Genomic DNA, 56,949 nt, shown 5'->3' with positions numbered 1-56,949 from the left:
TCAAACTTCAAAAACACCCTGCAGGCCATCGATGCTATGGGCCGCCAGAAATTGGGGGCCTCTGCAACAGACTGCGCGCCTCTTTATCACAGATCCCGTGCACTATTTCCCAACGTAAAAATAGCAGACTTACAAGCAGTCCTTCGCGAAAGCTCGTCACGCGATTTCATCGACAATATGGCTGACAAGACTTGTGAGCCCCGAGTTAAAGCGAATATGGAAACAGAAGCCAACGTATATGTCTTCGATAAAAAAGGTATGATTCAGGACTTAGACGAGCAACTAAATAAAATGAATCCCGTGGTCCTGGGATACGACTCTTCGAACTTGATAGACCGACGGGATACCGAAAAAAGACGCATGCACGCCAGCGTGATCGCAGGACGACGATTTAATGAAAAGTCCGGGCAGTGTGAATATCTTATCAGAAATTCCTGGGGACGAGGTTGCGGCTATGACCGCCACTATGAGTGCAAAGAAGGAAATATCTGGGTTCCTAAAACCGACATTATGAAACGTGGGAAATTTTTAGATTATGTTAAGTAGTTTGCTTTTTCTTCTTTTCAGTTTTTCTTTTGCCCAAAGCGATCTTCACTGCGCCAGTGGCAGCTTCCGTTTCCTGACGAACGGAGTGACCTCCACCAGCAAAAGTTTTTACTGCTACAATTCTGACAAGACCCAGTTGTACTCGAAGGAATGCAAGAATCAAAAATGCCCTTTGGCCTTCGATTCAAAAAAATATTTTAATTTTTCGGATCTGCACGACGAAAACAGCAATCCCGGTTTTAACCTGTGCCGCAAACTTGACGGTAAGCCCGAAATACTGGAATTTCAGGCTGATAAAGAATGGTTTAAGCTGGATCGCTGCAACTTCAAAGATGGAAGTTTTGTCAGCACCTCTGAACTTTTAAAATTTTATTTGCAGAAGAAAAACTAGCGAAACGCTAGCTTTTCAAACGCATTCACCTTGTTCTTGATAACATCTATGGATTTTTGCCAGAACTCCGGTTGACGAATATCTTCGCCCAAGTGTTTCAGAACCAAATCTTCCGCCGTCATTCTGCCCGTATCCCTTAGAATCTCGACATATTTTTTCATAAAATCTTTGCCCAGTTCCTGTCGGCGAGCATAGATACTCATGGCAAACAAATAACCAAAGGTGTAAGGATAGTTGTAAAAGCTGGTGCCTGCCATCGCGAAATGCAGCTTGGTTGCCCAGAACATTTTATCGTTTTCTGTCAGCGTCGGCCCATACCACTTATTCCACGCTTCATCCGTTAACTGCGCAAGTTCATCCGCGTTCAACGAGCGCTTTTGGCGCTGCTCATAGAAGCTTTTTTCAAATTCGAAACGTGCTGGGATGTTAATAAGGAAACTGGTGGCCCCTTCAACCTCTCCCCAGGCAAATTCGATCTTTTCTTCTTTAGTTTGTGCTTCTTCAATCAAAACATCATGAAGAACTGTTTCTGCAAAGATGCTCGCCGTTTCTGCCAACGTCATAGGATAACCCGTTTGCGAACGAGGTAGATCGCGCATCACCCAGGAATGAAACGCGTGTCCCAATTCATGAGCCAAGGTGGAAATATCGCTGTTAGAACCCATATAAGTCATGAAAACCCGGGGCTCGCGGCGCTTCGCAAATCCTGTGCAATAGGCGCCGTTGCGTTTATGCGGAAGAACTCGACCCTCTATCCATCGCTTGTCCGCCATCATTTTTACAAAATCAGACATCTGGGGGTCGATACGGGCGAAAGAATCCTGAATGAGCGACAGAGCTTCGTCAAAAGAACGTTCCTTCTTCCCTCCGGAAACCGGGCTTTGCGCCAAAAGGTCCCACGGATCTAAAGCTCTTTTTCCCATAAGTTGAGCCATCAAGCGCGGGGCTTTGCGGGTGTCATTCAGGTTGCTATGACAGGCGGATATCAACGCATCCAGTGTCGCTCTTTCAATACGATTGCCATGCAAAGACGTATCCAGAAAATGCACGGGTTTTGCGTAAGAACGCTTTTTATTCACCTCATGGCGCCAGCCTGCTAAAGAATTAAGAATAAAGGCGGCGGTGTTTTTATGTTCTGCCCAAGCATTTTGAATACTAGACCAAGCCACTTTTCGCGTATTTTCATCCAGACTGCGAGTCAAAGCACTGGCTTGCGCCAACCCCACAGTTTCGGTTTTATTCTCCCACTGAAGTTGGCAGCGCATGGCCCCGCTGAGCTTTGTGTAAAGTTCTCCCCAGGCTCTTAAGCCGGGATTAGAGACAGACTCTAACAAAGCTTCTTCCGAATCAGACAACAAGGTGTCAGCATTTTTTCGTTCATTCTTCCAGAAAAATTCGGCAGGTTGCAATTCCGGATGCTCAAGCACTTTCATAAGAAAATCTTCTGAACAACGTTTTAAGAAATTATTCACCGGAATCGTCGATTGCCAGAATCGAGAATTCAGTGCCTGAAGTTCGGAAAACTTCGCCTGAGCGGCATCGTCAGCCGAATTCACTGATAAAGTGCAATTCAGAAAGGTCCCCATGTTCATGGAAAGGATCAAGGCAGCCTCACGCTCTAACAGAATTTTCTGAAGCTGTTCCCGTGTAGACTCTGACGGCATCGTCTTGCCAGACAAAGAGTCTGCCAAAGATGCCTGTGCGGTTTTAACCAGCTCTTCTAAAAGTCTGACTTTATTCGAAAAATTTTCGAACTCAGTTTGAAACTCTGAAGAGGTGCAAGAAGGATACTCCGATTCGATATTCCAAGCCATTTTTTCCATGCCTGGAAGGTTATCTCAGACTTCAGAAAAAGAAAACGCCGAAGACCAAGCCTCGGCGTATTCGCATGAATGCAATTTTAAACTTAACGCTTCTCGATATCGTCTTTTGCGCGGATCACCTTCGCACCAACATCGTTGATGAGGCGACTTAGTTCCGGCGAAAGTTTTTGGCCCTTCAATGTCAATTGTAAAGCATCACCCTCAAAGAAGGGGCCGATCTTAGCATCGTCGTTCCAGTCCTGTTCAAATTCGGATTCGAACTTGCGGATCTCCGCTTTGTCAAAGATCTGGGCTCCGAACTCGCGAAAGCTTCCCTGTAAAGTGTCAGGGTTTAGATTGGATGATCCCGCCAAAAGAACTTTTCCGTCTACAGAAGTAATCTTTCTGTGGTTTTCTTGATGATACTCCTGCTTTGTTCCGTCTGGAAAGTGTGCTTCAATTCCCAGCGTACGTCGCGCGCGCACCTCGACACCGTGATCCAGCAACTGTCCTAGGAATAGAGTATTGGGCAATCCGCCCATTTTGAAGTTTCCGTTGTGGTCGGCCAAAATACGAACTTTCAGCGAAGGCACCTGGGCCTTTCTTTTCATCAAAGCGTCATTAATATATTTGTCGTAAATGAAAAGCTGTTCCATATAAATATGGCTTTCTGCTTTAGAGATCATATCAACCAAAATATTTCGCGCGTCCTTGATTCTGCCATCAACATTGGCTTCAGCCAAACGGACCACCTGAGTGCCCTGGGCGGGATACTCTGTCCTTTTTAACTTGAACCATGCCAAAATCTGATCTCGTTGCGGCAAATAGGCTTCATTCGCCAAGCCCTGTTCCTTGTAGAAGAACCATTTGCGCTCTTTGGGATCTAACGTCAACGCCGCGTCGACGTCATCATAGTAGGCCGCTTGCACCATGGCCGCTGCCGGTCCTTTAACATACAAGGCATTATCGAAATAGTATCCACCGCTATGATCTGTCCAATTCTTTGAACCGAAATAGGCCTGTGGAGCATCTGATTCCGCGTCGACAACAATCACTTTGCTGTGATCAATCTTAGATTCATAGTAAGTATTTCTTTTTTCCAAGGCCTTGAAGGTCTCTTCCGTTTTCGGAACAAAGTTTGTCAAACCAAAGGGAATACCGGGCGGATGTCTTTGAATGTTCGCTTGAAGAAGAATCACAGAGCCCTTAAGCGCCGGCTCCTGTGAGCGATCCTTAATGTATTTAAAGATCGGCATCATTTCATCTTCCATATTATAGTTCGTCGCATAGTCATGCATGATCAAAACTTTGAAGTTCGGATTGGTCTTCTTTTTTTCAACAGCCTGATCCAGAAGAAATTTCGACAAAGTCCCGCCCATCGTTCCTCCGAAAAGGAAGATGTTGATAAAAACAGACTCTTTCGCCGAAAGAATCATGTCGCGGATCTTTGCAAACATGGGGTCCTTAAAAGAAGGATGTCCCTCGTCTGTATTGGTTAAAGGCATTTTCATGTAGGGCTGACTGAAATCAAGTTTGCCGCCGGCAAAGATGACCCGATCATTAAACCACTGGATTCTTTCAGGCGAAGTCTCGTTATGACTGACCAGTTCGACAGCATTGCCGGGAATCAGCCCTGTGGCCGTCAAAACGTGATCATCCATTTCCGGAAACAAACTGCGCAAATCCTGCGTTAACTCCGGATTTCGCAAAGACAAATCGCGCGCACCTTGCTGCGCCATCGCATCCATCATCGATCGCGCCTTGGCTTGCGCGGCTTTGTCTTTTTTTAAGGGGTGCTCTGCGTAGTCCCGCAATAGCTGCAAACGATACTGTAGTAATGACTGAAGCACGCGACTTTCATTGGCGGAATTTTTCTTTATAAATTTCCAATAAACCAAAGGGCGCAGGATCGACTCGGGAATCTGGTTTTCGTAGGTTTTTACGAAATCCCGTGTCTTTCCCTGCTCTGCCTTGGGAAGCTTTTGCAACTCTTTCAACAGCGTTTCGGCCCGACGGCAAGCTTCAGGACCATAAAGAACATCATGATTCTTCTTGTAGAACTCTACCGCCGCCAGCCGCTCTTTTAAAGACACGGTCTGCGCCTTTGCCTGGAAAGCCACAATTATCGTCAAAGCAATCAAAGCCATTTTTTTCATAGGGCACGTCCTTCAAGAACGGATTGAAGATTTAAGAATGACTCCAATTGCTTTTCGCACTTTTTGAAAAGTTGGCGTTTGGCATCATTTAGGACCATGTCCTGATTCTGAGACGAGGATTCACCACCATCCGGAATGTATTCAACTAAATCGACGGAGCTCTTATTGATGTTGATTTCTTTTGTTTTCATATCGTAAACGAGTTTTTTAAGTTTAAAGCTGACGCTTTCTGAAAAACGTCTTTTGGGCTCTACGGTGTAGGTTGCCGTCTGAACAGATTTCCCTACGGAATCAAATTTATCCGGCATCAACTCGGAACGCCCCTCACTGGAAGTTGCAAGAAGGCCTGGATAAACTTCAAGATACTCATCTGTGGGAATCAGATTCTTAAGATTGAAGTTTTTGTAAATGTCGACAGTGTAGAAGACGGGAACGCCGTTTCCGCCGCCTTTTGCCGACGCAATAAAGTTTTCACATTGCATAGGCTTGTTTAAGGAATCGTTGACCCGATAATACCGACGATAGCGGACATACCCCTTTACACCCTTTTTTGAGGGCTTCGGAATGCCGGGTTTTAAATCCATGATCTCTACATACAGGGTCATGACTCCACCGATATAGTCGGCTTTATTTTGTATAGGAACATAGACAGAGTTGTTATAGATAGAACCTGTCATGGTGGCCTTTTCTAAGTTTTCCCATTTCCGACTAAGAGTGCCGACATCGCTCAGGCGGAACAACTGATTACTGGAAAGTTCAGCTGAATAGTCGTCCTTGCGATAAGGTTCGGGCGTAAAAGTCAAATCCACCTGCAAACCCGTATTAATGATTTTGAAAACTCTTAGCGTTTTTACAAAGTTCTCAAGGACGGATTCTTTAAGATTGCCTACGAAAAGTTTCGCCAAAGCCTGCTCGGGAACTTCGGCGGAAAGACTTTCCGTAAGAGCCTGTTCCAAAGCTTTGCGCGCGGTGGTCGACAAATACTTTTGGTCACCATTCGTGTAAAAATTAATTTTCAAGGGATGACGATATGCCTGTGTCGGCGAATCTCCGCCAAAAATTTCGGCTGCGGCCTCAACCCCCGCATCCGTTGTTAAGGACTTTGTCGCCGCCGGTTCGCGCTTTTCTTTATGTGAACAATGAAGGCTAAGAAAGGCCGTTACCGCCAAAAAAGCCCAACGAATATTTTTATTCATAATTCATCCTTATAAATTCTGGAATCTTTCGAAATCCGCGTACGACTGGTCCGTGGCTTTCAAAAGAAGCGACAAAGAGTATGGAAGGTTTTTAAAATAACGTTTGCCGCCGTAGTACATTATCACGGGTTCAAAGACAGGATTATTCCCCACGGCAAGTTGGGCGACATTATCAGGGCTGATCGTATAACGACGAACCATCTCTTCCAACGGCCACTTCACATCCGAGTAGACGACGTAAGCGATTTCCGAGCATACAATACGTTCGTGAGTGGCAACGTCGAAGTTGAAGTCATACTCTTTTCCGATTTGAGCGACCGCTTGTAAAATAGCTTTGCGGCGATAGTCATCAGAAACCTGGCGTTTATCACGAATCACAAGGAAGTCGTCAATATTCAGGAAATGCTCTAAAGTATTGATTTGCACACCAGGACGCAAAGCTTCGACGATACGATGGCCTGAGCGGATTTTATCCTGAATATTTTTGGGAATTTGATCCCAGACTTTCAGATCGCGCAATTGAGATTCCGTTCCCAACCAGATCGCCACGTGCCCATAGTGCCCGGGAATCATTTTATCCGTCAGACGGAAGGGTGTTTTTTCCATAAGAATATCTAAAGGCTGCATTTCCGCAATCAAAGCCTCTTTTTCAGATGCGGGCATATTGTGAAGGTAGCCTTTGCGGGTCTCGACCAATCCGACCATATTCCCAAATCCCATGCTAACCCCATAGGAAACCACACGAACGCCACGCTTTCCGCGCAAAGTAATGCGGTTCCACAGATTCACGATGGCATCTTTGAAGCTTGAGTTGTTCTGACCATTCTTTACAGCTAGGTACCAAATGCTTGATTGTGTAAGGCCATACAAAAAGCTTTCTTCAGGACTGGTTTCGATACCCTTGGCCCGACGCCATGCCATGACTTCGTCAATAAATTTAATACCTTTTTCAACTTGCAACCGACGCGATGGCGAGGAATAGGAATCGGCAATCTGTTGAAGGGCACGGCGTTCGCTTGTGTCGTAGTTTAAAACGTAACGCAGCGACGAGTTTTCATTGTAGGGCTGAATCGCCACGAGATAGTTATCCATAAGAAGCAATGCTGCGGATAACGCCATCTGCATACGGAAGAATCGTTGCTCACCTTCCTTGTCAGTAGGATCTAATTGCATAACGGTGAAGGTGGGCTGTTGAGTATGAGGCCTACGCTCATAATCGCCCGGCATGTTGTGGGTCTTAGTAGAAGTCCCCTTGTAGGCGTTCAATTTTACCGAGTTATATCCGTCAAAGAGTTCACCCTCTTTGATCGCCAAATCTACCAGCTTTTTACGCAGCTCCAGATATTTGCGGCCTTTTTCGCGCAGCCACTCCCCCTCGGTACGGGTCAAAGAAATCTGAGAAGTTTCATTTAGCTTTTTGCTTTCAGCGAATTTCAAAGCTTCGGCACGGAAGTCCAAGGACTCGGCGACAAGAACTTGAAAGTCATAATATTGAGGATCGACAAAGTACTGGGTGGATGCAGGCGTACGATCAGAAGATTGAAAGGTCGAACAAGAAGTCAAAAACAACGTTAGGGCGATAAAGCCCACAACAAGACGACGCATGAAAATTTCCTCCATACGTCAAATTTAAATCTTTCTCGGATAAGTCTCGATCGGAAGTTGCTAAGACACACATTTCTGGACGTGAGTCGTAAGAAGGCGGGATCACGGTTTTGCTGTAAGCCGGATTCTGTCCCAATCACCAGGTCCCATAATTTGTCCCGATAATCGTAGATGATCATTCCTCTGGGAATGCTATTACTAGCACCCTCAAGCGATCTTACCCGAAAGCTACGGACTGGCCGTCCTACTAATGCTTCCCTATTTGATCTTGCTCCGCGCAGAGTTTGGCTGTTTTCACTCCAGCGACTCCCCAGAAGGCTCCCGTTCCCGCCTTTAGGATCATAGTCCTGGATATTCTTTCTGTTCCACTGTTCCTGACATTACTGTCGAGGGGCGTTACCCCTTGCGCTGCCATATGGAGTCCGGACTTTCCTCTCTAATTTCAGGAATTTAGAGCATTATTAGAGCGATCATCCGCAAAACCGAAGGGGTTTTCTAACACCCCCCAGCAAAAAGCGCAAGAGGGTTTTCATCGACCCCATTTTATTTTAATTTCTAAGCACAGTTTACAAAAGGACTTTACCATGAAGATCGCTGTATCTCTATTCGCATTCGCTTTGACCCTAGCTCTTACGTCTCCGTCTTTGGCTGAAGAAGGCCATGGTGGAGGTGGACATGGCGGCCTTGCCGAAAAAATGAATGCTTTGTTCCCTCCGAAGCAACCAGTTCCAGCTAAAAGAGACGTTCCTGCAGCTCCCGAACTTTCCGCTCCTGCTTATTTTTCTGAGATCAAAGCTGACAAAGCAGCTTTGCAATGGAAAGCCGTTGAAGGCGCTTCTGAATACCACGTGCAATTGGCGACAGACCCTAATTTCAAATGGTTAGTGGCTAACGAATACCACGTTAAAGGCACTTCTTTTGAAGCTACAGGCTTGGAAGCTGGCAAACACTACTACTGGAGAGTTGCCGCAGTAGCTGATGCAAACTGGTCTACATTCCGCAGAAGTTTCTTTGCGACTTCGATGTTCGCAACTCCAGCGAAATAGTTTTTTCGAACATATTTAGAAGCATTAAAAAGCCCTTTGTTTTGCAAAGGGCTTTTATTTTACATACGAGCTGAAGTCCCTTCGCTTCTCCCCTGCATAGGCATTCGCACCGTCATTCCAGCCATCGCCCGGCAGGACTCAGCACAACGACGGCAAACCTCCGCACAATTTGCGAAAACTGAGTCACCTTCGTAGCGCTCGCACTCAATCGCGCAGGCATCACACAACTCAAACGATAGTTCACACGCTTGATGATGAAATTCAGATTCGGCAATCATCAATTTTGCTGAAAGACTGCAGGCATCTGAGCAAAATTGAAGAAGGGCTATATGCTTGCCGGAAAAGGCCGTCCCCTTTTGCTGTAGACAATAATGAAGGGTTTCTGTGCACGTGCGAACACTGGTCAAACAATTATTAATACACTTGGCCATGTCGCTATCTTGTATTTGGTTCGTCGCCATACCGACCTCCTTTTATTAATTTTCCCTCTGAAACAAGGACAAATAAAGGAATCCCCGATTTTTTGTCAGATTTCAGTCATAGCTAAAGTCTGTTGTCATGTGACAGATCAGAAAGCTCAGACGTAAATAAGGCGTCAGACATCGTGTTATTACAAAACTTTAATTCCCAGACGCTTTTGTAATTTTATTAAGCAATGTTGTTGTCAGTAGACTTGTCACATGACCCATTCAGTCTATGATGCTTTATTAAATTCAAACGCAGTGATTGAGTTCGACCCTCAAGGTTATATCCTTTGGGCTAATCGCAATTATCTGAACATCATGGGATACGAACTAGAGGAAATCGTCGGACAACATCATTCGATGTTCTTACCAGAAAAATCGCAACATGAATTGTCGTATCAGCAAATGTGGTATCAACTTGCGCAGGGCCAAACCCAAGTTGGTGAATTTAAACGTGTAACAAAAAACAACAAGGAAGTCTGGATTCAGGGCTCTTACACTCCCGTTCGCCATCCCAGCGGATATGTCATCAAAATCATAAAAATGGTTATTGATATCACTGAAAAGAAACGCTTGGCCGAAAATCTTGAAAAGAAGAACAGAGAGTTGGCTTCAACGGCGGAAAAAGCGAAGGCAGCAACTTACGCCAAATCTGTTTTTCTGGCGAATATGAGTCATGAAATACGCACGCCCTTGAATTCAATTATTGGTATCACGGATACTTTGGCTGAAACCAAGTTGGATAATCAACAAGCCTCTTTTGTTGAAATCCTTCAGCGCGCAAACAACCAACTAATGACAATTATCAACGACGTTTTAGATCTTTCTAAGGTGGAAGCGGGAGAACTGGAACTAAAAATGCTTCCCTTCCAACTGCAAAAACTGCTGGACGAGCTCACTTCGGTTCTAGGTTTTCGTGCAAGAGAAAAAGCGCTGAAGCTTAGCATAGAAGTGGATCCAGACGTCGATTCATTCTACATCGGTGACGCCGATCGCCTTCGGCAGATCTTAATGAACCTGCTTAACAATGCCATCAAATTCACTCATGGCGGTGAAATTTCCTTGCGCGTGACTCGCAACCGCACTTCCCGCCCTGGGAATGTTCTTTTTTGCGTGGCCGACACTGGAATTGGCATTGCAAAATCCAAATTCAAAGATATTTTTCAGCCCTTTACTCAGGCGGACCCCACGACCACTCGTCGTTATGGCGGAACCGGTTTGGGGCTTTCGATAACTAAGAATATCGTCGAAATGATGCAGGGACAGATCTGGCTGGAAAGTGAAGTCGGAATGGGAAGCGTGTTTTATTTTACCGCGACTTTGAAGCCCACCCAGGAACGTATCAACTACTTTCCTCAGCCGGTCTATAGCAGACTTACGAATGATAACAAAGCTTCGTTTGCCGCCGAACGCCTGAAGATCCTCATTGTTGACGACGTCGATGATAATCGGGCCCTTTTTGGAATTTATTTGCAGAACACGATTCATTCTCTTTCCTACGCAGCCAGCGGAGTGGAAGCCGTCGAACGGGTCCAAAATGAACACTTCGATATCATTTTTATGGACGTGCAAATGCCTGAAATGGATGGCTATGAAGCCACCCGTCGCATTCGCGCGATGGAAAAAGAATATCACCGTCCGCCGACACGAATCTTTGCCTGCACAGCAAACGCTTTTGCCGAAGATGTGAAGAAAAGTCTGCAGGCTGGTTGCGACAAACATTTATCCAAGCCCATTCGCAAAGACACTTTGCTAAAAACAATTCTTCTGTCTTTTACTGAGCAGGAAATGGCTTATTAATTCCCGTCTGATCCAGAATAGTTTCCCGCGAAAGCGAACCTTTTTCTTCCACCGAATAATAAACCCGCAAGGACGCGGGGTCTTCACTCCAGTGGTAAATCATCCCTGCACACATCTTACAGGGCTTATGCGTGGAAAATAAAATGGCATTCGCAGGAATTTTTGTTTGGCCGGCCCGATAAAGATTCTGCAGCAAGTTTACTTCAGCGTGCCTTGTTTTGTTTTTTGAGTTGGAATTGACTCCGAAGCCAAGATAGCGGCCGTTTGCATCAACAAGAACCACTGCAATATCGCGATTGAAGTCGTGCAAAATTTCTCCACGCGGGACCTGCCGAGCCAAATTTTGGGCAGCACTTCGCAGCTTGGCCAAGGTCCGCGGCACTGATGCCACCTCCTCGGGGGTCAGACGGTCTTCGGTGAACGACGCCGGGGTATCCTCATGCGCGGGCGGCCAAAGGGCGACCTCCGCCGAACCAATTTCGCAGAACTGAACTTGCAGCTTCAACTTGTGATCCCGGGGCTGAACCTGCGCGGTGGCACGTTTAGCCACGACTTTAACCATTCCGCGGCACATTTCCGTCAAGGGGGCCGTCGTATAGATACGCTTGCGCAAAATGAAAAAGCTGTGATCCACAAACTGATCAAACAGGCCCTGCAGCAACTTGACCACTGCGGAAGACGGAGCGGTCACCTTTTGAGAAAAATGCGTATAATAGACAACGCCCTTATGCTCGACATAGGCAAGGTCATAGCCCGTTTTATAAAGTAAAAATGCTAGGTGTTCCGCCTGATTTTGCGTCGACATAAAGAATTGGTACCATAAAGTGACATTTTTGTCTAAAACCGATGCCACGACAGGAATCGCAAAAATGGACATGATTAAGAACCGTCTGGAAAAAAACTATAAAAAGCTAAAAAGTTGGGCCGATCGCAACAAAATCGAAGCCTACCGCCTTTATGATCGAGACATTCCAGAATACCCGTTCATTGTCGATGTTTACAAAAATTTCTATGTCATTTACGACAAAAGTGATCCCATCCGCGACAAGGATAAAAATCACCTGCCGCATGTGAGTGATGCCCTAAAAGCTCTTTTTAAAACCGACGAGGCCCATGTCGTCGTCAAAAAAAGAGAGCGCCAAGAAGGGCTTAAGCAATACGAAAAGTTAGCTGAAAAAAGTGAAACACTGACGGTGCAAGAGACGCAAGCCATTTTGAAGGTCAATCTGTATGACTATTTGGATACGGGATTGTTCCTGGATCACCGGCCCATGCGCCAAAAAATTCATAAGCTGGCAAAGGATAAAAAGTTCCTGAATCTGTTCTGTTATACTGGTTCGGTAAGTGTTTTCGCCGCTTTGGGCGGAGCCAAAACCACCAGCGTTGACATGTCTCAGACCTATTTGCGATGGGCTCAGGATAACTTCACTCTGAACGGTTTGAATCCCGAGGAGCACACCTTCGTCAACGCCGATGTCCTGGAATGGCTAAGACTCAATCAAAACCACCCCATGTATGACATGATTTTCTTAGATCCGCCGACTTTTTCGAACTCTAAAAAAATGGAAGACAGTTTTGAGGTTGAGCGGGATCAGGACTTCCTGGTGAATGCCTGTATGAGTCTGTTGTTGCCCTCAGGCGTGCTTTATTTTTCAAACAACAAACGTAAGTTTAAATTGTCCGAGCAAATACTGAATAAATACACCGTGAAAGATTTAACCGAAGAATCCATTCCACAGGACTTTCACGACAAAAAAATTCACAACTGTTTCGAGATAAAATACAAATAAATCGGGCTCATTTTCCGTCGAAAACCGCTGTGGACGCCCTGGCGCCGACTTCCTGCCTTAGAGCAGAATATCTAGATTTGACGGTCTTAAAATCTCTGAAGAAAATTCTTGCATGGGGGGTCAAAAGGACCTAGAACCCCCCTTTTCAAATGACATCACATTTTTCCCCGGGGAGGGCACGGAATTGAAAGCTTTAGGTCGCCATATTTTAGTTGAGTTCAGTGGTTGTAACGCTGAGGTTTTGAACGATGTTTCAATCATCGAAAAAAGCATGATTGAGGCCGCGCAAATCGCCGGAGCTACGGTTATTAATTCGACCTTCCATCACTTCTCTCCGTGGGGAGTCAGTGGAGTTGTGGTGATTCAAGAAAGCCATTTGGCGATCCACACGTGGCCTGAGTATCGTTATGCCGCTGTTGATTTGTTCACATGCGGCGATTCTGTGGACCCTTGGGTTTCTTTCGAGCATTTGAAAAAAGCATTTCAGGCGAATTATTCTGCACTCGAAATGAATCGTGGCTCTTTGCATGTTATTCAAAAGTCAGATTTCCAGCCCAAGCACCTTCGCACCGAGCCTTCTTTCGATTTGAAAAAAGGTTTCCAAATCGAACGCAATGTGTGGTTCACCGATAAAGACGAAAACCAAGCCTTGTCTTTGCGTTACACGGGTGATGTTCTGTTTGACGAAACGAACCCATTCCAGCGCGTACGTGTCTTGGATTCATACTCTCACGGCAAATTTCTCGCGATCAACAACATGGTGATGTGCACTGAGCGCGATGAGTTCCATTATCATGAGATGATTTCTCATCCAGTTATGCAAGCGCACGGAAATGCGAAAAATATTCTGGTCATCGGTGGTGGAGACGGCGGTACCATTCGTGAGTTGTTCAAGTATGACCACGTCGAAAAAGTCACCATGGTCGAAATCGATGAAGCAGTCATTCGTGCTTCTAAAGAACATCTTCCGAGCATTGCTTCCGAGTTCGGCAATCCGAAACTGAATTTGATTATTGGCGATGGCATTCAATTTGTTAAAGACGCAGCCGCTAATTCATACGATGTCATTATCGTCGATGGTTCGGACCCAGTAGGTCCGGCAAAAGGTCTTTTTACGGCCGAGTTCTACAATAACTGTAAAAATGCACTGAAAGAAGGCGGGATCATCATCACTCAAGGCGAGTCACCGATGTTCCACGAAGGCACTTTCGTTGAACTAAACCACTGCTTAAAAGGCATCTTTGGTAAATCCAATGTCCACACCATGCTTTTCCACGCCACGACCTATCCGTCAGGGATGTGGAGTCTGCAAGTGGGTGTAAAGGGTCACTATCATCCGGCCAAGGACTTCAACAAAGACAAAGCGCGCCAATTTTCTATGGCCAAAGGTCTGAAGTACTACAACGAAGAACTGCATTCTGCGGCCTTCGCTTTGCCTACCTTCGTCAGAACGATGCTTGGCGAAAATGCTTAATTAATAGACCGCCTCCTGTTTTCATTATACTTTCAGTACTCAACAGGAGGCGTATATAATGTTCAAACTTCCAACACTTCCCTACGCAAAAACTGAATTGGCTCCTTTGTTCAATGAAGAACAAATGACCTATCACTACGACAAACATCACAAAGCTTATTTAGATAACTTGAATAAGATGATGGAGACAGATTCTTCGTTGAAAGGAAAATCTTTAGAAGAGATCGTTCTTTCTTCTTCCGGCGGCGTATTTAACAACGCGGCTCAGGGCTGGAATCACACTTTCTTCTGGTTCAATATGGCTCCCAACGGAAAAGGCGGACAGCCTTCTGCGGATCTTGAAGCGGCGATCAAACGTGACTTTGGTTCTATGGACGAACTCAAAGCAAAATTCGTGGATGGCGGCGTGAAAACCTTCGGTTCAGGATGGATCTGGCTATGCACAGACTCTTCTGGGAAACTAAGCTTGGTTTCAACTTCTAATGCGCAAGTCCCTTTCACAAACAACGGCCCTACACCTTTGATGGTCGCGGACGTTTGGGAACACGCTTACTACGTTGACTACCGCAACCTACGTCAAAAATATCTTGAGACGTTCTGGACGCAAATCAACTGGAACTTCGTTTCAGAAAACTATGCTTCTAAAAAAGTTCGCGATCTTACAAAATCAATGACGTAAAAAATGCGTGCTTCTTTGCATTGTTAAGCGCAAAAAAGAACAGACTCGGCATCGTGATTATGATGCCGAGTTTTTTTTCGTCTGAAAGGCTCAGGGCTTAAACCAAATCCGACGGGGATCTTTCTTATCCACCGGCCAGGTCACCCAATCCACACGGCAATCACAGGCCTTAATGAGGTTCAGAAGAATAAGTTCGGCATCTTCTTTCTGCCAAAAATCCGCTTTATGCGAAGACGTCCCCCGCAAAGCCTCTTCTGAAAGCAAAGAGTAAACCATTCCGCTCATCGGCGGGATCAATAAGCCCATGGTCGAAAGCACCCCCTGCAAACGAGAAAGCACTGACTTACCGCCCACCGAATGCATCAGTACAAAGACCGAACAAGGCTTTCCCATCAACGCCGGCGTTCCTTCCAGTTCAGTCATCTCTTCCAAAAGTTTCTGCAAAGGACTTCCCCAAGAATCCCAATACGTCCCGGTAACAAAAACAAATGCATCCGCCGCAGAAATTTTCTTCTTCAGCCCCATTCCATAAGAGGTCTTCTTCAGATGGACAACATCCACCGAACAATCCACATCCAAAGTTTTAAAAATCTTTAAAAGCAAGCGAACCCAACGCCCGCAATTCCCAGAATCCCCAACCGGACTTCCATTCAGAACCAAAATCTTTTTCATAAGAAAAAGTATGCCCACCCCACCACCAAACATCAAAAACAAAAAGCAAGGCACCAAGCCAACTTAAAAAACTGCGACCGCCAGCTCCCTTCTATTTTCACCCTCATAGGAAATTTTGATTATAGGAAGCACACTGGTGCAGACCCGAAGGAAGGCCTTCGGTGGCGCCACGATGGCGCGAACCGAGGCAAAGCCTCGGCACCGACCGAGCCCGGAAGGCGAGCCGACCGCAGGGCCCTGCATCGGGGTGCTTCCTATAATTAAAATTTCCGTCTTCGCAAGGGAGAAAAAAGAAGGGCGCCCTAGGGAGGCGCCCAGATTTGGAGGGATTGGGAAAAGGACCGCATTAATTTGTCACTCTCGTCATCAAGAAACCTCCTTCAGAGTATTGACCTCTAGGGAAAAACCCATTCCCGTTTGAGGGAACAGGGATTGATATTCGTCGACAGTAAGAGGAGCCCGACGAGGAGGATCGATAATTTCGATAAAGTTATCGACATCTTTCACACCCGAGAGCTCCCAGGCTGAGGCAACGGCCATCGCTTTCAGTCGAGGACGGAAAACTTCGCCATAAAGTTTGACGACACCATTAATCACTTCGAGTTCGATATGCTCTCCGTCGATTTTGATCATTTCCGTCAGATTCGACATCAGGATTTCCGTAATTTCGTCATCCGTTCTATGAAAATCAACTGGCACTGCAATCCGATCTTCTACGGCCCATACGCCTTCTGTATCAGAGATCGCCTGCAATGCCGCATTCTTTTTAAAAGAGGTGTCGACACAGCCACTGACAATGACCACACCTCCATGGACGACGATATCTAGATCAGCCTCGCTTACTCTTTTGTCCCATTTAATTCGTTCACGTAGTTTTTGTACTAGCTCACAATCTCCATGGTTTTTTTTCAGAAGAGTACTCATAAGCTGCTCCTTCTGTCTCAGTCGTTTTATTAAGCCACGCTGTCTTCCCAAGTCTCCGGCTGATATCTTAAAGCCGGATCTCGTCGGCGGTGCTGAGATTTCAAAGAGGACTGTTTACTTAAGATAACCTTCAAAGCGTCTACTGTGTTCGCTACACATCGCTTAAAGTTTTCATCAGTTTTACGTACTTTAATGACGTTACGGATGAAAGAAGCTTTAAGGATAACCTCACAAACATAGCTCGGCTTACGAGTTTGCGAGCGATGTCGATCTGTTTCGACCCGCACTGTGAGGTGAGCACCACTGTCGTTTTTAAAGAAGTCTTCGACTGTACCTTCCACCTTTTCCAACAAATAAGCCTCAAGGTTTTCAGTCTTAGTGATGTCTCTGTAGTAGATGTCTGTTTGCATATCTACCTCCTTCTGAGTTCATTATCGCTAAGAACTATGATTTCTTTAAATATATAATTTGGATGACATAGTTAGTTTAAAGTTATAGGTTTGCTGGACTACAGATTGTAATTTTGAGGAAGTTTCAGCACTTACAGAAGCTAGACAAAAAGCCAGTTCCAAAACGGCGCCGTTTAATCGTTGTCATACGGGGGTCCAATTTCATGTTTAATTACAACCATCTTTATTACTTTTATGTCACCGCGAGGCTAGGCGGAGTCAGCAACGCCGCAAAATACCTGCATATCAGCCAACCTTCCCTCAGTTCCCAACTGAAGGTATTTGAGTCTGCCATTGACCAAAAACTTTTCGAAAAAAAAGGACGAAACTTACAGCTGACCGCCGAGGGAGAAAAGGCCTTCGCGTATTCCAAAAAAATCTTTGATATCGCCAATGAGTTTGCGGAAAGCTTACGAAGTCCAAGCGAAAAACAAAGTCAAAGAATTCGCATCGGTGTCACCGATCAAGTAGAGCGGCCCTTTATTGCTGACTTGCTAAGTCCTTTAATCAAAGAGAAACGCCGGGATATAGAAAAAACATTTTTCGTCAGCTCTGCGCCCTCGGAAATTCTGTTAAATCAATTACGCAGCCATGACATTGACTTGGTTTTAACCAACAAACCCATTTACGCCGACGACGTGAAAGAACTGGCTTCGGCCAACATGCCCGTGAATCTGATGGTCTCAACCAAAAATCTTAAGGATCTAAAAATTCGCGTCTCTCGCAGCACTTCGGCCCTGGAATTTTTGAATGCCGTGCCCTGGGGACTGATCATCCCGTCGTACAAAATGAAATTGCGACATGAAACTGATCTCTTCTTTCAAGAGATCAAAGCCCGCAAAAAGGTTGTCATTGAAAGTGATATTATATCTGTTGTGGGACGGGCTATTGTTGATGGCGCTGGGGTTGGCTTTATGCCGGTTCCTTATCTGCTTGACGAGGTCAACAATGGCACTATTACAACGCTCGGACCGAAAGCGGGCTATTGGCAACACAGCCTCTATCTGCTGGGAAGAAAAGACGACAATTACGATGACACTGTGGAAGACGTTAAGAACAGCATCAAAAAAATGGAAAAAATCTAAGGCACAAGCCGTTCGCCTGTGCCCCAAAAAGAATACTAGTAAGGTTGGCGGGCTTGGCTGTTTGCCAGGTCCATCGCCATGACCAACGCGATTTTTGTGTAAACCGCAGAATGCTTGAAGTTCGAAGCGGGGGAAACAACATCCTTCGCTGTATGAATATCCTTGTTGCTGTTTCTGAAGGTCGCTTCAAACGGCATAAGTGCCGGATAGCCTTGGCGGTTCCAAGAAGCATGATCGCTACAACCATAGCCGCACTTGTCATCAACTACGCGGGCATGCAAATAGGTCTCGTTCATTGCTTTCAAATAGTCGCGCAACCAAGCACTGGTAAAATCTGTCATGCTGCCGATCACCAACTCGCCCGAGCCGGGGAACAAAGTCATATCCAACTGCAGAACTGCGACGACGTCTTTCTTTTCCGCTTTATATTGTTTCGCGATTTCAGCAGATCCCAGAAGACCTGATTCCTCTCCGGCATACCAGAAGAATTCGACCGTGCGCTTGGGCTGCTCTTTGTCCATAAGAATTCTTAAAGCTTCAATAAGATTCGCGGAACCTGAAGCATTGTCATCAGCACCCGGAGCTTCTTTACCACCGCCCCATGACTGATTAATGGAATCCAAATGACCGCCAAGGACAACGATCTCGTTCGGTCTTTCTGATCCCACCAAACGAACACGAATCGAGTTCTGCTTCGTTGAGCTATGCGAAATCACCGAGATTTCGTACGGAACCGATGAATTTGCAAGCATCGCCTCTAAACGCTGTTTCATTTCATCGACGTGGCGATTGGGCTGAGGATCGCGGTTATTGCGATTGGGGAAAGAAGACAGCCATGTCACATAGCTGCGCAAGTTGCTTTCGCTCACTTCCGTCAACGCGGCTTCAATTTTTGCATCTTTGTTCAACGAAAGAATTTTGAACGGCGCACGTTCATACAATTCATTCTTCTCTTGAATTTCGGCCAGGCTGTTCAACATTCCGTCAAAGCCGCGCGACTGCAACATCATGTCCTGACTAAGATCTTCAAACCCACCGCACTTGCCAACCTGATGAGCTCTTTCCTGAATCCGCTGCTGCATCAAGGGCGTGACAATCGCGTATCCAACTTCGATACGTTCGTCTTTTGCCAGGATCGGAATGTTCAGAGCTCTAAGATCTTTAAGGTCCGCAAGAATGGGTTTGGTTTCGAAACTTTCAAGAGGCGCAACATGGGCCGAAGCCGTCGATGCGACGAATAAAAGTGCCATCGTGGCAGTTTTCATAATTCAATCCTTTGAAAAATAAATTACCGTCACGTAATCGTATCTAATTTGTCCTCACCTTGGCAAAGACAATTCGCTTATTTTTTCAACATGCACTAAGATGGGCGCCGTATGAATAAAGACATTTTGCTTGTGACCTTGAATTCCAGTTATCCCCATAGCTCGTTTGGTTTGCGCTATCTTATGGCCAATCTTGAGGACCTTAAAGATCGCGCCCAGATCATGGAGTTTACGATTCAAAAAGATCCTCGCGACATCGCCGAAGTTTTGCTGCGTCAAAAAGCGAAGATCATCGGCGTTGGAGTTTACATCTGGAATGCACAAGAGTCTTTGGAGTTGGTGTCTTTAATCAAACGAATCAGCCCGGACACCCTAGTGGTTCTGGGTGGCCCCGAAGTGAGCCACGAATCAGAGTCCAATAAAATCTGCCAAATCGCAGACTTCACCATCAAGGGTGAAGCCGATTTCTTGTTCTATGAATTCTGCAAGAACGCTCTGGATAACGGCATCTTACCATCGACAAAGTTTATCTCTGGCGCTTTGCCCGATATTAAAAAAATCAAATCACCCTACGGGTTGTACAGCGACGAAGATATTCAAAACCGCGTGATCTATGTCGAAGTGTCACGTGGGTGCCCCTACCGTTGCGAATACTGCCTTTCCTCTTTGGACAAAGCTGTTCGCAGTTTTGAACTCACAGATTTTCTTGCCGACATCCAAAAACTTTTGGATCGGGGCGCCCGCCAATTTAAGTTCATTGATCGCACCTTTAATCTGAGCCCCACGACCTGCACGACGATTCTGCAGTTCTTCTTGGATCGCATTGAACTCGGCCTTTTTCTTCACTTCGAAATGGTTCCGGATCGACTGCCGGTGGAAATTCGCGATCTCATCAAAAAATTCCCCGCCGGAGCATTGCAGTTTGAAATTGGCATTCAAACTTGGAATCCCGAGGTGGCCCGTCTCGTCAGCCGACGCAACGACTACGAAAAGGTCAAAGACAACTTCCGCTTTTTAGCGGAAGAAACAGGCGTTCATACGCACGCCGATCTGATTGCCGGTCTTCCTGGCGAGGATCTGGAAAGCTTCGCAAAGGGCTTTGATACTCTGGCGACACTTCATCCTCACGAAATTCAGGTGGGTATCTTAAAACGACTCAAAGGGGCTCCCATCGCTCGTCACGATAAGGAATGGGAGATGGTTTATTCCGAACATCCCCCATTTCAAATTTTGCGCACAAAAAACATGTCTTTTGAAACTTTGCAGGTGATGAATCGCTTTGCAAAGTACTGGGATCTTTATGCCAACAGCGGAAACTTTAAAAACCTGGTAAACGTTTTGCGTGAAAAATCGCAGACCCGGGAAGACAAATCTTTTTTCTGGGAATTTTTTGCATTTAATAAGTTTCTGACTCAGCGATATGCACAGTCTTTCGGAATCTCTCAGATCAGTCTGTTTGAGTCGGCTTATGTGTATTTAAAAGAAGAACTCGGCTGGCCTGCGGAAGAAGCTAAGACACTGATTATGGAAGACTATTCTTTAACTGGAAAAACCGATGTGCCGAAGTTTTTAAAGGAATTTGGGGCTAAGAAGTCGGGGTTTAAAGAGGCAAGTTCTGCAATTCCGAAGAGACAACAAAGACATTTGACCGGGAAGCCCGAGACTGTTTCATAAAGAAGCTCGAGGCTAAAAGAAGTCCAAAACTTGAGACCAACAGGGCGCTGCGGATGTACATAAATCTCAGCCACTGCGATCTCACCTCGGCCCAGTTAGTAGGCGGTGCTAGCATTTGCCAGTCGTGCACCGCTCGACTCAACGGCAGATTTCCGGTCCAAGTCATCAGCAACTCGTCCAGAACGCAGATCAATGCAAATAACACGAGTAGAAATTCCAAAGACTTCCACTCTTCGCGAAGCAAAAACAAGTTAGCGACGATGGTCACCGTCAAAATGAAATAGAGAAGCGGATTCCAGGCTGAAAAAGCTGGGTCCAGGTTCTGATGAAGCTCAATGTAAGCCGCTGCAGAAAGATTTTCCATAGCGGGCCCCATACCCAAAACAAAAGCAAAAGAGCTTCCTGCCATGAGTCCCACCAGCAGAAGACAAAAATATCTAAAAAATACCGACACGTTCATGGAACACCTATAAACTCCGTGTCATAGAGTCACAAGTTTCTTTTTTGAAATTAAGAAGTCTTTAATGTTCACGCATTTTTTTGGCGTACCCCGTGTAAGCGATAAGCGGGAGCTTTGTAAATTTGAAACGGAAATCTTTCGGGACAACACCCGTGCGAATAAGCTCAAGCATCGCTTTCTGCGCAAAGACGGGACGTATTCCGCGAATTTGCGTGACCTCCAAGCCGCTGTCATCTGCCCACTCCCTTATTTGCTCTGGATCAATGAATAAAGAATATACGTGATAGTCTTTCGGTGTGTTTTTTACGAACCACTCCATGCCTTTTATAACCACAAGCCACGCCAGAGGGTTCTTTGCGAATGTATTAAAAAAGAATAATCCACCCGGGCGCAGAACTCGTGTTGCCTCAGCGATCACTCTTCGCGGGTCCGAGACATGTTCTAAAAGATCCATCGCACAAACGACGTCAAAACTTTCCTTTTCAAAGGGCACTGAATAAACGTCCCCTTGCTGATAATGAACTGTATGTGTGACATCGCGATTTTGTGCCACCTTCAGGCTGGACGTCGAAAGATCGATTCCTTGTACGCTATGTCCCGCCAGCGCCAGATCATTCGCAAGAAATCCGGCTCCGCACCCCATATCTAAGATCTCGGCGTGATAGCCGATGTTTCGACGGATCTCTTCAAGAATCCATGGCATCTCCACCTTGTGTTGATTGCGTAACAACGCAATGGGGTCGTCCTGCGCCTCGTACCAGCGCTCTGCCAAGTGATCATAAGCCTCGTTGTTCACGATCTCCTTATCGAGTTTTGCGAGATCCATATCCATGTCTGCTCCTCTCGTTACTCTCAAACTATCAAAGGACGGCAGTTTCCAGCGAGTCTAACGAAGTCCAGTGGTAAGAATCAGACGGTTGCCCTCACACCCGTTTCATATATAGACTCAGGCTTATGAGTGAATACTTCGAGATCGCGGTTCGATGGGCTTTTGCCATGCAGATGGTCTTTTGGGGACTGAACGGCTTTTTTCACTGGATAAATATCCCCCCGGCAAGCCCGGTCATAGACCGCTTTGTAACGGCTTGTATGGAAACAAAATTCATTATGCCATCAGTAAAACTCATTGAGATTGTTTTCGGACTTTTCCTTATCATGAACTTCGCCGTGCCTCTTAGCTTGGCCGCTTTCGCTCCCCTTCTTTTTGTAATTACCGGCCTGCATCTATTTCATAATCCCAAGCCTTGGACGGTCTTGATTTTGAATACACTTCCTTATTGTCTTCTACTGACCCTGCACAGCGGCCCTTTATTACGGCTTGTTCACTAAACTTTTCGTAACTTGAGATCAGGTCGGCGGGATGATTAAACCCTGACACTCATGATAAAACGCACTCTTTTCTTTCTTTCGTCAGCAAGTCTTATCGGCATGGTTGCAGGACTGGCGTGGATTTTTTACCTTTCCCCGCGTCCGTATGACATCAGCTTCATTCAACCGGACATGAAAATTTTCAACAAAGCTCCTGCAACGATGAATCATCGAGGAACTTCGGAAGGCTTGTATTGGTTGAGCTTTAAAACTCCGGCTCGAACCTTCGCGTTGAATAAATTAATCCTGCGCACCCGAAACTGTATTCACTCTCTTTCTACTGACAACAAAGAATGGAGTGAAATTTCCAAGAGCTGCGACAATAAAAAGGGCCTGTCACTTGAAAACACGGGCCAAGAGCTTGCGAAAGACACCCAGTGGCACTTTGCCGGAAGCACACGCGGGGACCTTCATGGTGTGATACTTGATAAAGACTGGTCAGAGCCAAAACTGGCGGCGGGGTTGCTTTTCTTTTTATTAAGCCTGGCTTTATTCATATTCGCTGTCATCCCCGCTGATGATAGCGTTGAACGCGGATTCGTGACCTTCATCCTTATCGGCGCCTTTTTGTTGAGATTCTGGTTCGTCTTTATCATCTCGCCTCCAGAGCTCAGCCTTTTTTCAGACATGGGGGCGTATTTTCAAAGAGCCTGGGAAATTTCCCGGCACTCTTTCAATGTGAATCAATTATTTCAGCCCGTTGGCTTCACTCTCTGGTCTCAACAAATTCGTGATCTGGGCGGCTTTGAATTATTTAATTGGACTCAAGTCTTTCTTTCCTGGGGCATCGTCCTTTTCATTTATCTTATGGCTCGAGAGCGTTTTGGAAGACTCGCGGGGGCCGTCGCTGTGCTTTTCGCGGCGATCCACATTCCTCAAGCGGCAATGGCGTCGATGCATTTGGCAGAAAATATCTATGGCTTTTTTCTTACTATGTCGTTGTGGGTTATCTTAAGAACCTTAAAGACCGAAAAACTTAGCGGCTACTTCCTGACTGGAATTTTGTTGATGCTTTCGTTCTACTTTAAAGGAAATCACGCATTCTTTATCCCGATATTTTCACTTTGGCTGCTCTACCAGCATCGTCAGAACTTCTTTAAGGGCTCTTTGAAGGTGCTGGTTCTGGGTTTGGGGTGTATGCTAGTGGCAGCTCCCCATTTAGCCTGGACCCAGATGAACTATGGCAAAGCCTTTCTTGGTCCCACGGCGGGGGCGCTGAACTTCGTTGAAGGAAAGTGTCCCTCAAAAGACAATCAGGATTCGCAAGGCAATCGCTGGATGTCCCCACTTTTTCATGTCACCGGCGAAAAAACTTTTAAACAATGGCCCCGTCCATTTACAGATCAAAACTATTTTTGGAAAGAAGGCTTTAAATGTGTCGCTGCCGAGCCCATGGTTTTAGGCACAAGCCTTCGTTATATCTATTATCTATTTGGCGGAAACATGCTGTGGCCTATCGGAGAAACTCCGATGCGATCCCTGTTTCTAGAGTGGGAAAAATTCTTTCTGTTTGCTTTGCTGCCGTTTACCCTAGTTGGGGCGTTGGTGTATGCGCGCAGAAAAGACGACTTTTCTGAGGTGGCAGCTCTGCTGATGCTGTCACTTTTTCTGACTGTGTGGTTTTTTAAATCTGAAAATCGTCTGCGTGTGCCTTTCGACGCCGTTCTTATTATTTGGTCGGCCGTCGGCTACGCTTGGGCCCTGGAAAAATTAAAAGTGTTAGCCCGCCTTATGAGGGGCGAGGCATCTGGCGATTTGTGGGACGCGATTTTCCGCTTTTAAGATAGCGGCCGAATTGTTTCATCACCCAAAGATGAAAATAGGCCTGGGTCCATCGGTAAATATACCAAGGCATGCGCGGAACAAAATCATGGATAGCGGCAATGACAGCTTGTCCTCCTAAGATTTCTCTAAATTCCAAACGGCCGCGCTCAGTCTTTGCAGCTAAAAGTCCGCCGCGAACATAGAAGAGCTGTCGATGCGACCAGCTTCGGTCCGGAGCATATTCCAAAATTAAAAGTTTAGTGTCAGGAAAACGCCAGCGAAAGTACACCCACTTACCCTCGACATCCACTTTTAAAAAAGCGGGCAAGGTCGGCAAAAAATCCAGATAAGCGCGCGCCACGCTCTCGGCACTTTTCCCAGGCGGTAAAGGTAGACGCTGCACCGAACGCACGACATGTTTACCAACCTCGGTGCCCTTAAACGCCAAGGGCTTTTTGTGAGGATCGTAGGTCACCAGAGCTTCATTTATAGCCAAGTCCACATCCGCAAATGGATGGCCGGGGATTTTCAAGGCCTTCAAGGGATCTATCAGCAAGTTGTGTCTTAGTCCGCGCACCAAAGGCGAAACTAAAGACCACGGTGCCTGTGTAACTAGACAAACCCATAGAGTGGAAAGCTGAGGAGTCACAAAGGGAAAACGCAACAGTCTTCGTTGAAGTCCCATCTTGTCGGCAATTTTTTGCATCATCTCTCGATAGCTGATGGCAACGGGGCCGCCGATATCGAAGACTTTGTTATAGACCACTTCATTTTCAACACAGTATTCAATACTGTGAACGACATCGTTCAGCGAGATCGGCTGACTGACGGTATCAGTCCACGAAGGACAAATCATCAAAGGCAGCCTGGTCACCAGTCGCGCCATCATCTGAAAGGACGAACCTTCAGGGCCTAGGATAATTGCAGCCCGCAGGACCGTGGCGGGAATAGAGCTGGTTTTAAAAACCTCCTCAACTTCCCATCGGCTGCGCAGATGACGAGACAGTTCCGACGCATTGTCGGGTCGCATACCCCCAAGATAGATGATCTGTTTAACGCGATTCTTTTCTGCCGCCCGCACAAAGTTGTCCGCGACGATAAGGTCAAAGTCATCGAAAGTTCCTTGCGTAAGATGTGCGGAAGGTCGCATAGAGTGAACCAAATATACAGCGACATCGACATTTTTCAGCGCATTTTCCGCATCCAACAGACTGAAGAGATCGCAGGACCGCCATTCAACGCCCCCATTGTTCTGAGACTTTTTTACAGAGCGACTAAGGGCTACGACCTCGTGCTTCTTTTGTAGCTCACGGATAAGAGCCTTTCCCACAAAACCGCTGGCACCTGCGACGGCAATTTTCATTTTAAAAATCTCCTTCTGACCAAAAACCAGCACCTTGACAAATTTTTTTTTGAACTCAGGGGGTTCGTTTTTCAATTTTAGAGAGTTTCACCGCCTTGACAAGGGTTTCCCCAAGCACATGTTTGTAATGTAAGAACTCACAAAGACTTTTTGAAGGAGGCTTCTATGAGAATTCTAACACCGTATATGACAAATCGCAGACCGTTTGCCACTGATCTTTTTGACGAAGTAGAGCGTATGTTTGAAGGCTTTGCTGCGCCCGCAAACACAACTCCTGAGCGTCGTTTTACACCTGCGTTTGAAGTCAATGAAACTGAAGAACATTTTTTGTTAGCTGTCGATCTTCCCGGTATTAAAAAGGAAGATTTGAAAATCGAGCAGAATGAAAACGTTTTGAGTATTTCAGGAGAAAGAAAACGCAGTACTGGCAGTGAATCCTTTATGAAACGATTCACTTTGCCGAACACCGTAGACGTCGAAAAAATCGAGGCGCATTACGCTGACGGTGTTCTTAATATGTACTTGCCAAAAGCAGCGGTTGCGAAACCTCGCAACATCGAAATTCAGTCTAAATCCGGTGGCTTTTTTGAAAAGCTGATCGGCTCCAAAAAAGTGGGTGAGGACACTTCCTCCACGGACTCAACCCACTAAATCCCTCTTCCCTAGGGCTCGGCCTCCCCGCCGGGCCCCCCTCTCTATTTTGACAATCTGACATTCGTTCTTCTAAACTAATGGCATGACCTATCAAGACATCATTGATTTTTGGTTCGAAGAAATTGACCCCAGTCTTTGGTTTATGAAAGACGATCTGTTTGATCAACAGATCCGCCGTCGTTTTCTTGATGTCTTTGAAGACGTGATCGCCGGGAAAATGTTCTCTTGGAGAAAGTCGCCGGAAGGCCGTCTTGCGGAAGTCATCGTTCTTGATCAGTTCTCCAGAAATCTTTTTCGTGATTCAGCACAAGCTTTTGCCCAAGATGATTTAGCCCTGCATTTAGCCAAAGAGGCCGTCCGTGTCGGCGACGATCAACGAGTGCCCGTGGTGCAAAGACACTTTTTTTACATGCCCTATATGCACAGTGAAGACTTAAAGGTCCACGACGAGGCCGTAAGACTGTTTTCTCAAGAAGGTCTGGAAAACGGGCTGAAGTTTGAACTGCTTCATAAAAAGATCATTGAGACCTATGGCCGTTATCCCCATCGCAATAAAGCTTTGGGGCGCATTTCGACGCCGGCAGAAACTGAATTTCTAAAGCAGCCGGGCTCCGCGTTTTAAAAACGCCGTTGCTCTCTCTGAAGAGTCCCGTCATACTATTTAAAAATGAGGCCTGCTTTGGATAAAAAGAAACTCGTGGAAGCGATTCGCACCCAGCTTGAAAGTGATTTATTAGTGGCAAAACAAGCCGCCTTGGCGACTTATGAAGCTGCGACCCACGAAGAAAGCAAACCAGAAAATGAATACGACACCCGCGGCTTAGAGGCCTCTTATCTGGCGGGAGCTCAGGCCAAAAGAATTTCCCAGATCGAAGAGCTTTTGGTTATTCTGAAACACTTGGATGTCAAAGATTTCGGTCCTCATGATAAAATCAACTCCACAGCCCTGGTGGAGGTAGAGTCCAACGGCAAACACAGTTTCTTTTTTATAATCGCTAAGGGCGGAGGCGTCAGCGTAAAGTTTGAGGGTCGAAATATTCAGATCGTGACCCCCAGCAGCCCCCTGGGCGAAGCTCTTCAAGATCTTCGCCAGGGCGATATCGCCACTGTTGAAAATGGCGATCAGGTTCGCGAATACGAAATCATGAACGTTTGGTAGCCGCTGAAATTCTTTTGAGTTCGGCCATCACTTTTTTGGCCTTTTGTTGACGTAAAGATTTCCAATCACGCCCCACGGATCCTGTGGATAAATCTGTTAAAAACGCCCACTCGGGATGCTCTCTGGAAGGATTCATATTTTCTTTGAGCCATAACTTTCCGAAGGCACTGAACGTGATCTTTTTTCCTTGGACCCACAGTTCCCGCGAGAGTTCTTGTGCCAAAGCTCCGAATTGAAATTGACCCTTTGTAACCTGCTTCAGAACTTTCAAGGAGTTTGCGTCACGATTCTTATAAAGACCGAATAAGAAATGAGTCTCGGGCCGAATTTCTTTGGGAAGGTTTTGCGCAATCATTTTGTTGGGAATCACGGAAGGAGGCGGAACTTTTCCAGTCTTCAAGTACTGTCGCACGCGGTCCAGCACGACACCCTTTCGGTCTAACTCTTTGGTCTTTTGCAGAACATTTTTTTTATACTCTGCATGGATGTGCAGGGGCAAACCATGGTGACGACAGAACGTCTTAATCTCCTGCATATTTAAGTAGTTGAGATCATTCATTAGCTCTTTTTGTTGCGCTTGTGTCAGATGTGAGATCAGTGAAGCCACGGCCGTCCTTGCTGTTTTAAAAATCTTAGCATAGGATGCAAAATCATGGGAAATGCAATTCAAGACGTCGTTATCATTACTACCGGTGGAACCATCGAAAAAACTTACAATGAGTTCGATGGCTCTCTTGAAAATCGCGGAACAAGTATTCGCAACCGCATTCTTTCAAAAATGCGTCTTCCCTACACGAACATCATGGTCTATCCGCTTCTTAGCAAAGATTCTTTGTATATGACCGATGCAGATCGTTCATTGATTGCGGCGACGATCAAAGATCAAATGCAAAGAGGTTGTCCGATCGTTGTCCTGCACGGTACCGACACAATGAGTGTCACTGCCGAACACTGCCTGCAAGTTTTGGGCGTCCCGACTGTGCCCGTGGTATTTACCGGCGCAATGATTCCAATGGGTTTTGAAGATAGTGACGCTGCTCAAAATGTCACCGAGGCGCTGCTGTCTGCCAAACTTTTAAAGCCAGGTTTTTATATTTCGTTTCATAATCAAGTTTTCACCGTCCCTCATGTTCGTAAGAATAGGGAGCACGGCACTTTTGAAAGCTTCTAGTCTCAAAATCTCATAATGAGTCTCAGCAAAACCAAAATAACTCCGAAAAGAGGTTTTTAGACCTAGGAGTGCATTTTGAATCTTTCGTCACTGACTATTGCTTCCCTTTTTCTTTTTACTTCATGCACCCATATCCCGACCAAGGTCGAGACAGAAAATGCTTACCAAAAAGTGATTCCATTTCGCCTTAATGAGGCACGCATTCCCGCCGCAGAAGAAATGAATTGGTGGGCGGCAAATGCCAATCAAATACAAAACGCAACTTGTCGTGTGAAGCTGCCCACGACCACCAAAGAAATCTTGAACTATTATGCGAAGAAACCGCTGGGTCCTGGGTATGAAAGTGGTCAGGCTTACGTAGGAGGAATTCTTCTTGAAAATGAACGGCCGGAACTGGTTCTAGCTTTAGCAAAGCTTCTTTCCCCCGCCGGCGGAGAGGAATCGATTGAGGGCACGCCACAAAGTTTTCAAAAGGCCTTTAATGTAAATCCAAGCTGCAAGAAAGCTCTTTGCGCCGCCGAGAAGATTTTCGGCCCGTCGGTGGGATCACAAATGGTCTTTCTGATGGAGCGATTTGACATTAATACTTCCCGCTATTCTTTTTTCAATGCGGATACTTTCAGTGCGTCAGAAATCGCGGATATTATACGCTCTTTTGAACTGGTTCATCCCGAACAACTGCCGTTTCAGTCGAACAAACAGCTGATCAAATTTAAGCGCGGATACACTCGCGCGGCTTACGGCGGTGACGGCGACTCCGTTTTAGCCAATGCCTCGATTGAGCTCTTTGACAGTTGGTCACAAGAATCCTCTTTAATGCGCCAATACACACTCTATCACGAGATTGCGCACAATTATTCAAACAATCACTTTTCGGACTACGATCGCTCTAACACTTGGCTCGCTTTAAGCAATTGGAAAGAATCCTCCCAAGGTGAATTCGAGGCGCAAAAAAGAAAAGCCCAGCAAGGACACCCTTTCGTTTCTCGCTATGGCGAAACCAATCCCTATGAAGACTTTGCGGAAAGTGTTACGGCTTATCGCTTCAATCCGGCCTTGTTGAAGAAGACATCCCCTGAAAAATATAATCTCATCAAACTTTTGGTTTTCGACGGGTTGGAATTTACTTCCTCTGCTTTGTGCTCTCAGCCAACGCTGCAGACGAAGTATCAGAAACAAGTGGATGCCGGCGTCAACTTCACTGCCGCACAGAAAGATGTTATTAAAAATTCTTGCCGACAAAGCTATTATCAAACGATCGTGGGTCACTCGCCAGTCAGCTTTTTCGAAGAATGTGTCGATTACGAAGCTACACAAGTCTGGCAAAAAGAGAACATCAATAAGTTCCCTGATCTGATGCCCCAATCCCTGTACGATGCCAAATTTCGCATCAGCAAACTGAAATTCAAGGGACTTAAAAAAGAACTTACGCAAGAGCTGGCACCAGAAGCTACTGACTGGATTCTGGAAGCAGTTAAGATCTATACGTATCGTATGAACTCAAACATGACCAACCAGGAATACTGTGACGTGTGGGCGGAATTAAAAAATCGCGTCTATCCCAACATCAGTGTTGAAAGTAAATGGCGCCGCCAAAGCTATCTAGTGATTCGGGAATATTCCCCCAGTGAAGGCGCCGCCCGCGGGGTTTGCCTGGATTTAGTGAAAGGCTTTGTGCCAAGATCTAAATCCACCGCAGGCGTCATCAAAAGCTGGGTGAAGGAAAAGGCCCTTTTACAGAGCGAGAATCAATTACAAGACCGAGGCATCACCCGCGAAGCTCTTTTGAAATACATTTTGGATCGCACTGACATTTAAAACCAAGCTTCGAACTGGTAGCCAAAGCTGGTGCCTGCAGTTTTATCTTTGAAGGCACTGGCCGAAGCACCAATGAGGCTTTTATTTGAATTTGACCACATCGAGTGACTGACGAAGGCGCGCATCACTGGGCGCCCCCAAATAGTTTTGCTTAAGGAAAGTTGCGGCGCCAAAGAGATGCGACTTAGCTCGCGCACACCGACGGAATTTCCGCCGCCATCCACTTCTGATTCATCTTTAAAACGGGAGTAACCTGTTTCAAAGACCCACTGAAATCTGTCGGAAACAAAATAAATGGGACGAATTCCGATTTCTTGCCACTCGCGATGACTGTTTTCATCTTTCCCGGTATCCGCAATTTCAGCAGCGACTGCCAACATCACAGCCCAGCGATCCGTGACGTCATGATTCCAATCCTCAACGAAACGCAATGTCCAGGCTTTGTTTTGACTGTCATCCGTCGAAGGAACCGCACTGCTGGCGTAGATATTCAAGTCCTTCATTGCACCTTTGCCGTATAAAATCGTCGTATTATTGTTGCCGTCAAAAACAGAACCATTCAGACGAGCGGATAACGAAAAGCCATTTGTGTCGATGTAAGAGGAAGTGCCATCGGAACTCGCTTGTGCCCAGGCATACACGCCCCATAAATTTAGATTTTGTTCTGCAAAGACAGGAATGGTTTTCCACCGCAAGTCCACAGCTTGCAACACAGGACGACCTGCCGTCGTCGCTGAAAGATCGTCGTTAGCTTGAACCAAATGGGCCACCGCCACCTTACCGCCCAGATCTACCGGAATGTTATCGATTCCAGCGCCCACACCACTCATATCGGCGTAATAATACCAGTCAAAAATATACAGATCGACATCCCGGTAGAAACGCTTTCCGATCCAAAACTCCCCTGGTAATTCTGTGAATCCACCGGCGGTCACGAAGGCTTCGACTTGACTCATATCCCTGTTTGCCGCAGCTTCCCACTGGCGAGTTCCCTTAGAATTAAACATCAAACGAACTTGCGTTCGAAAATAGACCGAATCTTGTTCTTCAGGTTTTTTATGATGAAAGATCATCGCCAGTTCGGAATAAAAACCGCACTCGTTACCTAAACGTAGGAAATTACCAGGAATTCCGGAGTTGAAAAAACAGTTCTGCTGGCCGCCTTCAAAGTTAATACCTGTTCCGCCGCGCAAATAGCCGATAAAATCAGCATTCAACGCGAAGCTCACTGAAGAGGTCAGCATACAAATTAAGAAACACTTAATACTTTTCATCCTCGCCCCTTGAAAAAGCTGAGGCTTACCCATAAAGTCTGCGCCTGACTACACATTACGCAGAGAGACTGAAGCTTTTGATGAAGGGGGGAAGCTTGCATAAAAAGTTCTGGATTTTTCTATGCTTTGCTTTCTTTTATTGTTGGCCCACCTTCGCCGGTGATGCGCGAGCTCAGTGGAGTGATCCCACACAGCTGAAGCTTAAACTTCCTCCAGGATTTTACGTCAGCGCGAACACCCAGTTCTTTTTTGTCGAAGGCTTCTTTCCTTTGGCGATGAATACTTCGATCCCTCTTCCGGTAATTTCTGTGCAGGGGACTTATGCGTGGCTCAGCACCAGTCACCTCACACGTGACGACATAGATGAGCTTATTCGCAAACCTTTAAAAGTTATTGCGACGACCAACAACCGCACCATCCTGGATTCAACGGCGGTTCAATATGCGGGACTTTTAGACGCAAATTACTTCTATAAAGAAAGCGACCTTGGGGCCATCTGCAAATTCGATTGCGACGTCAAATTGTGGTCGCCCACGGCTCAAAATGTGCGCTTACATCTTTTCAAAAACAGTTCGGACTCCGTACCGTCCGTCATTTTCGACGGTTCGCGCAGCGATCTTGGTGTCTGGAACTTTTCGCTTTCACGCAGCTATAAGAACTATTTTTATCTTTTTGAAGTCACCGGCTTTCAACCCTTGTCGAATAAGATTGAAACCTTTCTTGTCACGGACCCCTACAGTCTCAGTCTTTCTATCAATGCTGAAAAATCTCAACTTGTCGATCTTGACTCGACCGAGGCGTCACCGCAGGGTTGGGAGATATTGCAGAAACCGTTTTTAAACTCACTGAATGACTCGATCATCTATGAGCTGCACTTGCGTGACTTCAGCGCCCATGAACCGAATATCGCACCGGAATATCGTGGAACTTATCTGGCCTTTTCGTTCGAACGCTCGTTCGGAGTTCAACACCTCAAAGAACTGGCGCAAGCTGGATTGACCCATGTTCATCTTTTACCATTCAATGATTTTGGCAGCGTGAGCGAAAGAAAATCCGAATGGACTAACTACGAAGATGCAAGTTCCAACCTGCAAGAACCCCAAAGTCTGATTGGCGGAATGAGAGCTTCCGATCCTTTCAACTGGGGCTACGATCCCGTTCACTATTTTACTCCTGATGGCAGTTATGCTGTTGATCCTGATGGGGTCACGCGCATTAAAGAAGTTCGTCATATGGTGGCCGCTCTTAATGGACTGGGTCTGCGCGTGATTCAAGACGTTGTCTTCAATCATACTTATCAAGGTGGCGCCGAGCCTTATTCCGTCTTTGATAAAATTGTTCCTCTTTACTATTACCGTGTTGATGACGAGGGGCGCACCTTCAAGAGTTCCTGCTGCAACGACACCGCCAGCGAACACCGGATGATGGAAAAGCTCATGATCGACAGCGTTCTTCATTGGGCGCGGGCGTATAAGTTGGACGGGTTTCGCTTTGACCTGATGTCTTTTCATTCCCGTAGCACCATGACAAAAATTCGCGAAGCCGTTCGCAATTTAACACTCCAATACGATGGCGTTGATGGACACAAGATTTTGCTTTACGGCGAGGGCTGGAGCTTCGGATCTTTCCATGATGGAAACCCCCAAGAAGCGATGACTATCGAAAACTCTTACGGCATGCAGTACGGATTTTTCAATGATCGCTTGCGAGATGCTGTTCGTGGCGGAACGACCTCGGCGGCTGAAAAATCCGACCAGGGATTTGCCACTGGTTTGTATTTTGATTTCAATCAAGAACCGGCGAACCGCAACACGCCAATTCATCTGGAAGACCAAAAAGGCAAACTTCTTCACTTGGGTGATGTTATCAAAGTAGGACTGGCCGGAAATATCGCCGACTTTGAATTCAAAGAGCATTTGGGTCATGTTATTCGCTCTCATGATCTGAAGTTCCGTGGGGCCCCCGTTGCCTTTGCCAAAGAGGCCTTGGAAACGGTCAACTATGTTTCTGCCCACGATGGTTACGGTCTTTGGGATGCGGTGCAAGCGAAAGCCCCCTTTTACAACCGCAATCGCAGTCCAAATACCGCCAGCAGTGAAGAGCGTCGTCGCATGCATCAGTTGGCCATGGCCATTCCTTTACTAGGACAAGGGCTTCCATTTATCGAGTCGGGTACGGAACTACTGCGTTCAAAAAATGGGGATCAGGACAGTTATGATTCGGGAGACTTCTTCAATCGCATTGATTGGCAAGGTCAGACCAATTATTGGGGCGCGGGCCTGCCTCCCGCCTGGAAGAATTTAAATGATTGGAGCTTCTGGCAGCCCAGACTGTCGGCGCCGGAAATGAAAGTTTCCCCAGAACAAATTCAAAGAACGAAAGAGTATTTCAAAGGGCTTTTGCGCGTTCGTCAAAGCAGCCCCTTATTCAAGCTCAATACGCAGGAAGCGATTTCGCAACATTTAAGTTTCATCGATAATCAGACAGCGGCAGAGCCCGGTTTGATCGCTATGTTATTGCAGAATGAGCATGAAGCGCTGTTGATTCTTTTCAATGCCTCTCATGAAGCGCGCACGTTCTCGAATGAATCTTTACGTCACAACTGGAAACTTCACCCTCTTTTTGACGAAGCCGTAGACCCACTGCTGTCACAGGTGGTGTTGCAGCCTGCGCAAAAGATCGTGCAAATTCCAGGTCGCACCACTGTGATTCTTCAAATCTCGAACGCTTATTGGAATCATGAATGAAGTTTGTTAAGGTTCTTTTCTTTTCCCTTTTATTTCTAAGTCCCTTGGCCAAGGCGGCGAAGCCTTTGCGGATTCAGCTGTGGCATCAGATGATTTATGGCCATCGCGTGGTTTTATCCGAAGCCTTAAGACAGTTTGAGAAGGAAAACCCTGGCGTCACCGTGCAGGAAACTTATCGCGAAACGGAAGAGCTTCGCTCTAGCTATCAAGCGGCCGCAATGGGCGGTTCGGGCCCTGAACTGGTTTTCGGCCCCAGCGATCAAATCGGTCCTTTTGCAACCATGAACATCATTCGTCCTTTGGATGAAGTTCTGGAAGAAAAGTATTTCGAACAATTCGATCCTTTGGCAATTCCGCTTTATCACGATAAGCACTACATGATTGGCGGCGCCGTCGGTAATCATCTGATGCTCATCTACAATAAAAAATTGCTAGCCAAGCCGCCGCAAAACTCGGACGAAATGATTGCTTTGGGAAAAGAACACACCCGGGATCTGAATGGTGACGGCAAAATCGATCGCTATGGTTTGGTCTTCAATTATACCGAGCCCTTCTTTTTTGCTCCATTCATTCCCGCTTTTGGCGAAGCTTTTATGACTGACGATGCTAAGCCGAACCTCGACACCCCCGCTTTACGCAAAACTTTTGAATTCATCTTGCGGCTTCGTGATAAAGAAAAAATCATTCCTAAAGAATGTGACTACGAAACGGCGAACGCACTTTTCAAACAGGGCAAAGCCGCTATGCTGATTAATGGCGATTGGTCCTGGGGGGACTATAAAGATGCCGGCATGGACTTCGGTATCGCCCGCATTCCTCTGATTTCTGAAACTGGCAAATGGCCAAGCCCCTTAGTCGGAACGGCGGGATATTCTTTAAACGTCAACATGACGTCTTCGGCACATCTCGAGGCGGCTTTAAAACTTCTGCGTTACCTGACTTCTGAACGCGTCCAGCTTATGTTTATGGAGCGCGTGGGCGTTTTGCCCTCCAATCTAAGCCTTCGCGATAATCCCATCGTGAAAAACAATCCTCTACTTAAGGTTTCTGCCGAAATCATGGAAGTAGGTACGCCTATGCCCGTGGTTCCCGAAGTTCGCGGCGTATGGGACAGTCTGCGTATCCAATATCAAAAGCTTTTAGCCAACTCATTAACCCCGGCCCAAGCGGCGGAAGGGGTACAAAAACTGGCTGAATCGCAGATCAGCGATATGAACGAGGTCTTACAGCCTGATGCCTCGGCCTTTGTTATTAAAGGACTGGTGCTTGTCCTTGTCATTTTACTCGCGTGGGTTTCCAAAGGTTCTCTTCTTAGCTTCGTCCAAGGTTTTAAGGGGCCGCAAAAATTTGTGTATTATATGATGCTGCCCGCGTTTGTCGGCATCTTTGCCGTGATCATCTATCCGTTTTTCTATAATATCGCGATCTCTTTTTCCAACTTCAGTCTGCGCACATTTCAAGATTGGTCGATTGTGGGTTTGCATCACTATGCCAACGCTCTGACGGACCCCAAATTCTATGCCCTTTTTGGAAAAACCATTGCTTGGACGGTGGTCAACGTTTTCTTCCACGTGACCCTCGGCGTGTTTTTGGCTGTCGTCATCAATCAAGTCATGCCCGCCAAAGGTTTCTGGAGAACTCTTTTTATTATTCCTTGGGCGGTGCCTCAGTACATCACCGCACTAACCTGGCGAGGCATGTTCAATCAGGAATACGGTCCGATAAATCAGTTCCTGCAACAGTTCTTGCATCTTTCGCCAGTTCAGTGGTTAAGCCAACCCTTCACGGCTTTCACAGCTTGTATCATCACCAATGTTTGGTTGGGATTTCCATTCATGATGATCGTGGCGTTAGGTGGCTTGCAGTCCATTCCGCATTCTCTGTATGAAGCGGCTTACTTAGACAAAGCCAATGCATGGCAAAGATTTCGGCATATCACTTTGCCGTTGTTAATGCCCGTGATGATTCCGGCCGCCTTGCTAGGCTCTATATGGACATTCAACAACCTCAATATCGTCTGGCTTGTGAGCAATGCGGGCGAACCCGGTGATCAGACACACATTTTGGTCAGTTACGTCTATAAAGCCGCCTTCAACCTTTATCGCTATGGTTATGCCGCGGCAGTTTCTGTGCTGATTTTCCTTATTTTAGTTCTTTGGAGTTTGGGATCTCTTCGCAGCCAATACAGAAAGGAGACCCGATGATCAAAAAAACACTGGCTTGGTTCAGCATTTTGATTTTTGCGATGTTTTCGATCTATCCGATACTTTATGTCTTGTCCGTGTCCTTGCGCGGAGACAATGCTTTTCAATCACAATCTCTGGAGATCATCACTTCCACATCCACGCTTAAAAATTTCGTGGACTTGTTCTTAAGAACCGATTTTCTGCTGTGGATGCGCAATTCCCTATTGGTCGCCACCCTGACAACGCTTTTGGGCGTGGCTTTGGCTTCGACCAGCGCGTATGCCTTGTCTCGCTATCGCTTCCGTGGTCGCAACATGATGCTCTTTGCGTTGCTCGCGACCCAGATGTTCCCGGCGACCATGTTGATTCTTCCTTTTTACATCATCTTATCGAAACTTCGCTTGATCGACAGCTTTTGGGGTCTTTTCATCATTTACTCCTCCACCGCGTTGCCTTTCTGTGTGTGGCAGATGAAGGCGTACTACGACACGATTCCCAAAGAACTTGAAGAAGCTGCCTTACTGGACGGATGTTCGCGTTGGATGACTTTTTATAAAATCATTCTACCCGTTTCCTCTCCTGCTTTGGTGATTACGGCGCTATTTAGTTTTCTGAGCAGTTGGAGTGAATACGTCATTGCCGCTGTGGTTTTGCAAGATCCACAGCTTTACACCCTGCCACTGGGCCTTCGCTCTTTCCAGGCTAGTATGGCGACACAATGGGGTCTTTATGCAGCCGGCGCCTTGATCGTCAGTGTTCCGGTATTGATTTTGTTTATTAGTATTTCCCGCTATTTGGTTTCCGGTTTAACTATGGGCAGCGTGAAGGGTTGAGTATGGCATCTATTGAGTTTTCCAAAGCCTCGAAAAGTTTTGGTGCTTCACATATTTTAAAAAATATTGATCTGAATATTTCCAGTGGCGAATTTTTGGTTTTAGTAGGCCCTTCCGGCTGCGGGAAGTCCACTCTGCTAAGAACATTGGCCGGTCTTGAAAAATTAGATGGTGGCGATATTAAGGTTAATAACAGGTCCATCGCCAAGGATGAACCTCAGGACCGCGACATCGCCATGGTTTTCCAGAACTATGCGCTTTATCCCCACATGAATGTCGCGGAAAATATGGGCTTCGCCATGAAGCTTCAGAAAAAGCCGAAAGACGAGATCCACAAACGTGTGCAAGAAATCGCTGAGCTTTTGCAGATCTCCCACCTCTTGGAGCGCAAGCCGAAAGAGCTTTCAGGCGGCCAACGTCAGCGTGTCGCTTTGGGCCGCGCCCTGGCCAGACAAACCTCCATCGTTCTTTTTGATGAACCTCTTTCCAACCTCGATGCCCACTTGCGCAGTCAAATGCGGGTGGAAATTAAAAGACTTCATCAAAATCTGAAGTCCACGATGATCTACGTGACCCACGATCAGATGGAGGCCACGACAATGGGTGACCGCATCGCCGTTTTAAAAGATGGCATTGTGGAACAACTAGGAACCCCATCGCAGATTTATCATCAGCCGAAGAATCTGTTTATCGCCAGCTTTATTGGTTCACCCGAAATGAACTTTATTGAAGGTCCCCTTGTGAAAAAACTACCCTGGAATGAAGCTCAGGAAGGAGATGTGCTAGGCGTCCGTCCCGAGGCCTTGAGAATTTCCAACGGCAGCCTGGAAAGCAATGAATTAGAGTTGGGAAGCTATCAGATCGAACTTTCAGAAAACCTGGGTGGCCAGCAGATGCTTCATGGCTCTTTAGAAGGGCAAAATGTCCGTATACTGGTGGATTCTTCTTATAATTTTTCCAAAGACGAAAAGGTGCGTCTGAAGATCGACCTGACAAAGTCGCACCTCTTTGATAAAAAAACGGGTCTGAATAAACGACTTTAAGGAGATCGTTTGCGCCGTTGGATTCACCTTCTAGCTTTGGCCCTCTTTATGACGAGCTTGCAGTCGCACGCGGCTCCGCGCACTGTTTTTGTGCAGCTCTTTGAGTGGTCTTGGTCGGATATTGCCCAGGAATGTGAAAACTACCTAGGCCCGGCAGGATTTTCCGCCGTTCAAGTATCTCCCCCACATGAACACATCATGTGGGAAAACACGCCTTGGTGGGAACGCTACCAAGTTGTCAGTTACGACCTCAAATCTCGCAGTGGTGATGAGGCCCAGTTTGCGGACATGGTACGCCGATGTCGAGCCGCCGGTGTTGATATTTATGCTGATGCAGTCATTAATCACGCCACGGGTGTGCCGGGCGGTGTCGGTTTCGGCGGAACTAAGTTTACTCACTATAACTATCCCGGGCTTTATTCTTATAAAGATTTTCATCATTGCGGTCGCAACGGTAATGACAACATCATTAACTACAAAGACCGTTACGAAGTTCAAAACTGTGAGCTGGTCGATCTTGCGGATCTCGCGACAGAAACAGAATATGTTCGCGATCGCCTGGCACAATATCTTAACAAGCTTTTGGATTTAGGTGTTGCGGGCTTTCGTATTGATGCCGCCAAGCACATTCCGGCACAGGATCTTGCCGCTATTTATTCTAAATTAAAGCGTTCCGCTTACATCTATCACGAAGTCATCTACGATCCTCAAGGGCCGATTCAATATGGCGAGTACCTGCCCTATGGGGATGTCATGGCATATGATTATTCCCGAACATTGGCCTACGGATTTCGCAGTAAAGATACTGAACGTTTACATCGCATCGCCGACGGATTTCCCGACAGCAAGGACTCTATTGTCTTTGTGACCAATCACGATCTGGAACGCCATGACGCTCACTCTGTCCTTAGCTACAATGGTTCCGAACAACGCCTTTATCGTCTGAGTCAGGTTTTCATGCTGGCATGGCCGTTTGGTTATCCTCAGCTCTTTTCCGGCTTTTCGTTTTCCACCTTTGATCAGGGACCGCCCTTGACTCCCGAGTTAAAATCGCAGCCGGTTTTTGATGACAATGGTCACTGTGTGGCGCCGTGGACCTGCGAACACCGTCTGCCGGAAATAGCAGCCATGGTCGATTTTAGAAATCAGACCGACAAAGCCTTTTATATTTCAAACTGGTGGTCGAATAACAAAGACCAGCTTTCCTTCAGCCGTGGCAGTTTTGGTTTTGTCGCGATGAACTTTTCCACGCTGGAACTTGAACGCGATTTTATCACTTCGCTCACGCCGGGAAACTATTGCAATATCGTGAGCTCTGACTACAATCCTTTGACGAAAACCTGCTCGCAAGCCTGGACAGTCACGAATCGTGGTACTGTTCATGCAAAAATTCCGGCGATGTCTGCAATTGTGCTTTTAAAGACTTCGCCTCTTAAGAATAGAAAAAGATAAATCATGAAGAAGAAGACATACACCATCGGCTTTGATCTGGGCGGAACAAAACTAGCAGCGGCTCTTTTGGACAATAGCGGCACGATGCTGGATTTCATAAAAGTTCCCGTCGACATGAAACGAGAAAAATCCGCGGCGCAGACGCAAAAACGTGTCATTAATCTGATGGCCGACATTGCTCTGGATTTCAAAAAACGTTTTCCGAAAGAAACCACTGGTAAACATTTTCTGGGAATCGGTCTTGCCAGTGCCGGCCCGCTCAATGCCGAAGAAGGGAAACTGATCTATCCGATGAACTATCCCGGATGGAAGATCGTTCCTATTCGTGACCTGGTCGCAAAAGAAATTCAGGCACGCGGCTTTAAAACGAAAGTCCATTTTCAACATGACGGAACCGCTGCCGCCTTGGCGGAGGGCTGGGTCGGCGGAGGACAAGGCATGAAATCTTTTGCGGTTGTTACCGTAGGCACTGGGGTTGGTTCCGGCGTCATCTTTAACGGCTTCCCCGCACAGAGCCGGGGCATGGGCTCGGAATATGGCCACACGGTTGTCGACTTTAAGAAACTGCAAGAGCATCCCGACCAACTTCACCATTGCACCGTCGAAGGAGTCGCTTCCGGAACGGGCCTTCTTCGTCGCGCAAAGGAAAAAGGCTTTTCTGGAAACTCGGTCGAAGAGCTCGTTGAAGCAAAAGATGGAAAGTACGACGATCTTTTCAAAGAAATGGGCTGGGCTTTGGCTTGCCTCTGCTACGATCTGTCGATTGGCTATAACTTGGAAAGAATCTTTCTGAGCGGTGGGCTGATTAAAATCAAGAGTCTTTATTTCAATGATTTGAAATCTCACTATAAAAAAATGATTCATCAAATGAATCCCATGTTTGAGTGCAAAATCGAAATCGCCAAAACCAAGAATCATGCCGGAGTGCTGGGCGCAGGATATCTTCCCTATCTTGCTCTTAAGAAATAACCCCAAGGTCTTGCTGTCATTTGTCCGCTAGCCTTGCGACCTTTCTAAAACTCTTCCACACTGGTCTTATCAACTCGTGCGGGAGGTGGCCGTGGATCTGCATGCTCACACTGGCGAAGAATCACAGATTCGCATTCTTTACCATAATCTGCTGAATGCCTGGAACAAAAGAAGTGCCGCAGATATGGCTGATCTTTTTTCTGAAGATGCCAATATGATTGGTTTTGATGGCAGCCATCTTTCCGGCCAGGAAGAAATTGGAAAGCATCTGGCGACGGTTTTCTTTCACCATCCAACAGGGTCGATTGTTAATATCGTCAGGAATGTGCGCTTCATTGCGCCCGAGGTTGCCGTTCTAAATGCGGTGGCTGGCATGATTCCGCCGGGAAAAAACGATATCTTACCCGAGCTGACGGCAATTCAGACTCTAGTCAGCGTGAAAGATGATGATCATTGGCGCATCTCCATCTTTCAGAATACTCCGGCCGCCTTCCATGGTCGGCCTGAAGAAGTTGACAAATTAACTCATGAATTAAGACGCGAAATGCAAGAATCCTTTAGAGCGGAAAATAGTGCCCAAGGATTCTAAAAAATAAGGAGGCCCCACGACAGGGCCCCATGCAGGACTGGAAAAGGATAACAGCACTTTCCTAAAGCACGATTAATGCCAAACCTCTAAACTCATTCCTTGAATTTGAGAAAAAACGTTCTCCCTTTTTTCCACTTGAGCGGGGGATTTTGCCCCAAAATTTCATGTCATTTGCGGACTTGAGGAGCTTTGGAAAGTCCTGCACCAAAGTGTCCCTCTTCTTTTGCAAGTTGAAATTTTTCGAAACGATGCAGTTCTTCTTCGATCCGACGTTTATTATTTCGAGATTTGTGTTTTCCCAACCAGGTCCACTTCTGAATTAAAACCTTTTGTTGCTGGCGGTCCGTCTTTAAATCCAACGCAGCGACGATTTCATCATCAACAAGAACGGGCAACGCAAAATAACCGTAAACTCGTTTTTCTTTGGGAATGTAAGCTTCAAAGCGGTGTTCGTAAGCGAAAATCGCCTGAAGTCTTTTTCTTTGTATGATCAAAGGGTCGAAGGGTGAAAGAATGTGGGTTAACGGCCGAGGTTTTAATTCTTTTTCTAACTCTTCCGGCCTAATCCATGTCTGATATTTTGAAATGCCGTCAATCTGGATTTCGACCAGTTCTTTCTTGCGCACTCTTTGTTCGATAAGGCGGTGAATTTCAGGTTTACGACTTGGATAAAGATGACAGATAGAATCCAAACTAACAAATGCCTGGGAGCGCAGAGCTCGATCCAGAAGATAGTTAAAAACTTCTTTCGTCGTCGCCGCTTTCGGCTTTTTTTCCCAGTCGAAATGGCGGTCCACCAGATCATACTTCTTCAGCATGCCAAGTCTTTCAGACACCGTGATCAGTCCTCCGTTGAAAGCCAGATCCAGAGCCTTTTTTGAGGGCTTGCGACTGACCCAGGGATGATCTTTTTCCACCAGCACGTCGTCTTCGATGTCACGGATTGAAAGAGCGCCTTCATTTTTAATAAGACGAAGAACCTTTTGCAGATCTGTCTTTTTCACACTTTGGTACCAGCGCGATGGCTGCAGTCGCCTTCTTTTCATGTCATTCATGAAAAAGCGAAAGTCTTTTGTCGGTATATAAGCCAATGCATGGGTCCAGTATTCGAAAACTTCTTTATTCAAAGTTTGGGCCGTGTGCAAATCCTGCTTGTGGTATTTGGGAATTCGCGAATACAGAATGTGATGATGACAGCGTTCAATGACATGAATGGTGTCGATCTGAACGTAACCCAGATGATCAATGGCATCCACCGTAGCCTGGGGACCAGATCCAAAGGGCGACACTTCGTCCAGGCGTTGCGCGTGAATCCACAAATGGCGCGCCCGCGCTTGCGTCAACTTCATTTTGGCAGCAGCCTTTTCGATTCCAATTGCACGGGAATGCCTGTGCCGCTCCACTTTGTCGTTTGATAGCGACCCTGCAAAACTTTTTCAGATTGAATATCGACATCCAACAGTCCGTTGAACTTCGCTTGGGCCGCCAGGAACGCCAATCTCAGAAGGGTTTCTTCGCGGTCGGGACAGTCTTTGACCTTAACGGGCTTTTCTTTGCGTTTAAGAAGTCGGGTTTCTTTTGTCTGCGTTTTGAAAAAGACCGCGATGTTCTTCGCCTCTTCCATTGTTTGATTGTAGTCCGCCAACTGCGGCGCCACCTGAGCATCGTAACAAGAACCACAATAGGTGCTGTGAGACAACTCTGCGGGAAGAGTCGGCAGGAAAGAAAACGTTTCTTTCTCTAAAAATTGGGCACAGTTCTTACAAACGGCGCTTTTGCAATGACCGCACTCTAGCGTCGCTTTCGGCTTTTGACATGAACAACAGACTGAATTTTCCATAGATTTAAACATTTAACATAGATTTCTGACAAATACAGCCTCCCGACTTCGGTGCGCAAATGTTTCCAGCCTTCCAGGAAACAGGCTCTGCAGAGGACTGAAAACTTAAGAATTGCATGTCAAGCGCCTTAAGACCGCCATCCGGTGTTGTACACGAGCAGTAAGATTGAAGACGGAATCAATCACATAAACACAGGAGGTGTTTTATGAAAACAGGGCTGAAGATAACGACTTTTGTTGTCTCACTACTTTTTGGCATTAATCTTCAAGCGAACGCACAAACCGCTGAAGCTTTGGCTGAAGACGAACGCATTCCCAATATGATCGAAGAATTGAACCCCTTTGACCCTAATATTGAAGAAACCTTAGAATACTACGATAGAATTTATGAAGAAGAGACCGGAAAACCGGCCCATCTTTCCGACGCTTTTATCAATGACATTATTGGCCTGGCAACTTGTCGAAGAGCAAACTGCGCAGTTTGGGCCCAAGTTGTAAAGGAAACTCAGAGAATGTACCTGTATGTGAATGGGAGTTTGCGCGGCTCTTGGCCCGTTTCTACGGGAATCAGTGGCTACGGTACGCCGAACTTTGACAAACATCCAGATGGACGTATCTATGACCGCTACACCTCTAGCAAATATCCTGGAGGAGACTATAATGGATTAGGGAACATGCCTTATGCCGTTTTTATTCGAGGTGGTTTTGCCCTTCATGGTACACCACGATCGAATTGGCCTAAGCTCGGAACCCGGGCATCGCACGGATGTATCCGCATGCATCCCGACAACGCGTACACGTTCAATCGCTTAGTGCGAGCGAACGGCGTCAGCAATGTATGGATTACCGTGCAATGATCCAGGTTTTTTAGTGGAATATCCCCGATAGTCTCGGGGATATTCCGTTTTTACTTTTGACAGTATTGTTCGACGGAAAAACGAAACTCTTTCCCCGCCTTCTGGCATTTTGGTTTCATCTCGCCCAGTTGCCGCGCATCTGCCATCTGAGAAAGCTTATTAAAAGAATCTGCATCAGTTTCCCGGATCATCACTGAAATGTATTTCCCATCTGCTGAAAGCTTCGCCGATTGCGGTTTCACATCGCACACGGACTCTGAATCCAAGATTGGAAGACTTTGCCAGTGCGGCACCTTAGGCCCACAACTGACCTTCAGTTCCACTGAATAGGGCCGGCCCAACTTTTCTTCCACGATTCGCGAAGACACTAAAGCCTGCCCCCGGCCATTTTGCAAAGATATTGATTTTTCACCAACCATATCACTGGCAGCCAAAGAGGTTAGAGAAAATGTTAAAGTTGAAAAAACTAATAGATATTTTGAATAGAGAGTCATAGTCACCCCGCACATAGTGGAAAAGAAAGATGGATATGATCATTATGAAGATCGTTACCGCCTAATGCCGACCCCGGAATTCCAATAGATCCCGCGTATTCACGCTGCCCTGGTTGACACTTCGAAGGCATCGTATCTTTCCAGCACTGTCGAAAAGCGTTGTAGAATGTCTTGGTCGTTCCCGTGAAATCCCGAACATGAGTGCTGACTGATGTTACGCCACCCGTTCGATCGTAAATAAGAAACTTCACGATGTCGATAGCACGCGCGTACGCATGCATACTTAAGCTGGAAGAGTTTCTGGCATTTCGATTAACATATGTTCCCCAGTGACGAATAAAAACCCGTTCAGGCTGAGGATAATTTGCAGCAAGCGCCGCTGCCTCGACACAGCCAAAGAAATGTTTATTCAAATGCGTCGCATAGTTCGGATGAATCGTCCCGTTACCACATTTAGTGTCACTATCGTATCCTCCGCGCACGACTGCTGCCGAATCGCAGCCATTCCAAGTGACTCCCGGACCGTAGGCAAGCTGAGTCGTGCCAGGCTTAAACGAAAAATACAATCCCGCCAAAGGAGGCTCGGTCGGGGTCGTAATAGTTCCCGGGGCATCTGTATAGCCAGGAGACGTTGTTCCTTGAGAGGTATCATCGGGTTCTCCTGAAGCCCACTCACCATCACCAGAGGACTGCGCACATCCTAGACCCAGAAGTGCGGAAGAAATTAATAGAATCGAAAAACCGCCTTTAATTTTTTTTGTGAAAGTCTTGTGTTTTTGCATTGGTAAAGTCTTAAGTGACAGACGTGTAACTTAAAACCCCCAAGGGCCAAACGCTGGACTATATATGGACTAAAGACTTCATAAAATCCGCGCCCGCCAAGGATTTTAAAGCTATAAGTGAAAATACTCAGGAAAAATTTAAGCGGTGAACATGCGTGGCGAGCGCAAGCTTTTCTTTTTAGAAACTTCTTTCTTCCACTGAAACTTTTTTAGATCGATTTTGTTTTTATCTAAAAAGACGACGCCTTCGTGGCGCAAAAGAGCTTTCTGTTTTTTAAAAGCAGCGGAAGCCTCGGGAAAAGAAATTTTCCCTTGAGAGTTAATCACTCTGTGCCAAGGCAGTTTGTGGGCTTTAGAAGAGGAATGAAGAATCCAAGCGACCCCCCGCGAACCTTGTGGTTTTCCCGCAAGTTTCGCGATTTGGCCGTAGGTGGCAACTTGACCCAAAGGAATTTTCTGAATGAAATGAATAACCTTTTTAGAAAAATCATTCAGCTCTTCCAAAATCTCTCCTAGCCGACGGCATTTTCCAGAAGAATCAGAATAATTCCGATGATAGAACCACCAGCGATGACTCCCGCAGCTAAGGTCTCTTGGTTTTCTACAAAGGCGCGGTATCCAAAGCTGCTTTTATCCTTGTAACGTTTACGGGCGATCCAGAACAACAAAGTCCCCAATGCCATCGACCAAGCGTCCACAAAGCGCAAGACGAACCCCAATCCTAAACCCACACCGGACAGCGGGAAGCGGCCTTTGGTTTTTTTGTTCAGAATTTCGATCACAATACCCGCAACCGCGCCGATACCGGCGGCCATTTGCGCTGTCGGATGAAGGTTGTTTAAGCCCTTCGTCAAAACTTCAGCGACGCCCTTCCAGATAGAAGCTCCCGGAAGAGGCAAAGCTTCCGAGGTGAATAAAGAAACATCACCGTGGAATAAAGAATAGAAAACGGGAACTGCGACCAGGCCACCGGCAAAAATTCCCAATACGTGTCCCACCGCTTGATGGCGCGGCTTTCCTCCCAACATGTATCCCGGCTTAATATCCATCAGCAGATTGCTGGCATTCAGGGAGACTTCAGAAGTGATTCCCGCCGTCATCAGGTTTGTCGTCACATTACCAGGAGCCATAACACCATAGGTGATCTGCGTAAGTTTACCCAAAGCACCACCCGGAGTGATTCCGGTAAGACCCGTTGAAGTAACCGCAATCAGCGTAAAGACGAAGACTAATGGAATCGCCAAAAGTCCCAACCAATAGTGAATTCCAAACCACACGTGGCCCAAATAAATTGTGATCGCACTCACTATAGGAATACCCACCGCGAAGACCCACATCGGCAGTTCAATTTTTTCCAGAGGATCAGCACTCTTATCTTTTTTCTTCGCAAGACCCTTGCGGAAAGTTTCTATCAAGATCTGAGGTTTGGAGAAGAAAGAATATAGAGACGACGTTGTCATAATGGCCGCCCCGCCCCACAGCGCCCACATTGTGATCGCCTTGAATTTAGCCTCGGGAATTACGCCATTGCTGATCATAATTGGCGCCAGCACAAAATAATTAAGGAAGCCGCCAAGCAATATGGACATCGCTGTTTTCATGCTCATCAGTCCACCTGTTCCCATCATTACGATGGACGTATCGAACTGGATCGTCAGGTCTTTAAGCGGGCTGCCCAAAATTTTTGGCGTCGCAAATTTATAGATGAAATCATCCCAATAGTGAGGCAGAGCCAAAAATGGAACTTTGATAGCGGCCAAAACCGCATCTGCTCTTAAAATCTCCATCAATGCGGAAATTCCCGCTCCACTCATTAGAAGTTTGGCCTTAAACATTCCCTGCTTACCGTCTTCAGAATGCAAGCTGTCCAGAACAACACCGGCGGCATATCCTTCGGGAAAGGGCATTTGTTCTTCATTGATAAAACGCTTCTTAAGTGGAAAGGCAAAAAGAACACCCAACACTGCAAGCACAACAATCCACCAGAAGGTCTGCCACATCGGGATCACTTCTCCAGTCACCATCATGTAGGCCGGAATGGACGCCATCATGGGAGCTGTCATGTAACCCGCACTCGTCGCAATACTTTGCATGGCATTGTTTTCTAAAATCGACATGTGCGAACCAAGTTTTAAACGATCCATCAATTTGAAAAAGGCAAAGGAAAGAATCACAGAAGAAATGCCGACGCCCAAGGTCCATCCGGTTTTAATTCCAATATAAAGATTGGTCAGACTAAGAACGCCCCCAAGAATCATCCCCGTTAAAGCGGAGCGAAGGGTCAGCTGAGGCATATCGCCCTTATAGACGTTCTTGAGCCACCATTCATCCTTCTGTGCAAGTGTCATCGAATGGATTTGTTCTTCGTTGAGTTCTTTAATCATACAAACTGCCTCCGCAAAGCGTAGAAAACCAGATTTTGCGCTCAGACACAATCATTATCAGAGACGAAAAAGGGAATGCCAATCCAATGAAAACTCTGAAACAATCAAGGCATAAAGGAATTGCGATGTCGGACGTCATAAACATTTCTGAGCTCTACAAAGTGTATTCTTCTGGCCATAGCGCCTTGAAGAATATTCAACTGCAAATTCGTCGTGGGGAAATATTCGCCCTTTTGGGCCCGAATGGCGCAGGGAAGACGACCCTGATTAATATCATCTGCGGAATTGTCAACCGCACCAGCGGCGCAATCACCGTCGATGGCCACGACATTCTTAAAGACTATCGCAAGGTGCGCGGCAAAATCGGCCTGGTTCCCCAGGAGCTGACTGGCGATATGTTTGAAAAGGTCTGGGATTCCGTCACCTTTAGCCGAGGTGTTTTCGGTAAATCGCCGAAGGCCTCTTATCTGGAAAAGATCCTTAAAGACCTTTCGTTATGGGACAAAAAAGACGCCAAGATCATGACACTTTCTGGAGGTATGAAACGACGAGTGATGATTGCCAAAGCGCTTTCTCACGAGCCTGACATCTTATTTTTAGATGAGCCCACCGCGGGTGTGGACGTAGAGCTGAGACATGACATGTGGTCCCTGGTTCGCAAGCTCCGCGATAGCGGTGTCACCATCATCCTGACAACCCACTACATCGAAGAAGCTGAAGAAATGGCGGATCGTATCGGTGTCATCAATAAAGGTGAGCTGATCCTGGTTGAGGAAAAGCACAGCTTGATGAAAAAATTGGGGAAAAAGCAGCTCACCCTTCATCTGCAAAGTCCCTTGTCGCAGATACCTGACGAATTTAACGGCGTTCATCTGGAACTATCAGAGGACAAATCGCAATTGATCTATACTTTCGATACGCAGGCCGAACAAACCGGCATCTCAGAGCTTCTTCGCCGACTCGGCAACTACGGAATTGATTTTAAAGATCTTAAGTCATCCGAAAGCTCTTTAGAGGAAATTTTCGTAAAACTTATCGGGAGTAAAAAATGAATCTTTACGCAATAAAAGCAATTTACTGGCATGAACTTGCGCGGTTTTTTCGCACCCTTTTTCAGAGTATCGCCTCGCCAGTTTTATCGACCTCACTATACTTCATCGTCTTTGGTGCCGCGATCGGTTCCCGCATGGATGACATGAGTGGCGTCAGCTATGGGGCCTTCATCGTACCGGGATTGATTATGCTGTCGATTCTGACGGAAAGCATATCAAACGCCTCTTTCGGAATTTATCTGCCCCGCTATACAGGCACCATCTATGAAGTTCTTTCTGCCCCCATTTCCGCTTTCGAGATCGTGTTGGGTTATGTTGGCGCCGCCGCCACAAAGTCCATCATTCTTGGAATCATCATACTTATTACATCGCGCTTGTTCGTTGATTACACAATTGCACATCCACTGGTCATGATCGCCTTTTTGATACTCACTTCCGCCACTTTCAGTCTTTTCGGATTCATTATTGGACTTTGGGCAGACGGCTTTGAAAAGCTTCAAGTGATTCCATTGATGATCGTCACTCCCCTGACATTCTTAGGAGGAAGCTTCTATTCGATCGACATGCTTCCGGAGTTTTGGCAAAAGGTGTCTCTTTTTAATCCGGTTGTTTATCTGATCAGTGGTTTTAGATGGAGTTTTTATGAAAAAGCAGACGTCAGCATTGGCGCCAGTTTAGGACTGACTTTTCTGTTCTTCTCTGTATGCATGGCCATTGTCTGGTGGATTTTTCGGACCGGCTATAAAATCAAGGCATAAAGGAAGAGGCTGGGCGCCTCTTCCTGGCAAATTACGCGCGGGGATTGCGTTGAAAAAGAGGTTGGTATAAATGCCAATAAGCGCTGGCTGCGACCAAGTGTAAAACAATCATTACCAGCGGCATGATGATATTGGAAATCCCGGGAGTAAGAAATCCATGAAACAGCGCAATCTGTATGGTGATTGGCGCTAAAATAACTAAAGCCACCGGAGAGGCGAATCCTAACAACAAAAGTGCCCCACAAACTGTTTCTGTGCCCTTTAATACAGGCATAAAATAGGCCGTGGACATAACGCCCTCGAAGAACTTAATAACACCTTCCGGCTGAGTTGGTGGCGCCGGAATAAAGTTTAAAAACCCATTCAGTCCAAATACAAAATAGATAAGCCCCAGAATAACTTGTGCTGCCACGGTGATTTTGCTCTTCATGAAGTAATTCCTTTCCCGTTGTTATTTGCTTTGAATAAACATTAGCATCAGGTCTTGAATACGACAATACTCACATGAATTTACCGTAAGAATTCCGAGAAGGCGCTGGCCCATACGGTGTCTTCGTTCCTAGACTTGTTGGGTTTCCTTCACTGCATTCAAAATGAAAGTGCAGCGGAGGTTTACAATGGCAACAAATTCCGAACCCATCCTAATAACCCGTGTCTTCAATGCTTCTTTAGCTGACGTCTGGAAAAGTTGGACTGCTCCGGAAAAGATAAAGCAATGGTGGGGACCGAAGGACTACACCGCACCCACTATTAAATGCGACGTGCGCGTCGGCGGCGTCTACCTATTTGCGATGAAGTCCCCTGAAAATAAAACTTACTGGAGCACAGGAACATACAAAGAAGTCGCACCGCACTCGGAACTTGTCTTCACAGATTCTTTTGCGGATGAAAATGGCAATGTCGTCAGCTCTGAGTACTATGACATGCCAGGCATTCCCAAGGAATTACTCGTGACCGTCAAGTTTGAAGAGCAAGGCAGTAAAACGAAAATGACCCTAAAACACGAGGGGTTTCCCCCTGGTGAAATCGCCGATATGTGTAAAATTGGCTGGAATGAGTCCTTCGATAAACTGGAGAAGACTTTCTTCCAAGGGAAAGAATTCTGGCAAGAAGCGAAAAGCGCCTAATTCTTAAGGGCCTTCTTAGCGAATTTCCATGATCTTGGCTTTAAGCGATTCATCGTGAATGCGATTGAGCTTTTTATCCATCAGCTCAATACGAATTTCAAACGAACCGCCTTCAACGATGGCCTCAAGGACTTGGCCACCTATGATCTGGCCGTTTTCTGCAGCAGCAACTCCATAGGCCCGCATTGAGGGGTTTCCGTCGTCCCAGGCCATGCTGCCGTTGAAATTGACTAGAACAATATTTTTGAATTCTTTGGCTGGCATTTCTTGAGTGCTCTTGTCCGAAAATCCAAACTTTACGTTTGCCGGTCCATAACCACTGAATGTCGCGCTTTTTATGTTTTCCTTCTTCGCCAAGCTCTCTAGATAGGGAAAGAGGGGGTCTCCTTGACGTAATACCATCAAATAACCGCCACTGACCTTGATATATCTTTTGCTTGTCTCTGTCTGGGCAATTTCAAACATGAACACCTTCCATTAAAAACTAATAGCATCTGAAGGCCTATCCAGAAACAAATATTTATTTGTCGAATAACAAATTTGTTCGCACTGCATACTATGTAGTACGTTGCAACACAACCTGGCCCTTGATAGAATTAAAATTCATGAAAAAATCCGCTTTGAAAAAATCACGAAATCTTGAGAAATCCCGTCAGGAAATTTTGTCGGCGGCATTTTCCTTGATCTTCGCTCGCGGCTTCCAAGGGGTCAGCATCGACGACATCGTCAAACAGACGTCGATGACGAAAGGTGCGTTCTACCATCAGTTCCCGACTAAATTAGATTTAGGCTATGCCTTAGTTGAAGAAGTCATTCGCCCGATGATTTTAGAACGGTGGATTAAGCCCTTAGAGAGTTTCGAAAATCCCCTTGAGGGAATACTAAAACAGATAAAAAATCTTATCGGCAAAGCGTCCCCTGAAGAGCTCAGTCTGGGGTGCCCTTTGAATAATTTAGTTCAGGAAATGTCGTCGCAAGACGAAGGTTTTCGCGAACGCCTGCAAGCGGCATTACAATTATGGATCGATGAAATGGAAGTCCATATCAAACGAGCGAAAAAGGATGGTTATCTAAAATCCGACGTCAATACTCGTTACGTCGCCCATTTCATCGTCATGACCCATGAAGGTTTCTACGGAATGCTCAAAGGGCTTCAGGAGCCTAAAGCATTTGACGCTCTTTTTGATTCTTTAAAAAGATATTTTCAGACGATTTCTACTTGAAAGGCGCAACAATCGAACGATTGTCAGTAAAGAAAAAGCGGCCAAAGACGTGCTAAATCGGCTAAATTGTGCTAGCTTGCTTAAATGGAAAATCAAACAAACTGCCCCCAATGTAATTCAGAAAATATTTATGCTGACGGGAATCTTTGGATCTGCCCAGAGTGTGGTCACGAATGGAGTTCTTTCGCCGCTACCGATGTTGCGGAAGAAAAAGCCGAAGATAACAGCATCCGCGATGCCAATGGCAATGTTCTTAATGATGGTGATTCGATCACAGTCATTAAAGACCTGAAAGTGAAAGGCTCTTCTTTAGTTGTCAAAGTAGGGTCCAAAGCCAAAAATATTCGTCTTGTCGACAGTGCTGATGGTCACAACATTTCCTGCAAAATTGACGGTATTGGTTCCATCAATCTGAAATCTGAGTTCGTCAAGAAAGCGTAAGCCCGAAGAGAGGGCTCATCGCCCTGGCGAAGTTGTTTGGCGGATCTTAGGCGTCCACCAAAACTCCTGCTGTTGGTTCATGGGCCTTTGTACTTTTTGATGATCGCCCTCTGACATCGGTTTCAAGCTGCGTGATAATTTCGTTTAAAAGATGAACTTGGGCAAAGACTTCCTCGGATGCTTGAGACACCTCTCGCATGCTCTCTTTGTTTTCATTTGTTGCATGTTCAAACTCGTTGATGAGCTTGGAGATGTGCAATAGCCCCACGGCCTGTTCTTTGGTCGCTCCCGCAATTTCGGTATTTAAAGATGTCACCTTCTGAACCGACGAGACAATGTCATGAAGTAATTTTGCCGCCAAATCAGCCCGAGCCTGACTGGAATCCACCAAAGTGACATTTTCTTTCAGCAAAGAATTGATTTCCTTGGCCGAAACAGCACTTTTTTGCGCCAAAGTTCTTACGGCATCCGCTACGACGGCGAATCCTTTGCCTTGCTCTCCCGCCCGTGCCGCTTCGACAGACGCGTTCAAAGCCAGAAGATTCGTCTGAAACGCAATGTCATCAATAACAGTGATTGTCTCAACGATCTTTTTGGAACTGACCGCGATGTCTTTCATCGAATTTAAAACCGCCATGATCTCGGTCTGGCCATTGACGGCAGAGTCGTTAGCACTCGTTGCCACCACCGCAGCTTGCTGTGAGCTTTCCGTGCTTAGCTTCAACATTCCATTGATTTCTTCGATAGAGGCCGCTGTTTCTTCAATAGCTGCCGCCTGCTCTGTCACCTTTTGATGAACACTTTGCGAGGCATTCTGAAGAATAGCGCTGACCTCTTCAGATTTGCCGGCGGAGTCTCTTAACCGCGTGATGGATCTTAAAATCGAAGTCAGACTTTGCCCGATGGTGTTCCCGATATAGATCGAGATAAGAATCGTCACTAAAAGAGCCAAACCTGAATAGATGAAAGATTTCGCGCGGCCATCCTTTAAGGTCTCAATTCGCACTTTAAGAAGATGTTCCAACTCGGAGTTTGCAACGTTCCAAGAAGCAAAGCTTTGATCAATAGCCTTGAGGCCGGCACTCAGCAGATCAGCCCTTGCAATGGATTCACCTCTTGATAGCGCGCGAAGCTTTTCGATGACTGCTTTCACGCTGACGGACAACTTTTCAATCTCTAACGGGATCTTTTCTTGCAGCGATGAAGAACTGCCGTAAAAATTTGGATCTTCGTTAATCGCCGTTTGGCTATCAGCCACGATTCTATTCAGGTCAGACTCTTCCAATTGGGTTGCATAGAGCGCGGCCTGTATTCGCCGATCCACTTCATTGCCGGCGACATAAAGTGCGTCCAGATTTCCCATAATGACAGATAAGCGATCCTGCATTTGCGGCAAAGCCAGTAAGGAGATATCCATCATATAATAGCTGTCTAAGTCAGGGTCCAGGATAAGATTGGAAGTGTCGCCCAGATGGGTGATCGCCGTTTTTACGGAGGCGATGGCGTCAGACCATTTCTTTTCACTAATTAAGGAGGACAGAGCCTGCAAGCTGGCATTGTCGCGCTTTCGTTTCGCCAGTTCGGTATCGGAAAACTGCAGAAGGTCTGCCCTTAAGACATACTGGCTTTCAAGTTGCTTTAGCTCTTCGGCGGGATCACTTTTACTTGTTCCCAATTGAAGATGCACCAACTTCTGCCACAGGTTTTCATAGGACTTTTGCAGCTCGTTGCCTTCGTATTCTTTGAGTGAAAAATCCACGTTTACGGTTTCTGAGCGATACATCAATACCGTCAGAACCACAATGGGAAGGGTGAAGATGAAAATATTAACTATCAGTCGCCACTTAAGAGGAATCTTTTCCACAACGTGCCTATCTATGAGCTTTACTCATGGGTTAATTCTGAAAATAAAGGATGGTCGCAGTCAAATAGTGAAAGAACGAAAGGCCTAAAGACCAGACGCCTCAGGGATTTCAAGGGATTATTCGTTCCAAAGAAAAAATTGGATCCCAGTATTTTAGTTTAATTGAAGAAATCATCTAGAGCAGCAGTGCGAAATTTTAGTCAGCTAAAATTCTGACTTCCTTTCTTCTTGCGTCTTTTAAATTGTCACGCTTTCGTCACACTTCCACGCCGACCAACGACAAGATTATTACTCAAATCAGATTTCATTTAAGGTTTCAGTATTCAAACCTGAGTTTATTTTGATCAACCCCCTTCCAGATCATTAAATTTCAGAAGTTAATTTTTTTTGTCTGAAGCATTTTGAAATTCATCCCGAAGAAACTGCCACATACAAAAGTTCGAATAATGCCAACCCACTGGGATGGGGGAATATGAAAAATACAAGTTTGAGTTTTAAAATGTACTTCGTTATGGCAATCCTGATTGCGGGCTCTGTTGTTATTGCAGGCATTGGTTTAAGCCGTATGAATAGAATCAACGAAGCTCTGCATTCGATAGTCAACGAAAAGTCGGCGCGCGTATCTATCGTCAAAGACATTCGTTCTATTTTTTATCTACAGCTTATGAATGAACGCAACTATATCCTTGAGCGTGACCCCGCTAAAATGACCAATATAGATACGTTGATGGAAAATCGCCATAACGAACTTCTTAAGAAAGTAGACGACCTTTGGGCTGTTTCTACAGAAATCGGCAAAGAAGAAGCGACAAAATTTAAGGCCGCCTACGAAATGTGGTGGAAGAACACCAAAGAAGTGAAAGCATATGTCGCTGCTGGAGACAAGGGCAAAGCCCTTTATCAAAGTCAGTCTATAGGTCACGACATTCGTCAAACGGGCGAAGAAATCATCAACGGCAACGTGCAAAGAAACGAAGAGCGCATGAGTAAGGATGCCATGGAAGCTGAAAATGACTATAGTCAGGCGAAAAGCCTGATGTTGACAGCTAGTATAGTAACGATTCTTCTTGGGCTCTCTATCGGTACTTTAATTTTACGTTCTCTTTCAAAGTCGATTAATACAATTATCGAAAACCTTTCGGCGTCCTCAAATCATGTTTCCGCAGCATCTCAGCAAATCGCCTCCGCTTCGGTAGAGCTTTCTGAAGCGACGACCGAGCAGGCCTCCTCTTTAGAAGAAACGGTGGCGACAATCGAAGAATTGTCGTCGATGGTGAATGTCAATGCCAACAACGCTGGCCAAGCCTCTAAGCTTTCGAGTCAAGCCAGTGAAATCGTGTCTCGCGGTGAAAAAGAAATGAGTTCTTTGATTGCCTCCATGTCTGAGATTTCCGAGGACTCGAAGAAGATTTCCGACATTATCACCGTCATTGACGATATCGCCTTTCAGACGAATCTTTTGGCTCTGAATGCGGCTGTCGAAGCCGCTCGCGCCGGGGAACAAGGAAAAGGTTTTGCCGTCGTCGCCGAAGCAGTCCGGACTTTGGCACAAAGAAGTTCCATCGCCGCAAAAGACATTGCTGATTTGATTAAGTCTAGCGTCGGCAGAATTGAACATGGCAGCGTCCAAGTGGAAAAGAGCGGCGCCGTTCTTACGGAAATTCTTGGAGCGGTGACCAAGGTTGCTCATCTAAATCAGGAAATTTCTTCCGCAAGTACCGAACAGTCCAATGGCATTGGACAAATTAGTAAAGCGATGAATCAGCTAGATCAAGTGACTCAAGTCAACGCCGCTTCTTCTGAAGAAGCCGCCGCTTCGGCTGAAGAATTGTCCGCCCAGGCAGAAAGCTTGAAGAATGTGATTTCAACTCTGGTCGAAGTTATTAAAGGCAAGACCCACGAGGAAAGCCCCATGGGAAAGGCTTCCCTAGAGACTCCTCGGGCCTCGCGATCTAAGATGGCGACGCCCGTGTCATCACGAATCAAGGCCGAACTCGCCTCTTCAAAAAAGAATGAAGATTTACTTCCTCTGGATTCAGCAAGCTAGGTTTAACGAAAGGGGCTTTTTCAAAAGCCCCTTTTATATCATCAAACGAATTACAAAGCCGCCTTGGCCAGCATCATCACATGTGAACGAATATCTTTAGGCCATTTAGAAATCAGCTTTTTAAAGTTCTCCCCATCTTTAGCAAACAAACAGCGAAGAGCCTCTTCGTACCCAGGAAGATCCCCCGCCATTACCGTCATAAATTTGTATGT

The 56,949-nt window shown here is 46.2% G+C and carries 55 protein-coding genes and 1 other RNA gene (1 of these 56 only partly in view); 30 read left to right on the top strand and 26 right to left on the bottom strand.

The annotated features are described in order from the left end of the window. On the top strand, nucleotides 1-546 hold the 3' end of the coding sequence (locus OM95_RS07515) for a C1 family peptidase (protein ID WP_041872103.1). Its footprint begins 705 nt before the window's first position; 546 of the gene's 1,251 nt are visible here — the last part of the coding sequence; its start codon lies beyond the left edge, outside the window; it ends in the stop codon at nucleotides 544-546. Next, nucleotides 536-937 carry a hypothetical protein gene (locus OM95_RS07510; RefSeq protein WP_041872101.1) on the top strand — a complete coding sequence of 134 codons (402 nt, stop codon included), beginning with the start codon at nucleotides 536-538 and terminating at the stop codon, nucleotides 935-937. Before OM95_RS07515 ends, OM95_RS07510 begins: the two co-directional genes overlap by 11 nt. Here the strand turns inward: OM95_RS07510 and OM95_RS07505 are convergent. The 5 genes from OM95_RS07505 to rnpB form a co-directional block, all read right to left on the bottom strand. After that, the gene (locus OM95_RS07505) at nucleotides 934-2,760 is read right to left on the bottom strand and encodes a M3 family oligoendopeptidase (RefSeq protein ID WP_041872098.1); all 1,827 of its coding nucleotides are present in this window, start codon (nucleotides 2,758-2,760) and stop codon (nucleotides 934-936) included. The two genes, OM95_RS07510 and OM95_RS07505, sit on opposite strands and share 4 nt — an antisense overlap. Nucleotides 2,761-2,843: 83 nt before the next feature. Then, nucleotides 2,844-4,895 (bottom strand): phospholipase D-like domain-containing protein, encoded by a 2,052-nt coding sequence (locus OM95_RS07500; protein WP_041872096.1) that lies wholly within the window; start codon nucleotides 4,893-4,895, stop codon nucleotides 2,844-2,846. Further along, nucleotides 4,892-6,091, bottom strand: coding sequence for a hypothetical protein (locus tag OM95_RS07495; protein ID WP_041872094.1), 1,200 nt, complete (start codon nucleotides 6,089-6,091; stop codon nucleotides 4,892-4,894). The genes OM95_RS07500 and OM95_RS07495 overlap by 4 nt, the downstream gene beginning before the upstream one ends. Nucleotides 6,092-6,100: 9 nt before the next feature. Continuing rightward, nucleotides 6,101-7,696, bottom strand: coding sequence for a YiiX/YebB-like N1pC/P60 family cysteine hydrolase (locus tag OM95_RS07490; RefSeq protein WP_291515827.1), 1,596 nt, complete (start codon nucleotides 7,694-7,696; stop codon nucleotides 6,101-6,103). Nucleotides 7,697-7,796: 100 nt separating this feature from the next. Further along, nucleotides 7,797-8,182: RNase P RNA component class A (gene rnpB, locus OM95_RS08015), an RNA gene on the bottom strand. Between the two features lie 98 nt (nucleotides 8,183-8,280). Between rnpB and OM95_RS07485 the strand changes: the two genes are divergently transcribed. Beyond that, the gene (locus tag OM95_RS07485; protein ID WP_041872090.1) at nucleotides 8,281-8,742 is read left to right on the top strand and encodes a fibronectin type III domain-containing protein; all 462 of its coding nucleotides are present in this window, start codon (nucleotides 8,281-8,283) and stop codon (nucleotides 8,740-8,742) included. Nucleotides 8,743-8,801: 59 nt separating this feature from the next. Here the strand turns inward: OM95_RS07485 and OM95_RS07480 are convergent, their stop codons facing one another. Further along, nucleotides 8,802-9,203: a four-helix bundle copper-binding protein gene (locus OM95_RS07480; protein WP_041872088.1), complete on the bottom strand. Its 402-nt coding sequence runs from the start codon at nucleotides 9,201-9,203 to the stop codon at nucleotides 8,802-8,804. Between the two features lie 219 nt (nucleotides 9,204-9,422). Between OM95_RS07480 and OM95_RS07475 the strand changes: the two genes are divergently transcribed. After that, the gene (locus tag OM95_RS07475) at nucleotides 9,423-11,006 is read left to right on the top strand and encodes a PAS domain-containing sensor histidine kinase (protein ID WP_041872085.1); all 1,584 of its coding nucleotides are present in this window, start codon (nucleotides 9,423-9,425) and stop codon (nucleotides 11,004-11,006) included. Here the strand turns inward: OM95_RS07475 and OM95_RS07470 are convergent. Then, nucleotides 10,981-11,811 carry a Bd3614 family nucleic acid deaminase gene (locus tag OM95_RS07470; RefSeq protein ID WP_291515825.1) on the bottom strand — a complete coding sequence of 277 codons (831 nt, stop codon included), beginning with the start codon at nucleotides 11,809-11,811 and terminating at the stop codon, nucleotides 10,981-10,983. The two genes, OM95_RS07475 and OM95_RS07470, sit on opposite strands and share 26 nt — an antisense overlap. A 28-nt stretch (nucleotides 11,812-11,839) precedes the next feature. Here OM95_RS07470 and OM95_RS07465 point away from each other — a divergent pair, with 28 nt between their 5' ends. The 3 genes from OM95_RS07465 (at nucleotide 11,840) to OM95_RS07455 (ending at nucleotide 14,949) form a co-directional block, all read left to right on the top strand. Beyond that, nucleotides 11,840-12,796: a class I SAM-dependent methyltransferase gene (locus OM95_RS07465; protein ID WP_291515823.1), complete on the top strand. Its 957-nt coding sequence runs from the start codon at nucleotides 11,840-11,842 to the stop codon at nucleotides 12,794-12,796. A gap of 184 nt (nucleotides 12,797-12,980) precedes the next feature. Further along, a complete protein-coding gene (gene speE / locus OM95_RS07460) occupies nucleotides 12,981-14,270 on the top strand; it encodes a polyamine aminopropyltransferase (protein WP_041872344.1) in 1,290 nt (429 codons plus the stop codon). A 55-nt stretch (nucleotides 14,271-14,325) separates the two neighbouring features. After that, the gene (locus OM95_RS07455) at nucleotides 14,326-14,949 is read left to right on the top strand and encodes a superoxide dismutase (protein ID WP_363228106.1); all 624 of its coding nucleotides are present in this window, start codon (nucleotides 14,326-14,328) and stop codon (nucleotides 14,947-14,949) included. Nucleotides 14,950-15,039: 90 nt separating this feature from the next. Here OM95_RS07455 and OM95_RS07450 read toward each other — a convergent pair whose 3' ends face one another. The 3 genes from OM95_RS07450 to OM95_RS07440 form a co-directional block, all read right to left on the bottom strand. Beyond that, nucleotides 15,040-15,621: an NAD(P)H-dependent oxidoreductase gene (locus OM95_RS07450; RefSeq protein WP_041872339.1), complete on the bottom strand. Its 582-nt coding sequence runs from the start codon at nucleotides 15,619-15,621 to the stop codon at nucleotides 15,040-15,042. A 366-nt stretch (nucleotides 15,622-15,987) separates the two neighbouring features. Further along, on the bottom strand, nucleotides 15,988-16,545 hold the full coding sequence (locus OM95_RS07445; RefSeq protein WP_041872080.1) for a BON domain-containing protein: 558 nt from the start codon (nucleotides 16,543-16,545) through the stop codon (nucleotides 15,988-15,990). 29 nt (nucleotides 16,546-16,574) lie between these two features. After that, entirely contained in the window at nucleotides 16,575-16,955 is a 381-nt protein-coding gene (locus OM95_RS07440) for an HPF/RaiA family ribosome-associated protein (protein ID WP_041872078.1), read from the bottom strand. Nucleotides 16,956-17,158: 203 nt separating this feature from the next. Here OM95_RS07440 and OM95_RS07435 point away from each other — a divergent pair, with 203 nt between their 5' ends. Then, on the top strand, nucleotides 17,159-18,079 hold the full coding sequence (locus tag OM95_RS07435) for a LysR family transcriptional regulator (RefSeq protein WP_041872076.1): 921 nt from the start codon (nucleotides 17,159-17,161) through the stop codon (nucleotides 18,077-18,079). A gap of 35 nt (nucleotides 18,080-18,114) precedes the next feature. Here OM95_RS07435 and OM95_RS07430 read toward each other — a convergent pair whose 3' ends face one another. Further along, nucleotides 18,115-19,344, bottom strand: a complete 1,230-nt coding sequence (locus OM95_RS07430) for a M20/M25/M40 family metallo-hydrolase (protein ID WP_291515819.1) — start codon at nucleotides 19,342-19,344, stop codon at nucleotides 18,115-18,117. Nucleotides 19,345-19,455: 111 nt separating this feature from the next. Between OM95_RS07430 and OM95_RS07425 the strand changes: the two genes are divergently transcribed. After that, on the top strand, nucleotides 19,456-21,018 hold the full coding sequence (locus OM95_RS07425; RefSeq protein WP_041872073.1) for a B12-binding domain-containing radical SAM protein: 1,563 nt from the start codon (nucleotides 19,456-19,458) through the stop codon (nucleotides 21,016-21,018). Here the strand turns inward: OM95_RS07425 and OM95_RS07420 are convergent. After that, the gene (locus tag OM95_RS07420) at nucleotides 20,945-21,427 is read right to left on the bottom strand and encodes a DUF1772 domain-containing protein (RefSeq protein WP_291515817.1); all 483 of its coding nucleotides are present in this window, start codon (nucleotides 21,425-21,427) and stop codon (nucleotides 20,945-20,947) included. The two genes, OM95_RS07425 and OM95_RS07420, sit on opposite strands and share 74 nt — an antisense overlap. 112 nt (nucleotides 21,428-21,539) lie before the next feature. Next, nucleotides 21,540-22,310 carry a bifunctional 2-polyprenyl-6-hydroxyphenol methylase/3-demethylubiquinol 3-O-methyltransferase UbiG gene (gene ubiG, locus OM95_RS07415; protein WP_291515815.1) on the bottom strand — a complete coding sequence of 257 codons (771 nt, stop codon included), beginning with the start codon at nucleotides 22,308-22,310 and terminating at the stop codon, nucleotides 21,540-21,542. Nucleotides 22,311-22,432: 122 nt separating this feature from the next. On the opposite strand from ubiG, the gene OM95_RS07410 reads away from it, so the two are divergent. Both OM95_RS07410 and OM95_RS07405 read left to right on the top strand, forming a co-directional pair. Then, entirely contained in the window at nucleotides 22,433-22,807 is a 375-nt protein-coding gene (locus OM95_RS07410; RefSeq protein ID WP_291515813.1) for a hypothetical protein, read from the top strand. 51 nt (nucleotides 22,808-22,858) lie between these two features. Next, entirely contained in the window at nucleotides 22,859-24,628 is a 1,770-nt protein-coding gene (locus OM95_RS07405; protein ID WP_291515811.1) for a glycosyltransferase family 39 protein, read from the top strand. Here the strand turns inward: OM95_RS07405 and OM95_RS07400 are convergent. Next, nucleotides 24,576-25,973: an NAD(P)H-binding protein gene (locus OM95_RS07400; RefSeq protein ID WP_291515809.1), complete on the bottom strand. Its 1,398-nt coding sequence runs from the start codon at nucleotides 25,971-25,973 to the stop codon at nucleotides 24,576-24,578. The two genes, OM95_RS07405 and OM95_RS07400, sit on opposite strands and share 53 nt — an antisense overlap. Before the next feature lie 165 nt (nucleotides 25,974-26,138). On the opposite strand from OM95_RS07400, the gene OM95_RS07395 reads away from it, so the two are divergent. The 3 genes from OM95_RS07395 to OM95_RS07385 all read left to right on the top strand — a co-directional run bounded on the left by OM95_RS07395 (nucleotide 26,139) and on the right by OM95_RS07385 (nucleotide 27,786). Then, on the top strand, nucleotides 26,139-26,624 hold the full coding sequence (locus OM95_RS07395; RefSeq protein ID WP_291515807.1) for an Hsp20/alpha crystallin family protein: 486 nt from the start codon (nucleotides 26,139-26,141) through the stop codon (nucleotides 26,622-26,624). Between the two features lie 85 nt (nucleotides 26,625-26,709). Next, complete coding sequence (locus OM95_RS07390) at nucleotides 26,710-27,249, top strand: DUF924 family protein (protein WP_041872060.1); 540 nt, start codon at nucleotides 26,710-26,712, stop codon at nucleotides 27,247-27,249. Nucleotides 27,250-27,306: 57 nt separating this feature from the next. Then, a complete protein-coding gene (locus tag OM95_RS07385; protein WP_041872328.1) occupies nucleotides 27,307-27,786 on the top strand; it encodes a GreA/GreB family elongation factor in 480 nt (159 codons plus the stop codon). Here OM95_RS07385 and OM95_RS07380 read toward each other — a convergent pair. After that, on the bottom strand, nucleotides 27,770-28,393 hold the full coding sequence (locus tag OM95_RS07380) for a hypothetical protein (protein WP_041872057.1): 624 nt from the start codon (nucleotides 28,391-28,393) through the stop codon (nucleotides 27,770-27,772). The genes OM95_RS07385 and OM95_RS07380 overlap by 17 nt on opposite strands. Before the next feature lie 45 nt (nucleotides 28,394-28,438). Here OM95_RS07380 and OM95_RS07375 point away from each other — a divergent pair, with 45 nt between their 5' ends. Further along, the gene (locus tag OM95_RS07375) at nucleotides 28,439-28,957 is read left to right on the top strand and encodes an asparaginase domain-containing protein (RefSeq protein ID WP_041872055.1); all 519 of its coding nucleotides are present in this window, start codon (nucleotides 28,439-28,441) and stop codon (nucleotides 28,955-28,957) included. 75 nt (nucleotides 28,958-29,032) lie between these two features. Beyond that, nucleotides 29,033-30,775, top strand: coding sequence for a hypothetical protein (locus OM95_RS07370; protein ID WP_041872052.1), 1,743 nt, complete (start codon nucleotides 29,033-29,035; stop codon nucleotides 30,773-30,775). Here the strand turns inward: OM95_RS07370 and OM95_RS07365 are convergent. Then, on the bottom strand, nucleotides 30,772-32,049 hold the full coding sequence (locus OM95_RS07365; protein ID WP_291515805.1) for a carbohydrate porin: 1,278 nt from the start codon (nucleotides 32,047-32,049) through the stop codon (nucleotides 30,772-30,774). The genes OM95_RS07370 and OM95_RS07365 overlap by 4 nt on opposite strands. 95 nt (nucleotides 32,050-32,144) lie before the next feature. Between OM95_RS07365 and pulA the strand changes: the two genes are divergently transcribed. From pulA to OM95_RS07330, 7 genes are all read left to right on the top strand, one after another. After that, on the top strand, nucleotides 32,145-34,796 hold the full coding sequence (gene pulA / locus OM95_RS07360) for a pullulanase-type alpha-1,6-glucosidase (RefSeq protein ID WP_291515803.1): 2,652 nt from the start codon (nucleotides 32,145-32,147) through the stop codon (nucleotides 34,794-34,796). Next, a complete protein-coding gene (locus tag OM95_RS17190; RefSeq protein ID WP_291515801.1) occupies nucleotides 34,793-37,000 on the top strand; it encodes an extracellular solute-binding protein in 2,208 nt (735 codons plus the stop codon). The genes pulA and OM95_RS17190 overlap by 4 nt, the downstream gene beginning before the upstream one ends. Further along, on the top strand, nucleotides 36,997-37,815 hold the full coding sequence (locus OM95_RS07350; protein WP_041872050.1) for an ABC transporter permease subunit: 819 nt from the start codon (nucleotides 36,997-36,999) through the stop codon (nucleotides 37,813-37,815). The genes OM95_RS17190 and OM95_RS07350 overlap by 4 nt, the downstream gene beginning before the upstream one ends. A gap of 2 nt (nucleotides 37,816-37,817) precedes the next feature. Beyond that, nucleotides 37,818-38,858: an ABC transporter ATP-binding protein gene (locus OM95_RS07345; protein WP_041872048.1), complete on the top strand. Its 1,041-nt coding sequence runs from the start codon at nucleotides 37,818-37,820 to the stop codon at nucleotides 38,856-38,858. A gap of 9 nt (nucleotides 38,859-38,867) precedes the next feature. After that, on the top strand, nucleotides 38,868-40,310 hold the full coding sequence (locus OM95_RS07340) for an alpha-amylase family protein (RefSeq protein WP_041872045.1): 1,443 nt from the start codon (nucleotides 38,868-38,870) through the stop codon (nucleotides 40,308-40,310). A 3-nt stretch (nucleotides 40,311-40,313) separates the two neighbouring features. Beyond that, entirely contained in the window at nucleotides 40,314-41,279 is a 966-nt protein-coding gene (locus OM95_RS07335) for an ROK family protein (protein WP_041872043.1), read from the top strand. Nucleotides 41,280-41,370: 91 nt separating this feature from the next. After that, nucleotides 41,371-41,868 carry an SgcJ/EcaC family oxidoreductase gene (locus tag OM95_RS07330; protein WP_291515799.1) on the top strand — a complete coding sequence of 166 codons (498 nt, stop codon included), beginning with the start codon at nucleotides 41,371-41,373 and terminating at the stop codon, nucleotides 41,866-41,868. Between the two features lie 167 nt (nucleotides 41,869-42,035). On the opposite strand, the gene OM95_RS07325 is transcribed toward OM95_RS07330, so the two are convergent. Next, nucleotides 42,036-43,217: a winged helix DNA-binding domain-containing protein gene (locus tag OM95_RS07325; RefSeq protein WP_291515797.1), complete on the bottom strand. Its 1,182-nt coding sequence runs from the start codon at nucleotides 43,215-43,217 to the stop codon at nucleotides 42,036-42,038. After that, the gene (locus tag OM95_RS07320) at nucleotides 43,214-43,708 is read right to left on the bottom strand and encodes a hypothetical protein (RefSeq protein ID WP_041872318.1); all 495 of its coding nucleotides are present in this window, start codon (nucleotides 43,706-43,708) and stop codon (nucleotides 43,214-43,216) included. Before OM95_RS07320 ends, OM95_RS07325 begins: the two co-directional genes overlap by 4 nt. A gap of 206 nt (nucleotides 43,709-43,914) precedes the next feature. Here OM95_RS07320 and OM95_RS07315 point away from each other — a divergent pair, with 206 nt between their 5' ends. Continuing rightward, a complete protein-coding gene (locus OM95_RS07315) occupies nucleotides 43,915-44,565 on the top strand; it encodes a L,D-transpeptidase (protein ID WP_041872041.1) in 651 nt (216 codons plus the stop codon). Nucleotides 44,566-44,615: 50 nt separating this feature from the next. Here OM95_RS07315 and OM95_RS07310 read toward each other — a convergent pair whose 3' ends face one another. From OM95_RS07310 to OM95_RS07295, 4 genes are all read right to left on the bottom strand, one after another. Further along, a complete protein-coding gene (locus OM95_RS07310; protein WP_291515795.1) occupies nucleotides 44,616-45,059 on the bottom strand; it encodes a hypothetical protein in 444 nt (147 codons plus the stop codon). Between the two features lie 2 nt (nucleotides 45,060-45,061). After that, nucleotides 45,062-45,841: a hypothetical protein gene (locus tag OM95_RS07305; protein WP_291515794.1), complete on the bottom strand. Its 780-nt coding sequence runs from the start codon at nucleotides 45,839-45,841 to the stop codon at nucleotides 45,062-45,064. A gap of 138 nt (nucleotides 45,842-45,979) precedes the next feature. Then, nucleotides 45,980-46,345 carry an MGMT family protein gene (locus tag OM95_RS07300; RefSeq protein WP_041872312.1) on the bottom strand — a complete coding sequence of 122 codons (366 nt, stop codon included), beginning with the start codon at nucleotides 46,343-46,345 and terminating at the stop codon, nucleotides 45,980-45,982. Between the two features lie 8 nt (nucleotides 46,346-46,353). Next, nucleotides 46,354-48,225, bottom strand: coding sequence for an OPT family oligopeptide transporter (locus OM95_RS07295; protein ID WP_291515792.1), 1,872 nt, complete (start codon nucleotides 48,223-48,225; stop codon nucleotides 46,354-46,356). A gap of 125 nt (nucleotides 48,226-48,350) precedes the next feature. Here OM95_RS07295 and OM95_RS07290 point away from each other — a divergent pair, with 125 nt between their 5' ends. Next, nucleotides 48,351-49,277, top strand: a complete 927-nt coding sequence (locus tag OM95_RS07290; protein WP_041872039.1) for an ABC transporter ATP-binding protein — start codon at nucleotides 48,351-48,353, stop codon at nucleotides 49,275-49,277. Further along, nucleotides 49,274-50,035 (top strand): ABC transporter permease, encoded by a 762-nt coding sequence (locus OM95_RS07285; RefSeq protein ID WP_041872037.1) that lies wholly within the window; start codon nucleotides 49,274-49,276, stop codon nucleotides 50,033-50,035. Before OM95_RS07290 ends, OM95_RS07285 begins: the two co-directional genes overlap by 4 nt. Before the next feature lie 31 nt (nucleotides 50,036-50,066). Here OM95_RS07285 and OM95_RS07280 read toward each other — a convergent pair whose 3' ends face one another. Beyond that, complete coding sequence (locus OM95_RS07280; protein WP_041872036.1) at nucleotides 50,067-50,465, bottom strand: DoxX family membrane protein; 399 nt, start codon at nucleotides 50,463-50,465, stop codon at nucleotides 50,067-50,069. A 187-nt stretch (nucleotides 50,466-50,652) separates the two neighbouring features. On the opposite strand from OM95_RS07280, the gene OM95_RS07275 reads away from it, so the two are divergent. Further along, entirely contained in the window at nucleotides 50,653-51,162 is a 510-nt protein-coding gene (locus OM95_RS07275; RefSeq protein WP_291515791.1) for an SRPBCC domain-containing protein, read from the top strand. Between the two features lie 15 nt (nucleotides 51,163-51,177). Here OM95_RS07275 and OM95_RS07270 read toward each other — a convergent pair whose 3' ends face one another. Further along, nucleotides 51,178-51,627 (bottom strand): PPC domain-containing DNA-binding protein, encoded by a 450-nt coding sequence (locus OM95_RS07270; protein WP_291515790.1) that lies wholly within the window; start codon nucleotides 51,625-51,627, stop codon nucleotides 51,178-51,180. A 140-nt stretch (nucleotides 51,628-51,767) separates the two neighbouring features. On the opposite strand from OM95_RS07270, the gene OM95_RS07265 reads away from it, so the two are divergent. Together OM95_RS07265 and OM95_RS07260 are read left to right on the top strand one after the other, a co-directional pair. Then, complete coding sequence (locus tag OM95_RS07265) at nucleotides 51,768-52,385, top strand: TetR/AcrR family transcriptional regulator (protein ID WP_291515789.1); 618 nt, start codon at nucleotides 51,768-51,770, stop codon at nucleotides 52,383-52,385. Between the two features lie 84 nt (nucleotides 52,386-52,469). Then, on the top strand, nucleotides 52,470-52,826 hold the full coding sequence (locus OM95_RS07260) for a zinc ribbon domain-containing protein YjdM (protein ID WP_041872035.1): 357 nt from the start codon (nucleotides 52,470-52,472) through the stop codon (nucleotides 52,824-52,826). A 46-nt stretch (nucleotides 52,827-52,872) separates the two neighbouring features. On the opposite strand, the gene OM95_RS17185 is transcribed toward OM95_RS07260, so the two are convergent. Next, the gene (locus OM95_RS17185) at nucleotides 52,873-54,690 is read right to left on the bottom strand and encodes a methyl-accepting chemotaxis protein (RefSeq protein WP_291515787.1); all 1,818 of its coding nucleotides are present in this window, start codon (nucleotides 54,688-54,690) and stop codon (nucleotides 52,873-52,875) included. A 472-nt stretch (nucleotides 54,691-55,162) separates the two neighbouring features. Here OM95_RS17185 and OM95_RS07250 point away from each other — a divergent pair, with 472 nt between their 5' ends. Beyond that, nucleotides 55,163-56,737, top strand: a complete 1,575-nt coding sequence (locus OM95_RS07250) for a methyl-accepting chemotaxis protein (protein ID WP_291515786.1) — start codon at nucleotides 55,163-55,165, stop codon at nucleotides 56,735-56,737. Nucleotides 56,738-56,787: 50 nt separating this feature from the next. Here OM95_RS07250 and OM95_RS17525 read toward each other — a convergent pair whose 3' ends face one another. After that, nucleotides 56,788-56,937 carry a DUF2239 family protein gene (locus OM95_RS17525; RefSeq protein ID WP_363228104.1) on the bottom strand — a complete coding sequence of 50 codons (150 nt, stop codon included), beginning with the start codon at nucleotides 56,935-56,937 and terminating at the stop codon, nucleotides 56,788-56,790. Between the last annotated feature and the right edge of the window lie 12 nt (nucleotides 56,938-56,949).

It is taken from the genome of Bdellovibrio sp. ArHS (assembly GCF_000786105.1).
Classification (GTDB): Bacteria; Bdellovibrionota; Bdellovibrionia; order Bdellovibrionales; family Bdellovibrionaceae; genus Bdellovibrio.
Note: the sequence above shows the minus strand (reverse complement) of the source record. Positions and strands in the feature narration are given on the sequence as shown.

What these genes read in the sequence shown, in the direction of transcription:
- OM95_RS07510 (WP_041872101.1), top strand. Translation starts at nt 536, where the DNA reads ATGTTAAGTAGTTTGCTTTTTCTTCTTTTCAGTTTTTCTTTTGCCCAA.
- OM95_RS07505 (WP_041872098.1), bottom strand. Translation starts at nt 2,760, where the DNA reads ATGGAAAAAATGGCTTGGAATATCGAATCGGAGTATCCTTCTTGCACC.
- OM95_RS07500 (WP_041872096.1), bottom strand. Translation starts at nt 4,895, where the DNA reads ATGAAAAAAATGGCTTTGATTGCTTTGACGATAATTGTGGCTTTCCAG.
- OM95_RS07495 (WP_041872094.1), bottom strand. Translation starts at nt 6,091, where the DNA reads ATGAATAAAAATATTCGTTGGGCTTTTTTGGCGGTAACGGCCTTTCTT.
- OM95_RS07490 (WP_291515827.1), bottom strand. Translation starts at nt 7,696, where the DNA reads ATGCGTCGTCTTGTTGTGGGCTTTATCGCCCTAACGTTGTTTTTGACT.
- OM95_RS07485 (WP_041872090.1), top strand. Translation starts at nt 8,281, where the DNA reads ATGAAGATCGCTGTATCTCTATTCGCATTCGCTTTGACCCTAGCTCTT.
- OM95_RS07480 (WP_041872088.1), bottom strand. Translation starts at nt 9,203, where the DNA reads ATGGCGACGAACCAAATACAAGATAGCGACATGGCCAAGTGTATTAAT.
- OM95_RS07475 (WP_041872085.1), top strand. Translation starts at nt 9,423, where the DNA reads ATGACCCATTCAGTCTATGATGCTTTATTAAATTCAAACGCAGTGATT.
- OM95_RS07470 (WP_291515825.1), bottom strand. Translation starts at nt 11,811, where the DNA reads ATGTCGACGCAAAATCAGGCGGAACACCTAGCATTTTTACTTTATAAA.
- OM95_RS07450 (WP_041872339.1), bottom strand. Translation starts at nt 15,621, where the DNA reads ATGAAAAAGATTTTGGTTCTGAATGGAAGTCCGGTTGGGGATTCTGGG.
- OM95_RS07445 (WP_041872080.1), bottom strand. Translation starts at nt 16,545, where the DNA reads ATGAGTACTCTTCTGAAAAAAAACCATGGAGATTGTGAGCTAGTACAA.
- OM95_RS07440 (WP_041872078.1), bottom strand. Translation starts at nt 16,955, where the DNA reads ATGCAAACAGACATCTACTACAGAGACATCACTAAGACTGAAAACCTT.
- OM95_RS07435 (WP_041872076.1), top strand. Translation starts at nt 17,159, where the DNA reads ATGTTTAATTACAACCATCTTTATTACTTTTATGTCACCGCGAGGCTA.
- OM95_RS07430 (WP_291515819.1), bottom strand. Translation starts at nt 19,344, where the DNA reads ATGAAAACTGCCACGATGGCACTTTTATTCGTCGCATCGACGGCTTCG.
- OM95_RS07425 (WP_041872073.1), top strand. Translation starts at nt 19,456, where the DNA reads ATGAATAAAGACATTTTGCTTGTGACCTTGAATTCCAGTTATCCCCAT.
- OM95_RS07420 (WP_291515817.1), bottom strand. Translation starts at nt 21,427, where the DNA reads ATGGCAGGAAGCTCTTTTGCTTTTGTTTTGGGTATGGGGCCCGCTATG.
- ubiG (WP_291515815.1), bottom strand. Translation starts at nt 22,310, where the DNA reads ATGGATATGGATCTCGCAAAACTCGATAAGGAGATCGTGAACAACGAG.
- OM95_RS07410 (WP_291515813.1), top strand. Translation starts at nt 22,433, where the DNA reads ATGAGTGAATACTTCGAGATCGCGGTTCGATGGGCTTTTGCCATGCAG.
- OM95_RS07405 (WP_291515811.1), top strand. Translation starts at nt 22,859, where the DNA reads ATGATAAAACGCACTCTTTTCTTTCTTTCGTCAGCAAGTCTTATCGGC.
- OM95_RS07400 (WP_291515809.1), bottom strand. Translation starts at nt 25,973, where the DNA reads ATGAAAATTGCCGTCGCAGGTGCCAGCGGTTTTGTGGGAAAGGCTCTT.
- OM95_RS07395 (WP_291515807.1), top strand. Translation starts at nt 26,139, where the DNA reads ATGAGAATTCTAACACCGTATATGACAAATCGCAGACCGTTTGCCACT.
- OM95_RS07390 (WP_041872060.1), top strand. Translation starts at nt 26,710, where the DNA reads ATGACCTATCAAGACATCATTGATTTTTGGTTCGAAGAAATTGACCCC.
- OM95_RS07375 (WP_041872055.1), top strand. Translation starts at nt 28,439, where the DNA reads ATGGGAAATGCAATTCAAGACGTCGTTATCATTACTACCGGTGGAACC.
- OM95_RS07365 (WP_291515805.1), bottom strand. Translation starts at nt 32,049, where the DNA reads ATGAAAAGTATTAAGTGTTTCTTAATTTGTATGCTGACCTCTTCAGTG.
- OM95_RS17190 (WP_291515801.1), top strand. Translation starts at nt 34,793, where the DNA reads ATGAAGTTTGTTAAGGTTCTTTTCTTTTCCCTTTTATTTCTAAGTCCC.
- OM95_RS07350 (WP_041872050.1), top strand. Translation starts at nt 36,997, where the DNA reads ATGATCAAAAAAACACTGGCTTGGTTCAGCATTTTGATTTTTGCGATG.
- OM95_RS07345 (WP_041872048.1), top strand. Translation starts at nt 37,818, where the DNA reads ATGGCATCTATTGAGTTTTCCAAAGCCTCGAAAAGTTTTGGTGCTTCA.
- OM95_RS07335 (WP_041872043.1), top strand. Translation starts at nt 40,314, where the DNA reads ATGAAGAAGAAGACATACACCATCGGCTTTGATCTGGGCGGAACAAAA.
- OM95_RS07325 (WP_291515797.1), bottom strand. Translation starts at nt 43,217, where the DNA reads ATGAAGTTGACGCAAGCGCGGGCGCGCCATTTGTGGATTCACGCGCAA.
- OM95_RS07320 (WP_041872318.1), bottom strand. Translation starts at nt 43,708, where the DNA reads ATGGAAAATTCAGTCTGTTGTTCATGTCAAAAGCCGAAAGCGACGCTA.
- OM95_RS07315 (WP_041872041.1), top strand. Translation starts at nt 43,915, where the DNA reads ATGAAAACAGGGCTGAAGATAACGACTTTTGTTGTCTCACTACTTTTT.
- OM95_RS07310 (WP_291515795.1), bottom strand. Translation starts at nt 45,059, where the DNA reads ATGACTCTCTATTCAAAATATCTATTAGTTTTTTCAACTTTAACATTT.
- OM95_RS07305 (WP_291515794.1), bottom strand. Translation starts at nt 45,841, where the DNA reads ATGCAAAAACACAAGACTTTCACAAAAAAAATTAAAGGCGGTTTTTCG.
- OM95_RS07295 (WP_291515792.1), bottom strand. Translation starts at nt 48,225, where the DNA reads ATGATTAAAGAACTCAACGAAGAACAAATCCATTCGATGACACTTGCA.
- OM95_RS07290 (WP_041872039.1), top strand. Translation starts at nt 48,351, where the DNA reads ATGTCGGACGTCATAAACATTTCTGAGCTCTACAAAGTGTATTCTTCT.
- OM95_RS07285 (WP_041872037.1), top strand. Translation starts at nt 49,274, where the DNA reads ATGAATCTTTACGCAATAAAAGCAATTTACTGGCATGAACTTGCGCGG.
- OM95_RS07280 (WP_041872036.1), bottom strand. Translation starts at nt 50,465, where the DNA reads ATGAAGAGCAAAATCACCGTGGCAGCACAAGTTATTCTGGGGCTTATC.
- OM95_RS07275 (WP_291515791.1), top strand. Translation starts at nt 50,653, where the DNA reads ATGGCAACAAATTCCGAACCCATCCTAATAACCCGTGTCTTCAATGCT.
- OM95_RS07270 (WP_291515790.1), bottom strand. Translation starts at nt 51,627, where the DNA reads ATGTTTGAAATTGCCCAGACAGAGACAAGCAAAAGATATATCAAGGTC.
- OM95_RS07265 (WP_291515789.1), top strand. Translation starts at nt 51,768, where the DNA reads ATGAAAAAATCCGCTTTGAAAAAATCACGAAATCTTGAGAAATCCCGT.
- OM95_RS07260 (WP_041872035.1), top strand. Translation starts at nt 52,470, where the DNA reads ATGGAAAATCAAACAAACTGCCCCCAATGTAATTCAGAAAATATTTAT.
- OM95_RS07250 (WP_291515786.1), top strand. Translation starts at nt 55,163, where the DNA reads ATGAAAAATACAAGTTTGAGTTTTAAAATGTACTTCGTTATGGCAATC.
- OM95_RS17525 (WP_363228104.1), bottom strand. Translation starts at nt 56,937, where the DNA reads ATGACGGTAATGGCGGGGGATCTTCCTGGGTACGAAGAGGCTCTTCGC.